The following is a 57,671-nucleotide window of genomic DNA, read 5'->3' as shown; positions in this document are numbered from 1 at the left end:
AACAAAGAACAATTTTACGGCCTCCCCTGCCCCCTCCCGAAGAGGGGGAAGAAAACGAAGCAATTGACTTTTCGATTGCTTCAAAGTCTGGCTGATAATTATTTTCTTCTTTTAAATCGTAGTCGATACAAACCCCACCGGCGATAGTAACATTACTACGATAAGTGGGATAGCCCGGATTCGGCACCAACACTGCATCTCCTTCATTTAAGTAGGTCATACAAATATGCATAATGCCTTCTTTGCTGCCAATGAGCGGAAGTATTTCGCTGTTTGGATCAAGCGTTACGCCGTACCATTTCTGATACCAATCAGCGAAAGCTTGTCTTAATATGGGGCTGCCTTTATAATTCTGATATCCATGCACATTGGGCTTTTGCGCTTCATCAAACAATACTTTAACAACATCGGGGTGCGGCGGCAAGTCGGGACTGCCAATACCGAGGTTTAGAATATTTTTTCCTTGCTTGTTGAGTTCATCTATTTCACGCAGCTTTTGCGAGAAGTAATACTCACCAACACCCTGTAATCTTTTTGCTAATTCCATATACCTTTATTGTAAATACCGTAAATTTTAACCGCTTCTGTTAATGGTTTTAGTTTTTCTATTACCCTTTCAAAAGTTTTAATGTTATCAAATTCCAGATCGGCGTGAAATTGGTATTTAAACTCTGACCCGGGAATTGGAAAACTTTGAAGTTTGGATAGATTGACTTTATGAATAGCCAGTACTCCTAAAACCCTTGCCAATGCTCCTTCTTTATGTATAGTTTGAAAATTGAGAGATGCCTTATTTCCCGTTTGCGCTTCTTTAATATCTTCTGGTCTTTTTAAAACCAGAAAACGTGTATAATTTTTCTTTAGTGTCTGAATTTTAGGGGCAATAACATTCAGATCATAAATTTCTGCGGCCAGGCTACTGGCAATAGCTGCAATATGTTTGCTTTTATACTGTGCAATATGTTTTGCGCTTAACGCAGTATCGTCGCTTTCAACAAGCTTCCATTTATGCTGGTCTAAGAATTCATAACATTGTTGCAGAGCCATTGTATGCGAATGCACTTCCTTAATATCTTCAAGTGCTACGCCATGATTTACCAAAAGATTTTGATGGATCTGCATGTACACTTCACCAACGATTTTCAGGTTACTACCCTGTATCAAATTATAATTAGGCAAAATGCTTCCGGCGATGGAGTTTTCAATTGCCATAATACAACCATCGGTGCGATTACTGTCTTTAGCAGCGACCATCACATCTTTGAAAGTAGTACAGCACTCGACTGTTACATTTTTATTAAAAAAGTAATTAGCAGCCTGTTGATGAAAACAACCTTCAAAACCCTGAATGGCGATATGTGGAGCGATCTTAGGTTTCGCTATTACTTTTTGTTCTTTCAAACTTTCAGCTTTTGGCACCATTTTAAAACTTTTACTTGAACCGGGTAAGGGCTAAAAAAATCCCGGCATTTTCGCCGGGATTCTTTTTATGTTGATTTATTTTATTCTTTTTATTTAAATGTCAACTAAAGCATTCCCGGCTTCATTTTAAAAAAGAAGCTAAAATAGAAACCGGTAAAAAAACGTGTTGTTGTCATTGCGAAGCAAATTTAAAAGATAAATCTTAATAAACAAATATATTTTTTGAGGATTCAAAAATAAAAAACTAACAACCGATAGTCTGAAATGCAGTGTAGCGGCATATCTTGCATGTATTTATGTTTTACTCGGACTGGATATTGTTTGCAATCATCGCTGTAGGAATGGTGCTAAGTGTTCTCTTTAAAAAACTAACAATAGCCGCCGCCTTGACGGGAGGTGTTTTAAGCGTTGTTATTTATTTAGGTTCCCGCTTTGGCGGTGTAGCAGCGATGGCAGTATTTTTTGCAATCGGTGTGTTAGCTACTTCCTGGAAATTAAAAGAAAAACAAAATGCCGGTTTAGCTGAAATTGAAAAAGGAAAACGTAGCGCCGGGCAGGTATTTGCCAATGCCGGATTAGCGGCGTTGTTGGATTGATTGCTTATGTTTATCCGGCTTTGAGCAAAAATGCTTTTTTAATGATAGCCGCATGTTTTGCATCAGCCACAGCAGATACGGTATCTTCTGAACTCGGGAATGTTTATGGAAAACGTTTTTATAATATCCTTTCTTTTAAAAGATCGCCAAAGGGGTTAAACGGAGTTGTAAGTATGGAAGGAACGCTTTTGGGCTTTGCGGGAAGTATAATTATTGCAACGGTTTATTACATTTTTGTTCCATCGCTGCCAAATGTTGTCATCATTCTTATTGCAGGCACAGCAGGGAATATAGCCGATTCGGTATTGGGATCAACGCTCGAAAGCAAAGGGGTTTTAAGTAACAATGCGGTGAACTTTTTAAACACCGTTGTGGCTGCTGTCATAGCTTGGTTGTTAGCAGTGTAATAAAAGATGAAATTAGAAACTAGTTCATAGCTTTGTGCGAGTTCACATTTTTGATCAAAAGACCAATTTCATTAACTTAAGAGTTTTAATAATTTTTTTCACGCAAAGAGCACAAAGAAAAAAAGCAAAGAACGCAATGCGGCTTCTTAAGTTAATGACATTGGCCAAAAGACAGTATTACGAAACTTTGAAACAAAATAATCAACCTGCCGCTGTCATCTGGCTTCTAGGATTATCAGGCGCCGGAAAAACCACGATAGCGGGACTTTTACAGGAATTTTTAAAAGAAAGCGGAAAGCCTTCATTGATTTTGGATGGCGATGAACTACGTTCTGGCATTAATAAAGACCTTGGCTTTAGCGATGAAGACCGTGCTGAAAATATTAGAAGGACTGCAGAACTGGCTCGCATTGTAAGCGCAAACGGTATTATATGCATCTGTTCGTTGATAACGCCAATGCAAGCTTATAGAAGTCTTGCCGCTTCTATTATTGGTCCTCTTTATTATGAAATATTTATTAATTGCCCTTTAGCAACATGTGAAAAAGGGATGTAAAAGGCTTGTACCGAAAAGCGAAGACAGGCGAGCTAAAAATTTACAGGAATAAGCTCTGGTTTCGAAATACCTTCTGCTCCGTATTTAGTGGTTCAAAGCGATATTGAAAACGCCGAAACTTGTGCCAGGAAAATACATGACAGTATGATCAACTTACTTTAAATGATTTGCAAAACGCCTGACTTGCAAATAAATCCGGGGTTGAGCATAACAGGCTTTCCATATAAAAAAGGTTCGCCATTTAAACCCGTCACATCGCCTCCGGCATTTAGAACAACAGCGTGACCAGCTGCAGTATCCCATTCCATAGTTGGGCCATGCCTGTAATAAATATCTGCGGTACCTTCTGCCACCAAACAAAATTTTAAGGAACTTCCTTTTGCAACAGTTTCAGAAATACCAATTTTTGACAATAGCTTTTCCTCTTCTTCATGTTTATGTGACCGACTGCCAACAGCTACAAAATTTGCTGTGCGCTTACTTACAGAAATATTTACTGCCGCTTCGTTACCTGTTTTTTAAAACTTCCATAATCGTTTGCACCATAATAACAAGTGGCAAGCGCGGGTGCATAAACAACACCAAGTACAGGCAATTGATTTGTTATTAATGCTACATTAACAGTAAACTCACCATTCTTTTTAATAAATTCTTTTGTACCATCAAGCGGATCAACACACCAAAATGTTTCAGCTTGATCTAATCGTGTACTATTTTCCCCTTCTTCCGAGATAATTGGAATATGTGGCGCTATTTGCTGCAAGCCTTTTGCAATAATATTATGGGCCGCATGATCAGCCGCTGTTAAAGGCGAACGATCATCTTTATACGAAACATCAATGTTGTCAGCATTATAAATTTCCATGATAGCATCGCCTGCCTCTTTTACAATGTTTAATAATGAATTGATGTATGTTATCATATTATTGCTGTTTGATACGATTGATAATGGCTAACTGCGGATGTCTTTTTCGATATCGTGATTATCTGCCTGTTTGATAAATTCTTTTTTAATTGCTCATTTTCGAGCTGATATTTTTCAATGGATTCGCTGCTGATAAGCGCAACATTTTGACGATTTGTAAATAACGGATAGCTTAATTCCTGCATCACATCGCCAGCAATCAATTCAAAAATCTCAAGATCAGTGTCAGTAAATACTTTTCTAAATTTGCCGGTATTATCAGCTATTACGGGCTTTTGCAAATTGATCCACATGGCACCAGCGCTGGCGGTTGTTACAGCTTCTTTAGAACTATGAAAATCTAACATGGCTGGTAAATAAGGTATATCCAGAAAAATGCAAAGTTGTTTTATTGTTTCTTCCGGATTCTTAATTAACTGTTCATAGCTTAAGGCGTGGAATCTTTCAGCAGGAATTTTTTTGAAAGGCGAAGGCAGGCTTCCTGATCTTCGGTCCATTGTTTTGCGATCGGATAAATATGCTTTTCTCCTACAATGGCTTTTTTAAAAGAAGCAGCCACGTCGCGGCCATCTCTATACAAGTAAATATATTTTAAGTCTTTATTTCCCGCTTCAAGTTCGTCAGCAAAGTGCACGTTCGCCATGCTTTTACAACACCAATAACGGGCACCCGCCGCTGTAGCCACACGTTCATATATGATCCTGTTCAATTCTATAAGATTATACACCTGCGAACTGTTGAAAACATCTTCCTTATCTAATATTACTCCGCTCCAAGGGACGGGGTTAACGTTGATATAATCCACCACATCGTTGACAAGTCTGCGATAATTTTCAGTTATGTCCAGATTTCCGTAAAACTTTAGTAAAGGAATAAAAGTCACTAAAACATGCGCTGGATGCGGCGATGCCACATCTATAGATTGATCGAGCATTACTCTTAATAAATTAGAGCCGGATCTTTGCGTACCGATCATTTGAATGCCGGATATATTTTTCATTTTATTGAGTTGACAGTTGGCCGATGCTAGTTGGCAGTATAAATGCCCTTATCCATTTTTTAGCTTGCTCTATTTCACACGACCTACCTAGTGTCATGTCAAGGAGAAAATGTCGCATCGGTTGTCACCCTGAGCTTGTCGAAGGGTCGCTGAACGGGCTTCGGCAAGCTCAGCCTGACAAACACTAATTAGTTGACACGACACTAGCATACGATGTTCAACAAGTTTATTTTTTACGAAAAAAGTGTTCCATGTTTCGGATGGTATATATTCTGCCCGATAAGGCACAAAATATGAATTCAATTCCCAAAGAATTTTCCCTTTAAGATCAGTAACCATAACACTTCCGGTTTTAGAACTACATTGTAAAAGATTTCCGTTGGGCAACAAATAGCCGCTGCCCATACGTGATGTATATTTTTCTTTAGGCAACATAGCCTGTATGGACGGCGTGGCTACCCAATTAATTGTATCAAGCTTGAACGAAACCGCGCCAGACCTGTGTTTCCACAAAGAATTGTCGAAGATCATCAGTTCTCCACGTGGATTAATTTGTACTGTATGTTGAAAGGAAAAATAGTGTGTGCTATCCATTTTAAAACTTCCATTTTTTCCAAGCTTCCACATAATATCCCCGGTTGTGGCATTAATTTTCCACACCTGATCTTCTATAGCAACAGACATCAGATAGTTTCCGTCTGTATCAAGATTCAGCGAGTTAGCATGAAAGCGGTCATAAGCAAACTCTTTAATAAATGGATCGTTTAACACATCCCATTTATCCCAAATATTCCATTCCCAAATTTTTTCACCTTTATTGTTCATTACCAGAATACCTTCACCGCCTAATGTATCAATACCCGAACCACCAATTTTAGACATATCGAATGGTAACTGATTTCTTACCAATGTGATGATGTTGCCTGCTTTGTCCATGCGTACATCATGATGAATGACTTTATATTTTCCACCTAATACTGTATCCATATTAATACGCCAAAGCATTTTTCCGGACAAGTCGATTTCGGCAATGGCGGTACCTCCAGCAAAGCCAATAGCGCCCCGCCTTATAGATTCCTTCATTTTGTTTAGACTATCCGCTTCTTCCTTGGGTGTATCATCAATAACATCAGCAACAGGCGGCCTTAACATAGCTAAAATAGTACCGCGTGGCGTAAGTGTAGCGGCCCTTACACCAATATCATCTATTTGCCAATACCATTTGATTTTACCTTCTCCATCAATCATGGTAATGTATCCCGGGAGTCTTGCATTGCAAAGCATCACCAAGCCGCCGGCTAACTCTATTGCATTTTTTTGATCTTCTTGTTTTACCCAATTGCGTGCCAACCAAGGTGACTGTTTACGCGTTTGAAAATCCATGTCCTTGGATTTTACTTTTATCAGGCGATCAATCACGACGCGAAAATGATAAGTACTGCCAGCTTCCAACAACAACAACTTCACCTTATGTTCTTTCTTTGCTTCTGATCTAACTGTTCGCAACACTTCAGATGAGCCGTCCTTCCAGTATTCTACGACAACAGGCGCTTCTTTATTTAACAACACTTCAACCACTTCAGCATTAGCTGCATTATTTAAAGAGGTTAATTTAATGCTTTCTATAGAGTAGGCATTATAGCTATATAAAACAAAGCCTGCTATCGATAATACTAAAACTAAAATAAGTATCCAAAACTTCTTCATGCGTTGCATTTTAAAACAAAGGTAATTATGAGATGACAGTTGATAGTTTGACAGTTGACGGGTTATCAATATAAACTTATAGCCTTAAAATAGTATGGTCTATTAAGAAAAAACCACCGAGTAAGGCTCGGCGGTTTACAAATGTTGTATATCTAAATTAAGGCATTCTATTCTTATTCTCTGCAGCCATAGCGCTATTTAACTGCGCATCAAGCAAAGGATAAGGGAAATATCTCATATTAGGTTTTGCACGTGCCGGTAAACCCCTGCGCTGCAAGTAAGCATTTGTTGTAGATTCATATTTTCCAAAACGAATTAAATCCGGGCGACGTTTATATTCAAACACTAGTTCAAATCCGCGCTCATCCAATATTTTTTGCGCCATGTCTTCTTTTGAACCTGGCACTGGAAATCCTGTGCTTCCATAAATTGGAGCACCAGCCCGTCCTCTTATTTCATTTATGTAAGGAAGCGCTGCAGCAGGGCCACTTAACTCATTTTCGATTTCAGCTTTGTACAGAATAATATCTTCAATCCTGAATACAGATATAGTGCGGCCATCGTAATAAGAATTAGAAATCATTTCGTACGAATATTTCTTTGTGGCAACATTTTCCAAAAACTTCACTGTGTCGGCAGGCGGCCTGGTTTGGCCAGGCGCCGGTATCATATAAAAAAGCCGTTTTCTGTATTATCATCCCGCGCGGCATCGCCTTCATAGTTATAATAGAAGAATTGTTTCCTGGGATCTGAGTCGCTATACTTTCTCCAAAAATCGAGAGACACTCCGTAATATTGCCATCTGCCGGGAACTTCCTTATTATCTGTCGGCCCAAAATGGTTGGTTATTTCGCCACCATTTAGTGCGGGTTCATGCAGTATGCAAAAAATAAATCCCTTGTCGAATTTGTTACTTTCTGACCATACATTTTTGAAATCTGCATTAAGCTTATACACGCCTTTATCTCTTAGCGCTAAGATCATATCTACATAAATTTTAGCGTTTTGATAATCGTGCGCTCTTAAATATACGTTGGCTAAAAGCGCTGCTGACGCTCCTTTTGTTGCTCTTGAAAGTCCATCTGATGCTGCCCAACTTTCAGGTAAATTATCAATACCAAATTTGCAGTCTTCAATAATAACCTTATCAACATCTGCAACAGGTGTTAATGGCAATGCAGGTGCTTCAGCCGGAGGTATAACTTCTGTAATCAAAGGAACCGGCCCCCAGGCATCTGTAAGATCTCTGTAAGATAAAGCCCGTAAAAAACGCGCCTGAGCAATTACACTTTGCTTTTTTGCATCATCCATTGGCACGGCATCTATTTTTGAAAGCAGGATATTAGCATTGCTGATCACCTGATACATATATTGCCAGTTATACCGGAAGTATCGGTTATTATCATCGTAAGTAAGATCGCTCAACTTACTCGGATCGCCAGCCGCTGTAGAAAATCCCATATCAGTTGTATAATCTGTTGTCATTACCAAATATCCATTGTAATACATCCATCCGTCTCCTTTATAAGGTGCAATATCTGCGTAAACACCTGTTAACGCTGCATCTATATCGCTTTCCGTTAAATAAGCATTTTCACTGGTAAGGTCGCTGTACACTCTGGGCTCAAGTTTGGTGCAGCTAAAAGCCATGACAGGCAAAAATGCTAAAAGCAAATATTTCATTCGTATATTTTTCATTCCTAAATAATTTATTTTGTTTTAACTAAAAATTCAGATTGATCCCAATTGTGGCAGTACGCATAGCTGGGTAAGAATTAAAATCCAAACCACTGCCTCCACTTGCTGTTTGTCCACCTTTAGGAGTACCTGCAGCGTTAGATTGTGAAGGATTTGATTCGTAAGCTTTCGTATCCACTTCAGGATCCCAACCAGAATATTTAGTTAATGTGAAGAGATTTTCTACCGCGAGATACAATCTTGCTGAATTGATCACTTTCGAGCGTGAATGCAAGGTATAACCTACCGTAACGTTTTTCATACGCAAGAAACTCGCTCGCTCTATGAAATGAGAATTGATATATCCTCCATGCTTCATATAATAAAAACCATTACGCGGAATATCTGTATTAGTATTTGTTGGCGTCCATCTGTTCAAAGCATCTGTAGTACGGTTCCACTCCAGATTCATCCTTGACATATTCAAAAGGTCGTTTCCTACAGAGCCATGGAAAAATATACTTAAATCGAAATTACGATAGTTGAAAGTGTTGGTTAAACCGTAAATGAACTTTGGCATTGCCGAACCGATAATAGTACGATCGCCACTATTGATAATACCGTCACCGTTAACGTCAACAAACTTAGGATCTCCCGCAAGAGAGCTAGGTTGCGGTGTGTAGGTTTCTCCCTCTTGTATCACACCGTCATATACATACCCAAATAAAGAACCCAAAGACTCCCCTGCCCTGATTACAGCAAATTGCTCTTCTGATACAAATCCTTGTGGTTTAGATGATGTTAGGAAAATATCAGTTTTACCTACATCTAGCACCTTATTCCTATTCATTGAAAAATTAACACGGCTATCCCAGGTGAACTTAGAACCTGTAATGTTGTGTGAAGTAACATCTACTTCAATACCCCTGTTTTCAAGCGAGCCTATATTGGCATTTTGTGTAGTAAAGCCTGAGTATAGCGCCAGGCTTCTTGCCAGCAACAGATCGGTTGTTTTTTTATAATAACCATCTAATGTTACCAAAATCCTGTTCTTCAAAAAACCCATATCTAAACCCACATTGTACTGTGTTGTGGTTTCCCATTTCAGATCATCATTTCCCGGAGAGGTTGCACTTGGATGCGTTCCTCCGGTGTTAGTTGTTCCGTCGTAAGTTACTCTTGTTGGTTCTACGCCATCCAAAAACGGATAGTTCCCTGGTATCTGATCATTACCTGTTCGTCCATAACCCACCCTGAATTTTAAAGAAGAAAACGTATTTAGGTTCTGAATAAATTCTTCTTTATCCATTTTCCAGGCAAAAGCACCTGAGGGAAAATAACCCCAACGGTGATTAGCCCCGAACTTAGAAGAGCCATCTCTCCTTATAGTGAACGTAACAAGGTATTTATCCAGGTAAGAATAGTTCAACCTTCCAAACATTGATATTAGCTTGTATTCTCCCTTGCCCGATCCTACACCAGTAATGGTTGAGGCTGCACCAACGTTATAAAATCCAAACACATCGGTAGAAAAATTCTTCACCCCAATGGTCCGGTTTTCTGTAGTAGTCATTTCATAAGCATAGCCAGCAAGTGCGCCAAAACTATGCTCTTCTCCAAAATCTTTTGTGTAATTTAATGTCGCATCAAGCAATTGACGATTGGATGTCACATCAGTTGTGTTTGCCACTCCATTATCTATAGAACCCTGATAAGAACTACGCGGCAAATAAGAGCCCGTAAAAGCATGGCCGATCTCCGTACCCACATTAATACGTCCTGTTAAGTCTTTCATTGGCTTTACTTCTAAATAAGCTACCCCATTCAATCGATCCAGCGTCAAATCATTTTCCCGAAGCAATAAGTTAGCTATCGGATTATCACCTCGGCCTCCAGGTGGCCTGCCAAAACTGCCATCTTTATTATAAACAGGCACTGTTGGATCGTATGTAAGAATACCCAGCATTACATTGCTTTGCAAAATATTACCGCCATAATCCTGCACGTTCGATTTGATTCTTTGTGCATACATTGATACGCCTGTCTTGATAAAATCATTTATTTTTTGATCAACATTTATACGACCGGAAAAACGATTAAAATTGGTATTTTTCAAAACACCTTGCTGGCCAAAATATCCCACACTTCCTAAAACCTTAGTATATTCACCACCACTCTGGTATTGCACCGTATGGCTGCTTATCGTTCCTTTACGAGTTGCTTCTTTTATCCAATCTGTGTTTACATCAGATCTTAGCTGCGATTCGGTATATACCCCGTATTCCTGGTCTTGCTTTCCTTCTCTTTCCCTGTATAAATCATTTGCCAACTGCATATACTCTTTACCGCTCAACATATCATAATGATCAGTAATTCCCTGTACACCATAATATCCGTTGTAAGAGATTTGCGGTTTGCCGGTTTTACCTCTTTTAGTGGTAATGATCACAACGCCGTTCGCACCACGTGCCCCGTAAATAGCGGCCGCTGACGCATCTTTTAAGATGTCCATAGATTCAATATCATTGGGATTGATATCGATACCGTTAGTTGTTGGCATTCCATCAACAACGTATAATGGTTCATTAGAACTATTGATCGAATTAGGACCACGTACCTTAATAGATATACTACCACCAGGTGCGTTAGAGTTTTGCATTACCTGAACACCGGCAGCTTTTCCCCTCAAGGCCTGACCGACATTGGAAACGGTTCCGCCAAGTGTAAGTTCAGACGCCTTAACTGTTGTGATAGCTCCAGTTAAATCACTTCTTTTTTGTGTGCCATACCCTACCACAACTACATCAGAAAGTTGATTGCCTATGGAAGACGACATTAATACATTAACAGAATCCTGCTGAGCATCCAGGTTAACGGTTTTTGTATCATAACCTACAAACGACACAATCAAGGTTGTGTTTCCGGAAGGCAGTTGCACCGTAAAATCACCGTTTGCATCAGCAACTGATGTAGTATTACTTTCTTTTACTGAAATAGTCGCCCCTGAAAGAGGAGATCCAGTGGCAGCATCTGCCACCTTTCCGTTTACGGCTCGGGTCTGAGCATAGGACTCAATTGTTAAAAATGTGCAAAAGAGCACCAAAAAATGGGATAAGAATTTGGTCATTTACGGATTAATTTTAAACATGAACAATGTTCTATATAAACATCAAGAAGCGCACAAGTTAAGATTTTATATAATGGATTTTCATGCAACCGTTTGCGCATAATATATAGCTTATTTTGTCGATACAGACAAATGATAAAATATTTACATCTGTATTTAATATGCGCTTAAACATATAAAAAAATTAACAAACTATGATTCTTTGCTTCCTAACTTTGTGTACCCTTGACTAAGTATTTTAAATACATACTGTTTTCGCTACTGCTTCTGAATGTAGCTGTGTATTGTCATGCTCAAAATGCCGACACTATTCGCGTTCCACCTATGCCAAGTATGGAAGAGATTAAAAAGGATTGGGGGCCGAACGACCAAACAAAGATTGGCGCAATTTGGTACGGTACAGACTATAATTCCTTTAAAGTACTGCCTTACACAGAGGAGGAAAATGTGTGGATTTCCAAATTACCCCAGCTAAGCTGGAACAAGTAAAACGAGAATATAACCGATTGAGAAATGCCGTGTATGTATGTTACCCTTATGCGAGACTGGCAGGCCATACTATCAATCAAATAAATAAAGAAATTGCAACAAAAGACAGGAAAAGAGATCGAAAAGCGATCATAAAATCTAAAGAAAAAGAACTCAAAAAGCAATTTGCTGATCCGCTAACCAATCTTTCTGTTTATCAGGGAAAAGTTCTGATGAAGCTTATTAACCGGCAAACAGGAAATAATTGCTATGATATTTTAAAAGAATATAAAGGCGGCTTAAACGCCCGCCTATACCAAACTGTAGCGTTTTTTTATGGAGGAAGTTTGAAGCAGGATTATAATTTAAAAGAGAGTTTTGATCGTGATATTGAGAATTTTGTGCAGGAGATTGATGCAACCTGGTATAACAACCCCTATCGCAATCCAACAGCTATCCAAAGATGACATCATTACAATTTCATAAATTTCAAACATCAGGTTCTAAATAATATCTTAGTGGGTGCTTTATCCCTATTTTTGCGAGCGTTATAAAATAGCATTTTCATATGAATTTCAAAAAAGTAAACAACATTACCGGCTGGCTGGTTTTTGCAATTGCCGCTCTAACTTATACATTAACTAAAGAAGCAAGGGGCTCTTTGTGGGATTGCGGAGAATTTGTTGCCTGTGCGTTTAAGTTAGGAATGCCACATCCTCCCGGCGCACCATTGTTTACTTTATTAGGAAGATTTTTTATAATCCTTTTTGGCGATAACCCCCAAACGGCCGCAAGCGCTGTAAACTTTATGAGTGCAATGGCTAGTGCAGCCACCATTCTTTTTCTATTCTGGACCATTACGCATTTTGCCCGCAAAATGTTTGTAAAAGTAGGGGAAACCCTTACCAATCCACAGCTAATGACCGTTATGGGAGCCGGTGTTGTTGGCGCTTTGGCTTATACTTTTACTGACTCTTTCTGGTATAGTGCTGTTGAAGGTGAAGTTTATGCCTTATCCTCTTTTTTACAGCCTTTGTATTCTGGATCATTTTAAAATGGGAACATGCTGATGAACATGCAGGTTCTGACGAAGTGGCCAGAGTGCGAAGTGATCGCTGGATCATCTTTTTATTCTTTATGATGGGATTATCGATCGGCGTGCATTTGTTAAACCTGCTGACCATCCCGGCTATTGTGATGATTTACTATTATCGCAGATATAAACCCACAACCAAAGGTGCCATATTTGCTTTTATCATCGGATGTATTATTACCGGCATTGTGCAGGTAGCCGTTATACAATATAGCATGAAGGCCGCAGGGTTGTTTGATGTATTCTTTGTAAACACTTTCAGTATGCCGTTCTTCTCTGGTTTTGCGGCTTACTTTATTTTAATTGCGTTACTTATTGGTTGGGCACTTATGTTTAAAACTAATGTGTCTAAAACAAAAATAATTGTATGGACAGCACTGTTCTTCGCCTTAGCGTTTTTACCATTCGCCTTTTCCGGTACAGCAGCTGTATTTAAAATCATTCTGCTATTGATTATAGGCAGTGCGTTAGGATATTTCATAAAACCTACAGCCCTGAAGGTGTTGAAACTTTCCTTGTGGTGTTTTGCTTTTATGATGTTGGGCTACTTTATGTACTTCACATCTATGATACGCAGTAATGCCAACCCGGTATTGACATGAACAATGTTGACAATCCAATCAACCTTGTATATTATCTGGGCCGTGAGCAATATGGAAGTGCCCCTTTAATATACGGGCCGCATTTTGCAGCAGAATATAAAGATGACGATGGTGATGGAATGATTGATATGAAGACTGGCGAGATGAAGTATGTGAAAGGAAAGGATCGTTACATTGCCACAGGCAGAGATCGCGAACCGTTGTATCAAAGCAGCGACATGCAACTTTTCCCTCGTGTTTGGGATCGAAGCAATGACCAAAATCATGCTCAGTTCTATGCAGACTGGCTAAGCCTGGAACAAAACAGAGACCCGAACACAGGACAGGTTGTTTCTTATGGCGCGCCAAGCTATGCTGATAATATAAATTGGTTTTTCAGTTATCAGACAGACTTCCTGTTTATGCGCTACTTTATGTGGAACTATGCCGGGCGGCAGAACGACCTACAAGGCAGAGGCAATAAAAGAGACGGCAACTGGATTTCAGGCATCGGGCTGATTGATACACCGCGCCTGGGCGATCAAAGCAAAATGCCGGAGAGCCTTAAAGAAAACAAAGCGCATAACACGCTCTTTATGCTTCCCATCATTTTAGGCATTTTAGGATTGGTATTCCAATTATTCCGAAATAAAAATGATTTTATTGTAACATTTATCCTCTTCTTCTTTATGGGCGAGGCCTTGGTTCTTTACTTGAATGCACCGGGTCCCATGCCAAGAGAAAGAGACTATGTGTTTGTAGGTGCCATGTATGTATTTGCAATATGGATCGGGCTTTCCGTGCTTGCCTTTGTTAGGCTTGCGCTCGAAAAAACAGATAAGGATCTTTTTAAAAAAGTATTGATATATGGCGCAACTTTCACGTTCCTGGTTACTATCATCAGTAGTCTTACAGGCTCTGGAAGCGGTGCGATAATGGCCAGCCTCGCTGCTGCGGTTTTATTTGTAGTTGTTGTGGCTGCAGTAACGTACATAATAAAAGCAGTTTCTAGCAACGGCACTAATTTTAAAATGGCCGGCATAACGGCCAGCGTACTATGCTTGTTGGTTCCCGTGCTGATGGCACAACAAGAATGGAATGACCACGACCGTAGCCAAAAAACAGTAGCTCCAGACCTTGCCAAAGATTATTTAGAAAGTTGTGCTCCCAATGCTATTCTTTTCACTTTCGGAGATAATGACACTTATCCGCTTTGGTATGCACAAGAAGTAGAAGGTATACGGAAGGACATAAGGATCATCAATACCAGTTTATTGGGTATTGACTGGTATATTAATCAGTTAAGATATAAGATTAATGACGCGCCTGGCGTGGATGTGATTTGGACACCTGAGCAAATTGAAGGTGCTAACCGTCAATATATCCGCATTGGGCAAACACAGCAAATGCAAAATTTAGATGCTAATGCTTTTTATCCATTATACGACATTATGAAAGATTATCTGGGACAAAAAGTAACGGATGAAGATGGGAATGACGTAGGTCCAAATACAATGCCGTTCAGTAAATTTTTTGTACCAGTAGATAAACAATTGGTTATTAAAAATGGTACTGTTACACCTACAGATAGTGTTTTAAGTCAATTAGCATTTGAAATCCCTGCAAGCGCTGTAACGCGCGATCAGTTGATGATGTTGAATATTATTGCCACCAACAAATGGCAAAGACCTATTTATTTTACAGCCCCTTACGGTCAATTAGGATTTGGACAGCACCTCAGAAAAGATGGGCTGACTTACAGATTGGTTCCTGTTGTAACAAAAAACCCGGAGCAAAACTGGGTTACAGATCAGGCAATGAAAGCCATGAGAATGGGCGGATCATCAATAAAAGCCAACAATTTAAACGCAATGTCTGAAAATCTTAAAAAGTTTGAATTTGGCGGAGCTAATAAAAAAGGCGTTTATTTTGATGAGACCAACAGACAATCTCTTTTAAATATCAGAGCCATTTTTGCTGAAGCAGCAGGTAACCTTGCTGATGCTGGTAAAACAGAGGAAGCAATCAAATTACTGAATAAAGAAGCAGCAGGAATTGATCCTGAAAACCTACCATATGGCATGACCAGCTATTTCAGCCAGCATAACCAAACCGGCATTATGCTTGCAGAAGCATATTATAAAGCAGGGCAATTGGATAAAGCAAGAAAAGTAGCCGAAGGTGTAAGAAAAGATATCAACAGCCAAAAGAACTATTATAGTTCGTTAAAAACAGAGAAGCCAAATTATTACGCAAGTATGGAAAATGAATCTATCATTAACGAGATTATGGGAGAAGTGCTGAATGCGGTTGAACAACAATACGATCCACTTAAAAAAGCAGCTAAAAACCCGGCTCAGGAAATTACACCAGAAGCCTTGTTAAAAGCAGCAGATAGTGTGGGAATTACAGTAGCAGACTCGACAAAATAAAATTGAATTAAATATTGAAAGAGGCGACCGATGTTTTGGTCGCCTCTTTTTTGTCTGAACCATGATTTGTTTGATTTGTAGGATTAACAGGAAATGTAGGATGTCTCGATATACAATATTACAATGTAGAATTACGATGTACGTGTGCTCAATACTGGCTTATACCGCAAACATTAAACTTTGAACTTCAAACGTTGAACATTGAACTTAAAAGTGACACGGCTTTCCTTATCAACCAATCAACCTGTCGACTTGTAAACTTCATTCTTCATCAATCTTCCCTCATCTTATTACCCAAAAGCAATAATTCGGTGGCCTGTACCTCGGTGAAATATTTTTTCACGCCCGATTTATCGGTATAATCACGATGTACCAGTTTGCCTTCAACAGCTACTTCTTTACCTTTCTCAAGGTACTTGCTGGCAATGTCTGCAATTTGTCCCCAGGCTACCACATTGTGCCATTGAGTGTCTTTAACCCGTTCACCTTTGGAGTTTTTATACACCTCGCTGGTAGCAATGGTAAAGCGAACCATCTTCTTTCCGCCATCCAATGTTTTTACTTCGGGTGTGATACCTAAATTCCCAATTAGCTGAACTTTGTTTCTAAGTGCGTACATAGTTGTAAGTTTTGTGTTGCCATAGCAACGGTTAATTTTTTATTTCAATCATCCGCTAACGAATGACAACACAAAGATGTACCTGCCAAATACTGATACTCGTATTTTAAAGGTTTACTTACGACAATAAGCGATTGCAAACGCTTACAAATGAATAAGAATGCAGGTATAATGAATAAAAATATTAAATTTATACCACCAAACTAAGAGCACTAACTAACCTACTCTTTTAAAATATGGATAAGAATAAAGACCTAATAAGCACCATCCTGTCCGATTATGAATTAACGCTGACAAAAATCATTTTGTATTGCATTAGCGAACTACCGTTTCCTTTAGGTATTCGTAAAACCATTTCGGTCCTTAAAGGAACAAAATCAACATTTGCTATTAATAACAAATTACAACATCTCGTAACATTCTCTTTGCTATCTTCCTTTTCAAAGACTCAATTAATTACGATTATTGAGGCACTAATATTGGCAGAACTTATCAAAATCGAAAATGTTTCAGTTTATGGTAATATGCCTGTACTTAAATTAACTGAGAAAGGAAGCAATTGCCTAAACGGAAAAGAAATGCTCCTCATATCCTTTTTAGACGCACTAACCGATAATGAAATTCAGGAGTTTAATGAATCAGAAAACGCTCTTTTTTAACGCTCAAAGCTGTAAGACGAACATGCGCAGAAGAGAATGATTTACCTGCATTTATAATTTGTGGCGATCAGGTTTTAAGAGATATATGTTTTAAAAAACCTACAGATAAGCAATCATTACTTGCAGTAAAAGGTATTGGAGAAAAGTTTACAGACAAGTATGGAAGCGCTTTTATACAATCCATTCAAACACACTTACAACAATAATTGCAAGATCAGGCTAACAACTAATTACACCTAATTGCTTTCCAATGCTTCAACCAAATCAAACCCAAAGCCGAAATTGTCTTTCCTGCGGCAAGCCGGTAAAAGGCAGAAGTGATAAAAAATTCTGTGATGATTACTGTCGCAATAATTATAACAATCAATTAAAAGGAGTTGATAGTCTGTTGATAAGAAATATTAATAATGCGCTTAAAAAGAACAGGCATTTGCTGGCAACGTTGCTTCCTGAAGGAGAAAAGACTATTAAAACCACACAAGATAAGCTGCTTGCCATAGGGTTTAACTTCAAATATTTCACACATCAGTACATTACTCAAAAAGGAAATATTTATCATTACTGTTATGACCATGGCTATTTACATTTAGAAAACAACTACATACTGATCGTGGCAGATAAGGACGTTTAAAGTTCAACGTTTATGGTTTAAAGTTTGCACAGCTCAACCTTGAACATCTAAACCAGTTTAGCGTTATATTTATGTATGCGCGGATTTCATTTCTCCAAATTTGACAGCAGCCAAGAGGGCAAAGCACCTTTTGAAAAACTGCTGGATGTTTTTATGCAATTGCTTACTTACACCAGTGGCGATGTGGGCGAAGCTTTGGAATGGCTGAATCAGTTAGATAAAGAATACCAGCTTACAGATGGTGAGTATGGAATAGGTGATTTTATTGAAGACCTGAAACAAAAAGGTTATATAACCGACGATAATCAAAAAGGAGAAATAAAGATCACTCCAAAAACCGAACAAGGCATCCGTAAAAAAGCCTGGAAGAAATTTTTGGCAAACTGAAAAAAGCAGACAGGGCGATCATAAAACTTTCAAACCTGGTCAGGGTGATGAAATCAATCCGGAAACAAGACCGTTTCAATTTGGCGATACGCTGGAACAGATTGACTTCACTGAGTCGATCCGCAACGCGCAGATCAATCATGGCGTAGACAGTTTCTCGCTTCGTGAAGATGATTTAAGCATTCGCGAAACAGATTTCAAAACGCAAACTTCAACAGTTTTGATGATCGACATTTCACATTCGATGATTTTATATGGAGAAGATCGTATTACGCCAGCTAAAAAAGTAGCCATGGCATTGAGCGAGCTTATTACTACCCGTTATCCTAAAGATACATTGGATATTGTGGTATTTGGCAATGATGCATGGCCTGTTGAAATCAAAGACCTTCCCTATTTGCAGGTTGGCCCATATCACACCAATACTGTTGCCGGTTTGGAGTTGGCAATGGATATTTTAAGAAGAAGAAAAAATCCAAACAAGCAAATCTTCATGATTACTGATGGCAAACCAACCTGTTTAAAAATCGGAAAGCGTTATTATAAAAATGCTTTCGGTCTGGATAGAAAAGTGGTTAACCGTTGCATGAATCTTGCTGCTCAGTGCAAGAAAAATAAAATTCCAATTACCACTTTTATGATAGCTACTGATCCTTACCTGCAAAGGTTTGTACAGGAATTTACAGAAATGAATCATGGTAAAGCTTACTTTGCATCTTTAGATAATCTGGGAAGTTTTATCTTTAAAGACTTTGAAAGTGGGAAATCGAAGAATGTGTTTTGAGTTTCACGCAAGGACCACGACGAAAAACAAGAACACAAAGCTTTTCTTTGTCACGTTGTAACCTTTGTTTCTTTGTGTGAAATAATCGACAAATAAACAAAACTTAAATAATTGAAATAAATGCAGGCAACGACTTTAGGCGAATTAATAAAATCCGGATATAAATCCAGATCAATAAAAGAAGAAATAAGGCAAAATCTTATACAAAAATTAAAAGAAGGGGAAAGCACTTTTTCAGGTATCGTAGGTTACGAAGATTCTGTAATTCCGGAAACAGAAAGAGCCTTATTAAGCAAACATAATATTTTGTTACTGGGTTTGCGCGGACAAGCTAAAACCCGCATGGCCAGGCAGATGACGGATTTGCTGGATGAATACATTCCTGTAATTGCAGGAAGTGAGATCAATGACGATCCATTAACTCCAATATCAAAATATGCCGTTGATTTATTGGCTGAGAAAGGTGATAACACACCGATTGAATGGCTGCACCGCAGCCAGCGTTATGGCGAAAAGTTGGCTACACCGGATGTTAGCGTAGCTGATTTGATTGGTGATATTGATCCCATCAAAGCAGCTAATTTGAAATTGAGTTTTGCAGATGAACGAGTGTTGCATTACGGCATTATTCCGCGCAGCAACCGCAGCATTTTTGTGATAAACGAACTGCCCGATTTGCAGGCACGCATCCAGGTTTCTTTATTTAATATTTTAGAAGAAGGAGATATACAAATTCGCGGCTTTAAATTAAGATTACCGCTGGATATTCTCTTTGTATTTACGGCAAATCCTGAAGATTATACCAATCGCGGCTCTATTGTTACACCTTTAAAAGATCGCATACAAAGTCAGATACTGACGCATTATCCAAAATCGCTCGAACATGCGCTTGAGATAACGGAACAGGAAGCTGCGGTACACGATGATGTAGTTGAAAAAATAATGATCAGTGATCTGGTAAAACGTTTGATTGAGCAGGTTGCTTTTGAAGCGCAGCAGCGAGTTTGTAGATAAGAAAAGTGGTGTAAGCGCCAGGCTGACTATTTCGGCAAGAGAAAATGCAGTAAGTGCAGCCGAAAGACGCGCACTGATAAACGGCGAAAAGTCAACGCAGGTTTGGCTTTCAGACCTTGCAGGCATCATTCCCTCCATTACTGGTAAAGTAGAATTGGTATATGAAGGCGAACAGGAAGGCCCTTATCAGGTTGCGATGAATTTGGTAGACAAAGCCATCCGCAGCCAGTTTGTACAATATTTTCCTGATCCGGATCAGCTTAAAAAAGAAGAAATACAGGCAAACCTTCAGCACAACAGAAGGCTGACGAAAACCCTTACCGCTCCATTATTAATTGGTTCGACAAAGGCAATCAATTAAATATTTCTTTCAACACAAAGGATGAACAAAAACTTCAATTACTCTATACCGTTGATGGCTTGCATGCTTTGGTAAAGCAATATTTTTCGGGCGCTAACGAAATGCAAACGGGATTGCTCATGGAGTTTGTATTGCATGGCCTTGCCTCCTACTCTACCATTAGCAAAAAAATGTTTGAGAACAAAATTGAATTCAAAGATCTTTTTGGAAGCATGATGAATATCAGCACCGAGCATGACGATGATCTTGGTTTTGAAGATGAGGATGCGTAATAATTATATCAGCTGAGAATAAGCAGCATCAATATTGCGTCGCACAATTCAGCTTTGGTACAATACTCGGCCTACATATTCGGATAAATGCGCCTAATGTATTCTTTTATTTGAACGATATATTATTTCAGCATAAAAGTTGCCACAACAGGCAAGTGGTCAGATAAACTATTAACTGGCACAAGGTACTGCTGCACTTTAAATAGATCAGACTTATTAATAAAGATGTAATCTATTTTCTTAATAGCCGTAGGTGCGGGGTATGTTAAAACATCTTGAGAATCAGTATCTGTAAAATATTTTTTAAATACTTAATTTCTTTGGCATCGGGTGTTGCATTTAAATCGCCTGTAAAAATTAACGGTGTGTTGGTTTTGTTCAAATAATCCGCAACCTGCCGGGCTTGTACTAATCTTGAAGAATCATCTAATGCAAAATGAGCTGAAGCGAATTTTATTTTTCTATTCTTCGGTATCTCAATAGTGGCGGCTATCATAGCCGTTGACGGGTTTTTACTTTTCAGCAAAGTCATTCTTATGTTCTCAATATTCGTAATTGGATAACGCGAAAGAACACCCATACCATAAGCACCGCCCTGATATTCAAAATGCCTGACGAAAGCATAATGCATCCCTGTCAACTTCGATAATACTTTCATTTGATCAACGCCTCTGCTGCGCGTGCAAACACTATCCACTTCCTGCAAACCTATTATATCAGCACCCGACTTTTTTATAAATGACGCCATTTCTTCAATTCGATCTTTTTCATCTTTATCTGCACCATGGTGAATATTATAACTCATAACTGTAATGCGTTGCGCAAACAGATTGTGCGTACAAATACAAAGCAAAAAGATCAGTAAATATTTATACATGCGTTATGTATTAATAATTAACCATTCAAAGTCTTCAGATTTTGGCATACTATCATAAGTAGTAATCACTAATTCGGGAGGGGCTGATAGCTTTCGTTTTACCGTATCCATCCAGGCTCCGTCCAAATTAAGCACGGCCGCAATAGTATCGCCATTTTTAACAATGCTGTGCCGCATAGAGAATCTGCTGAAATCTTTCCGTGCCTTTGTAAGCTCAACATTGATAGTAACTTTATCCTCCTGGCGGATCTCCTTTCTAAAAATACATTCTTCTCTAAACAACACAGGTCCAATTTGTAATTCGTGCATTTGGGTAGTAGACAATCCGTGTTCTAATAAAAATTCAATACGACAAAAAGCTCCCCAGTCGTAATAAACACTGTGCCGAAGATGCGCATTGGCATCCAGATCGGACCATCTGATTTGAACTTCTTTTATATATGCCGCCATCATTGAATCGTTTAAAAGAAATATATGATTGGTTTATCAGTTCTATAACAATGATACAACTATTTTTGCACGTCTCGAAGCGCACCGGAGCCTTTGCCCGAATGCGTACGAACAAAAGTCAAAAAATAAAATAATGAAGAAAATCAGTATCATCTTTTTATCATCTATTATAACTATAAGTGCTGTTGCTCAAACAAAAGCAAAGCCCAAAACAACCACACCTGCTGCTGCACAAAGCAATGCGGTAGTTTTAAAAACACTTGCTGATTCGGCCAGCTATGCCATCGGTCAAAATTTAGCGCAGTCTATTTCAAAAGATCTGGCGAGCCTGAATAAAGAAGCTTTTATTGACGCCATCAAAACCGTTTTTGATGGAAAGGAAACAAAGTTCACTGAAGAAACATCTCGATCTATTCTTACTAATTTTTCACGCATTGAACAAGAGAACCAGTCTAAAGCAGTAGTAGAAGAAGGCCGTGCATTTCTTGAAAAAAATAAAGCAAACCCAAAAGTTAAAACAACAGCGAGCGGTTTACAATACGAAGTTGTAAAGGACGGAACAGGCGTAAAACCAACAGCAGCCGATACTGTAGTATGTAATTATATTGGCATGTTTACAGACAGTACACAGTTTGACAACTCTTACGATCGTGGTGAACCGCTTACTATAGCAGTGGATGGCGGCGTAATTCCAGGATGGACAGAAGGATTGCAGTTAATGAGCACCGGATCAAAATATAGGTTTTATATTCCGCAGGAATTAGGATATGGCTTACGAGGCGCGGGAAGTATTCCTCCAGGAAGCACGTTAATTTTTGATATCGAATTATTGGAATTGAAAAAGGACAATAAACTTAATTATCTTATTTGGAAAAGGATTGCTAATATGCAATCCTTTTTTATGCAACAACTAGTTTCTTTCTTGAAAGAATTAATTTTTAACCACATAGATTCTGTGTTAAAAACCAAAGATTTTTTAATTAATTTCGAGTTTTAGGCGGCTATGCGCCAGCCTGTGTAGGGAGCAATATTTATTTGCTTCCTACTCCTTTTTTCCATCTTCTGTATCATGTTCTCCAGTATTGTTGTTAAAATAGTTTTTATCATATTTTTCTTGCTTTTTATAGAGCGTGTACATTAGTTCTAGCAGCTTTCTTTGTATAGCTACTACAGCTTTCATTTTAATGCCGTGCCTGGCTACTAATCTTGCAAATATGGCTTTAAATCTTTCATCATGGCTTATTGCGCCCAACGCCGGCATGTGCAAAGATTTTCGCAAATACTTGTTGCCTCTTTTTGATATTTTGGGTTTTCCTTTTACCGAAGTACCCGATTGCTTTTCCTTTACATCTAAGCCCGCATAACTAGTCAGTTGTTTTTTATTCTTTATCAAATCAAAACCATTCGTTTCTGCCAGCACAGTTGAAGCGGTTAATAACCCCACTCCGGGAATGGAACATAATAAATCAACCGCAACTTTTATTTTTTCATTTGACTTTATCAATACATTGATTTCTTGAACCACTTCTGTTATTTGTTTATCGAAAAGCGTGATCTGCTTTTTTAGCCTGCTTACGGTATTTTTAAGTGGTATCGCTTCTGCCTGTTCTGCATGAAGCTGATTCTTGGCTACAGTGCGTACCTGCACTATCTGATCTCGTTCCCTTACCAACTGCCGCATTTGCTTAAATACAGGATCGGGAGGACTCCAGGGCTCTGATTTTCGCTCTAATCCGAACTGTGTAATAGCTTCGCTGGCTGTTTTGTCCGTAACCGTTTTGACTTCTAATGAGCGGGCATAGTTGCTGATTTTATTGGGTAACACAATGTTCACTTGCTGATTATTCAGATAAAGATGATACGCAAGCTTTTCATGATAAACACCCGTTGCTTCCATAAAAAATAGAACTTCAATAACTTCCTCTGACAACTTTTTTACCCAGCTTAATAAAGAATCGAATCCTTTTACATTGTTCACAAATGTTTTGTGGGCATACACTTGCGAGCTAAAATCATCGTACACACGGCCAAATGCCACTACCAATTCTTTCTGCGCTACATCAATACCGCAAACCTGTTTTACAATTTGTTTCATACCAATACTTTTGAAAATAAAAAAGTAAAGTGAAAAATCCCCCTTCGTTTTGTCTCCTGCTTGGATATTCTGGATACAAAGCTTTGCCCTGTTCCTTACATTCTGTTCAAACTCGAAGAGATAAAAAAGGATGAGGCTATATCTATGTGAGAGCATACTTAACGTTGCTTAGGTACATATTCGCTCTCATCCTTTTTCACTTTATAAACTCAAATCTATTGGTATCTTTAATCAAAATCTCAAAGAACTATTTTTATAAAAACAAACATAGGAGATACATAGTGTTATGACAAAAAAGAAAACATAAAAACACATAAGCCTTCATTTCCCGAATGCTATGTTCCGCCTTCGGCGGAGTCTATCAACCCTAAAAGGCGAAGTACAAGCTATGTCTCTATGTGGTTTATTTACCCATTAGAAACAGGGAAGTTATTTTGAATCTGTTACTTTCAAGTTCACGATAACAGCGATAGTTGCTCGCTTAAAAAACAAAAGAAGTTATCTTGCACTTTTTGTTATTAAGATTGTTGACAACCACTTCCCTTAAATAAGTAACGTAAATGCCAAACATGAAACTCAACATTGCTGCGCTATTAACAGTATTGACATTTTCTCTTTACGGGCAATCTCCTAAAGTGATTACTCCAAGAGCTCCATTAAAACAAGATATATATTTAGAATTACCTATCGGAGCTATAAAGCCAAAAGGTTGGTTGAGGGAAATGCTTATTCGTCAAAAAAACGGAGCTACCGGGAAACTGGATGAATTGTATCCGTTGGTCATGGGCAAACGTAATGGTTGGCTTGGAGGAGATGGTGACCAATGGGAACGCGGCCCTTACTGGATCGACGGCCTGTTGCCACTTGCTTATATTCTTAAGGATAAACAGCTGATCGCAAAAGTAAAACCATGGGTAGAGTGGGCGATCAATAGCCAACAACCAGATGGCTATTTTGGCCCTTCGAAAGATTACGCACCTGAGCATGGTGTACAAAGAGATAATAGTCGCGACTGGTGGCCCAAAATGGTAATGCTGAAAATATTGAAACAATATTATATGGCAACGGGTGATCAACGTGTGATTACTTTGTTTACCAACTACTTTAAATATCAACTAAAAGAACTTCCACTTAAACCGCTTGACCATTGGACGTTCTGGGCCAGGTTCAGAGCAGCAGATAACCTGATGGTTGTTTACTGGCTCTACAATATTACCGGCGAACATTTCTTGCTTGATTTAGCTAACTTGCTTCATCGCCAAACGTTTGATTTCACTAATGCGTTTCTTCACTCTGATCTTTTAAGCAGTACCGGAAGCATACACGGAGTAAATCTGGCGCAAGGTATAAAATCTCCAATCATTTATTACCAGCAACACCAGGAACAGAAATATGTTGATGCATTAAATAAAGGCCTGGCTGATCTGAAAAAATTCAATGGAACCGCTAATGGTTTATACGGCGGTGACGAAGCATTGCATGGTAACAGTCCTACTCAGGGAGCAGAACTATGCTCCGCAGTTGAGTTTATGTTTTCGCTTGAAAGTGCTTTGCAAATTACCGGCGATGTTGATTATGCCGACCATCTTGAACGAATCGCATTTAATGCACTCCCCAGTCAAACCACAGATGATTATATGAATCATCAATATTTTCAACAGGCAAACCAGGTAATGATCACAAGGCATAATAGAAATTTTGATGTCAATCATAGCGGAACGGATATTTGTTATGGACTTCTTACAGGTTACCCGTGCTGTACTTCAAACATGCATCAGGGATGGCCAAAGTTCACGCAAAACCTTTGGTATGGAACGCCAGATAAAGGGCTGGCTGCGTTGGTGTACACAGCAAGCGAAGTAACCGCTACTGTTGGCGACAATAAAAAAGTAACTATAAAGGAAATAACAAATTATCCATTTCAGGAAGAAATAAAATTTGTTATTGAGTTTGATAAGAATGAAAAAAATGTTTTGTTCCCTTTACATCTTCGTGTGCCCAAATGGTGCAAGCTGGCAACAGTTAAAGTAAATGGTGAAATTTATTATCAGGCAAATGGTGGTGAAATAATTAAGTTGAACCGTAAATGGCAAAGTGGCGATATAGTAGAGTTAACCTTGCCCATGCATATCTTGAAAAACACATGGCATGAAAATTCTGTTTCTGTAGAAAGAGGCCCGATTGTTTATGCGTTGAAAATAGGCGAAGCCGAAAAATGGATTCAAAACCAGAAAGACCCTGAACATTATGGAAAATCTTATCTGGAAGTAACTCCAACAACAGCCTGGAACTTTGGTCTGAATGCGGCTCCTGATAAGGAGTTCAGCAATCAGTTTACAATAACCACGCAAAGTATATCCAATTATCCATGGAGCCAGAAAAATGCTCCCATCATTCTTAAAACAAAAGGCAAATCAATACCCGAATGGAAATTATACAACGAGATGGCTGGCCCGCTTCCTTACAGCGTTATTTATAATGAAGGAGTTCCAAAACAAAAGGAAGAAGAAATTACATTAATTCCATACGGATGTACCAAACTTCGGATTTCTCAATTTCCTGTAATCGGCAGATGATTATGTATGAACGAGTTTGGCGCCTTATTTCTTTGGAGATAGTCATTGCGAAAGAAACGAAGTGGAGTTGGGCGATCTCCGATACTGCCAGGAGATCCCTCGGCTACGATCCACTTCGCTCAGGATGACGCTAAAATCAGAGTTTATTTCCTACGTATTAAACAAGATGAGATGCCTCCTTTGTGCCAATGACACGCTTCACTTATTTATAGTTCAAACTATATAAAACTTACGTTATTTTAATTTCTACAATGCCTGGATTAAATGAGTTTAATTTGCAGACAAATCGCAATTAGATTTAATTCATGCATCCTCATATACATCGTCTGATACAGTGCATTGATCTTGAAGAAAAAGAACAGGCAAATCGGTATCAACTTGACCAGACACATACACTTCGAACGCTTAAGGCTGATGGCCTGGCGTTACATCCATTAACAGTAACCCGAAAAGGATTCGGCTATGCCGATTATCCGGAGATCAGCTTTCGGCTCAAATATCCCGGAGAAACCCATTTGTTTAGGGATGGTGCAGCCATTGAATGTTTTAAACAAGATGAGGATGCGGTAAAAGGCATATTATTGAATCTTGAAGGAAAAGCAGGTGAATTCAGGCTCTTTGCTCCAGATTTTCCAGATTGGATAGAAGATGATGGCGTGGGTATTAAACTGGCTCCTGATACCAGAACGACAGGCATCATGAAAAAGTGCTGGCCGATCTTGAAAAAGACAAACGCCTTTTTCATTTATTTGAGAAGCTGCATGGCGACCAATCAGATATTTCATTACCTGTAACAAGTACCGGAGCAATTGCCTTTCATAATAAATCACTGAATAAAAGCCAGCAACTTGCTGTTACAGCAATTACGCAAAATCAGGAAATTACCATTGTACACGGACCGCCGGGCACAGGCAAAACCACAACCCTTATTGAAGCAGTGCAGCAACTCGCAGCACGCGGAGAAAAGATAATAGTGTGCGCACCCAGCAATGCTGCAGTAGATAATATTTGCAAAGGCCTTCTTGCTAAAAAGATCAATCTATTAAGAGTGGGGAACGCTGAAAAAACTGATAAAGAGATTTTTCAACATACGCCTGAAGGGAAATTGAACAATAGCAAACTTGTTAAGGAAATTCGCCAGCTAAAATTAAGAGCCGAAGAATTCAGGCGCATGGCGTTAAAATATAAAAGAGGCTTTGGCAAATCTGAAAGAGAACAAAGAAGCTTGTTATTCAAGGAGGTAAAAAACATCCGTGCAGAAATAAAACAAATAAGAAATTATAACGAGGAAAAACTTTTTCAGGAGGCACAGGTGGTAGCCGGCACCCCCATTGGCTTATATGATGCCGGGCTTTTCAAAATAGCTTTTGATCATGTAATAATAGATGAAGCGGGGCAATGCATTGAGCCGCTTGCCTGGTGTGTATTTTCTCTGGCCCCTAAAATCGTATTGGCAGGAGATCATCTGCAACTTCCTCCAACTGTGTTGAGCAGTGCAGCTATGCAAAAAGGACTGAACCGATCAATCCTTGAACTCGCTATTGATCATATTAAAAATGTGAACTTATTGGATATTCAATACCGCATGAAGCCTGTAATTGCTGGCTTTAGCAGTGCCTACTTTTACAATGGTCTTCTGAAATCTGCTGATCATCTTACAAATGAAGCGCCTCATCTTACATTTATTGATACGGCGGGATCAGGATTTAATGAAACACACGGACCCGACGGAATAAGCTTACAAAATAAAGGCGAGTTACAAATCGTTACTAAACTTTTAGAAGCGGGTAATTTTCAACCAGAAACAGCAGCTTTTATTTCTCCTTATTCAGGACAGGTATCCGTAGCAAAAGAATTGTTGCCCCAAAAAATGCGAATCAGCACAATAGACAGTTTTCAGGGACAAGAGAAACCGGTGATCGTACTTTCGCTCGTAAGAAGTAACGATAACTGTGAAATCGGTTTTTTGAAAGACTACAGAAGAATGAACGTAGCTATAACCAGAGCGCAGCAACAACTTATTATAATCGGCGATAGTGCCACAATTGGCGCCGACCCATTTTACCAATCCGTATTAGAATACATTGAAAAACATGGCGCGTACAGAACTGTTTGGGAGTTTGAAGTTGACTAATGGTTTTGATTTGCAGCGTTCTGGTAATTATGCAGTAATTAAAATTATTTCTACTTTTTTAAGAGAGAATAAATTGACAATCAAAGCATTTTGGGAACCATATTTATCGGGAATGCTTCTAATAAAAAGTTAAAGTAAGTCAATTACTGTTTTGGATCAAAATTTGCCTTGTGAAAATAAGCCCGGACTGTTATGCAGTGATTACATTTGCTAAGCAGCCATAAATATAATACCCAATTCAATCGAAATAAATGAAATAAGCATAAAAATTAGCAAGCTAAATTATACCCCCGTCCGAACGGTGTTCATCCGGGCGGGCAAAGCGATAATTTTTATGCGAATTCCATCTGACTGAAGAAAAAAATAAAAAATAAACAGATGAAAACATTGCTATCACTGTCAACAATACTCTTGTTTGTGATGCTGATCTCATGTGGAAAAACTGACGTAACATCTGAAGCTAATGAGCCTGTTGAACTTGACCTGGAACAAATGGTTGGATTTATCGGGCAGCCGTACAGCGATATTAAATCAAACTTTACCAATACTGAAGTAGTTATAAGCGATTCCTTAGGGGTGAAGAAAGCCTCATTTTCTGTGTTGGACAGAGAATCTCCCAATCCTAACTTTATTTGTGAGTTGACAGAAAAGAATGGTGTTATAACGAATGTACTTATTAAATCTTCGCTGGGAAGTTATGGAACATTAAAAAATACCTTTTATTATTTTGATCGTTTGCTCAGCGAAAAATATACGCTTTCAAAATTCTATGCTATTGATGCCGATGGAGGCGTAAATCGTAATAATAACAGCAAGCAAGATCTATACACTTATCTTAACTACAATACTTCTTCCGGAGCGGCATTAGAGTTTAAAGCACCTGCAGCGACTATTTTAAACTCCTGTCTCAACGAATCGGACAAGGCCTTTACTATTTCTATCGAAAAAAATAATTATTGTCGTCACAAGCCTTTGACTCTTTCACAAAAACAATGGAAAGAGGGAATAGTTATGATCCCAACAATAAATATGTGGCATCTTCGTTGCCACGCTCGGTTTATCGTCCCGATTATGAATCATCAAAATTGTGGCAGTTTATCCTGAGCTTGCCGAGGGATCGCACTCTTGAACTGTATAACATAACTCAACCTATATATTCATCGCTATTGTCTGAACCTGGATTTTCGAGTTAAAAGATCAACAGGATTATGCCTATTTTACATCTAATCCTCAAATCAATAAAATTCAGGTTCAGACATTATCACATCAGCACATTGGCTAATTAGCTAATTTCTTCAACTTACCAACTTTTCAACCTCACTATGCCTCCGCATACATTTCGGTAGGTTCGCAAGTGCAAATTAGGTTCCTGTCTCCTACTGTATTATTTACCCTTGCAACTGAAGGCCAGAATTTATTCAATGTTACATAATGTAAAGGAAAGGCGGCATCCTGTCTGCTGTACGCATGGTTCCACTCATTTGCTGTAACAACTTGTTGTGTATGCGGCGCATTCTTCAGTGCATTATCCTTTATATCCGCCATCCCATTTTCAATAGTTTTTATTTCTTCCCTTATGCTGATAAGCGCGTCACAAAAGCGGTCCAGCTCTGCTTTGTCTTCACTTTCCGTAGGTTCAATCATAATAGTGCCGGCAACCGGGAAACTCATAGGGGGTGCGTGGAAACCGTAATCCATCAGGCGCTTTGCCACATCCTCTGCTTCTATTTGAGCAGTTTTTTTGAAAGGCCTTAAATCCACAATAAATTCATGTGCACATAACCCATTATCATTTGTATAAAGAATGTCATAATGCGGCGCCAACCTTGACCGCATATAGTTGGCATTAAGAATAGCAAATTCAGTTGCTGCTTTAACACCTTCAGCACCTAACATTCTTATATAAGCATAAGATATTAATAAAATAGAAGCTGATCCAAAAGGAGCTGCAGATACAGCCCCTCCCGACCTCCCCCGGCAGGGGGGAAAATATGACCCGGCAAATGCTTTGCCAGGTGCGCTTTCACACAAATCGGCCCCATGCCAGGTCCACCACCGCCGTGAGGTATTGCAAATGTTTTATGAAGATTCAAATGGCAAACATCAGCGCCAATAAGTCCGGGAGCTGTTAAACCAACCTGGGCATTCATGTTAGCGCCGTCCATATATACCTGTCCGCCGTGATCGTGAACTATTTGATTGATCTCTCTAACTGTTTCTTCATAAACGCCATAAGTGCTTGGATAGGTAATCATAATACCTGCCAGATTGTTGGCGTGCTGAGCAGCCTTAGCCTTCAAGTCTTCAACATCAATATAGCCATTCTCCAAAGCCCTTACAACTACTACTTTCATGCCTGCCATCACAGCAGACGCAGGATTTGTTCCATGTGCTGAAATGGGAATCAGCATTACATTACGGTGTGGATTACCCTGCGCTTCATGATACGCCTTAATAGTTAACAATCCTGCATATTCCCCCTGTGCACCGCTATTCGGCTGAAGGCTGCAGGCGTCGAATGCTGTTATTTCGCATAAATAAGCGCTTAGGTTGTCTACCAACTCCTTGTAACCACCAGCTTGTTCTACAGGAACAAAAGGATGAATACTCGCCCAATGCGCCCAGCTTAAAGGCATCATTTGCGTTGCGGCATTCAATTTCATGGTACAACTTCCCAGCGATATCATCGAAGTATTTAAAGAAAGATCTTTGTTTTCCAGATACTTAATATAGCGCATCATCTGGCTTTCGCTGCGATGGGTATTAAAAACAGAATGTGTTAAGTAAGATGATGTCCTTGATAATTGTTCTGGTAAACGATACATTCCTTCATCTTCGCCAATATCAAACGCTACCGGATTGATATCATTTTCAAAACAATTGATGATATCAAAAAGGTCTTCAACTATAATTGTTTCATCAATGGAAATGGAGATTAGGTTATCACCAATGTATCTGAAATTAATTTTTTGTGCCTCTGCCTTTTTGCGGATCTCTGCCACATTTTGGGCTTTTACAACCAGCGTATCAAAAAAGCTATCAGTAGCTAATTCAAAACCCCTTGCTTCTATTTCTGCCGCCACCGTTTGCGCATATACTGCGATGCGCTCAGCGATAGCTTTAAGACCATTAGGGCCATGATAAACAGCATACATAGCCGCCATGTTGGCTAAAAGCGCCTGTGCCGTACATATATTAGAAGTAGCTTTTTCTCTTTTAATATGCTGCTCGCGCGTTTGTAAAGCCATACGTAAAGCACGGTTACCTTGCGCATCCACACTTATTCCAATAATACGACCAGGCAATACACGTTTAAAATCGTCTTTTGCCGACATGAATGCAGCATGAGGGCCACCATAACCTAAAGGAACCCCAAATCTTTGTGCTGAACCAATGGCTACGTCAGCGCCAAGCTCACCGGGAGGTGTGAGCAAAGTAAGAGCCAACAGATCGGTAGCCATTACAACATAGGCCCCAACATTATGAACATTACTGATAAAGCCTCTGTAATCCTCAACGCTTCCCAGATTATTAGGATACTGCACCAGCGCACCAAAGTAGGTTTCATCAATATTTGCCGTTTTGTAATCGCCTTCTACCACTTCAATGCCAAACGGGATAGCTCTTGTATAAATTACATCCTTGGTTTGAGGGAAAGTTTCAACATCCAGAAAAAATTTAGGTCTCTCAATATTGTCTTGTCTGTTTTTCAGACTAAAAAACATAGCCATTGCTTCCGCAGCTGCAGTAGCTTCGTCCAAAAGTGAAGCATTTGCAAGAGGTAAACCCGTAAGATCGCTAACTAAAGTCTGGTAATTGAGCAAACTTTCCAGTCTCCCCTGAGAAATTTCTGCCTGGTAAGGTGTGTACTGCGTGTACCAGCCTGGGTTTTCGAAAACATTCCTCAATATCACTGAAGGTGTGATGGTTCCGTAATAACCCTGACCTATATAATTTTTGAATATCTTATTTTTTAAAGAAACGTTCTTAATATGCCTCAAATACTCATGTTCGCTCATGGCTTTCGGTATTTTTAAGGACGTTTTCATCCTTATACCCTTGGGAACTGTTTTTTCAATCAGGCTTTCAAGATTATTAAAGCCTGTCTCATGCAGCATTTTTTGTGTTTCTGCTTCATTGGGACCAATATGCCTTTTCGAAAACTCTTTAGATTGGAGTTCTAAGATACTCATAGTGTGGTAGAAATTAATTTTTTTGGATGTGCAAAGGTAATAGTAATTCACTAGTCATTTTTGCGCACACGATTGTACACGATAACATGTGTATAAGTTATTTTGTTCGAATCGTATAAAGATGGGCAATCCCTAAAATGCGCTCCATCTATTTTTTTCATATCATATATCTTTGCGGCTGCTATGCAATCTGCCAGAGAAAGTTTTTTACTACTGCTTACAACTCCGTTATATATTATAGTAATCGGCTTAGAATTGATTTTGAGCCACTTACGAAAACAAAATACTTATACTTTAAAAGACACAGTTCAAAATGTTTATTTAATGCTTTTGAATGGTGGCATTGATTTATTATTCAGATCAGTTTACATCGGAATTATCCTTCTTTTCTTTTATAACCATCGAATTGTTGAACCGTTTAGTAATCCATGGGTTTACTGGCTGGTACTGCTCATTTTCGAAGATTTTATGTATTACTGGCTGCATAGAGTGGATCATGAATGCCGGTTATTTTGGGCCACGCATTTTACACATCATTCTTCTTCAAAGTTCAACCTTACCGTCGGCTTCCGCTCATCGGTTATGGAACCACTTTACCGATTTGTCTATTTTATTCCCCTCGCATGGTTGGGCTTTCATCCGCTGGATATTGCATTTGTGTATTCGGCCACGCAGATTTGGGGAATCTTGATTCATACAGAAAAAGTGGGCAAACTTGGATTTTTGGAATACCTATTCGTAACTCCATCTCATCATCGCGTACATCATGGATCTAATCCCAAATACCTGGATAAAAACATGGGAATGTTTCTTATCGTATGGGATAAACTTTTTGGCACTTTTCAAAAAGAATTGCCACCAGAAGAGTATCAACCAATAAGATATGGACTTACAAGTCCCATTGAAAAAGAAAATGCTTTTAATATTGTTTTTCACGAATGGATTAATATTTTTAAAGACCTAAAGAATAAACGTTTTACATTCAAACAAAAATTAGGTTATCTTTTTGGCCCTCCCGGCTGGAGCCACAATGGCAGCCGTTTAACAAGCACTCAAATGCGCCAGGCAGAAGAAGCCCAAACAAATAAGGAACAATAAATGGCGAAAGATATTTTACATAATTGGGAGAAAAAATCAAAAGAACATCGTAAACAATACCAGCAGTTTCTAAAAAAGGCTGATAAGAACAAAACTCTGAAACGTTTACCTGTTTTACATGATGAAGCTTTTGAAAATGTAAATTGCCTTGAATGTGCCAACTGCTGCAAAAATTATTCTCCGCGTTTTAAAACACCCGACGTAAAGCGTATTTCAAAATATCTGGGCATGAAAGAAAGTGCTTTTATAGACACCTACCTGCGTGTTGATGAAGATGGAGATTTTGTCGTAAAAACTTCACCCTGCCCGTTTCTTAATAACGACAATAGTTGTCATATTTATGAACAACGTCCTTCAGATTGTGCACGTTTTCCGTATACAGACGAAGATGTTTTCATAAAGCGTCAAACACTTACTTTAAAAAACAGTGAATTCTGTCCAATTACTTATTACGTTTTAGAAAAATTACTGGAAGGATAAAATTAAACTCTAGCCCGGTTTTTATTCTTTAGATCTTGTATCAATATTACTCTATCAGACTTATCAACTTTTCATTCTATAGTTTAACTTTGCTCACATTCATTTTTTTTATTATGCCTCAAAAGGTTTTAGTGATCAAATTGGGTTCTGCAGTAATAACCAATGTTAATGGCAATATCAATCAGGCTGTTATCAAAAAAATTGTTGCAGATATCTGCAATCTGAACAAGAGCTACAAAGTTGTTTTAGTTAGTAGTGGTGCAGTAAGTAGCGGTAAAAAATTTATTGCTGATTATAAAGGCACTTTGCTGCAAAGAAAAGTGGCTGCGGCCATTGGCAATCCTATTCTTATTCAGTTGTACCGAAAGTGCTTTCAAAAGTTAGGTTTTACTGTGGCGCAGGCTTTGTGCGAGCGTTCGCATTTTAGCAATCGCAAGCAGTTTTTACAATTGCGCGATACGTTTCATACTTTTTGGGAGCACCATATTATTCCGGTTGTTAATGAAAACGATGTAATTAGCGATTTGGAACTGAAGTTTTCCGACAACGATGAGCTGGCAACGCTTTTAGCCATTGCTTTTGATGCCGAAACGCTGGTGCTTTGCACATCAGTTGGCGGTTTTTTAGATAGTGATAAAAAGATCATTCCGGAAATAAAAGAAATTGATAAAGAAATTTTATCGCTTGTAAAGAAAGGCGAAAAATCGGAGTTTGGCTTAGGAGGCATGTTATCAAAACTTACGTTTACAAGGCTGGCTACTAATTTAGGTATCAACGTTATTATGTGCGGCTTACAATCGGCAACGCCCATTAGCGATGCGTTAGATAAAAAATCAGGAAGTTGTTTTTACGCGCAGCAATCAACGCTTAAAAATAGGCAAAAATGGCTGGCAAGCGGTTCCATTACTTTGGGCAATATTAAATTAGATAAAGGAGCCGCCAAAGCCGTAGCCGGGCGCAAAAGCCTTTTAACAGTGGGCATTACCAATATTGATGGAAAATTTGCCGCAGGCGAAGTAGTACAATTGATGAACGAAAACGATGTAATTATTGGTGTTGCCAAATCGAAACTGAACAATGTGGAGCTAAAAAAATTATTAAAAGAAAAAAATATTGTAGCAGCGCATGCCAATGATATTGTATTGGTGTAATTAGCTCAAAGAGCGTTGACGGTTGACAGTATCTCGCCCATCGCCCATTAACTATTGACTATTAACCATTGACCATTAACTATTAAAATCATCCCGTTTTTGAACAAATTTCTTTTACTTCTATCGCTGTTGCTGTGTTCAATTCATTTATGCTCCCAAAACAATTATAACAAAGGCGTTGGGTATCGCAATCGGGGCGTGTATGATACTGCTCTTTATTATTTCAATGCAGCATTAAAGCATCAACAACAGTTAAAGGATTCGTTTCAACCCATTCGGGTTGTGCTTGAGCGCGGAAAAACTTATCAGTTGAGCGAGAAATATGATTTGGCATTAGCCGATTTCCTGCATGCCCTATCGCTGGGCAAACAATTGAAAGATAATAATTGCATAATGAAGAGTTACATTTATCTGGCAGAATTTTACCGGCATTTGGGGAAGTACACAGAAGCACAGAAATACCTGAATCTTGCAGAAAAACTGGAAACTCATTCCACCATATCTTATCAAACCAAAGCACAATTTTATAATAGGAAAGCAGCAATCTTAACAGAAATTTTAAGCGATAGAGAAGAAATCATTGACTTATCTCAAAAAGCAATAGAAATCAGTCAAAAATACGGCTATCCTGATATCGAAGTTTCTTCTTTGAATCAACTGGGGTATCTTTTTAGCGGTGATGCCACAGCACTTAATTATTACAAAAAAGCGCTTGCTGTATTAAAAAAGCACCAGGATGTTCGCACAGAAGTAGATATATTGATCAATACTTCCCGCTTTTATCAATTGAGCGGCGGGCCGTATAACGAAGGAATTAAGTATGCTGATAAAGGATTGAAGCTTTGTGCCGGGAAAAAGTGGCATTATGCTTCAAAAGAGCTGCATCATATTAAGGCAGCTTGTTATCATGCTTTGGGAAATATTAAAAAAGCAAATGAGGAGTTGGTATATGTGTTAGAATACACCGAAAAACACCTGGCTTCGCAATACGAAAAAAATTGCTGGATGCAGAAACCCAATACCAGGTAAAGCAAAAAGATTTAATTCTGGCCAATGAAAAAAGAAAGCAGAGATTTTAAAACAAGAAAATTTAAGCAAAAGTCAGCAGATTAACGCCATTGCCATTATCGCACTACTGTTAGTACTTTTATTGTTGGTTTCACTGGTTTATTACCTTAAAATCAGGAAAAAAAACAACGAACTGCTTATTTCCAATAACAAAAAAGATGTACTGATTCAGGAAATTCACCATCGGGTAAAAAATAATTTTCAAATCATCAGCGGGCTGATGAATTTGCAATTGAAAAGCATTACCGATCCGGAATCGCAAAAACTGTTTCAGGAAGCTGTGCAGCGCATTCACTCCATGGCGCTTATTCATCAGCAGTTGTATAGTGGCGACAATTTCGACCGGGTAAAAATTGTGCCGTTTTTAAATGAAATTCTCTGCGCATTGGCACATTCGGATTTGAGAAGCCAGAATTTTTTACCATTGAAGGAAGCAACCCAGCGATGCACATCGAACAAGCTGTTCCGTTGGGGATGATCATTCACGAATTAGCCGTCAACTCCCTTAAACATGCTTGGGTTGATAAAAAAATCAAAAAATAACCATACAAATTAAGTGCGATAAGGGGCAGCTTACTTTACACTACAGCGACAACGGAAAAGGACTGCCGTCCGGTTTCAACTTAAAAAGTCCAAATCGCTGGGATTAAAATTGGTAGATTTATTCATTCACAGGCAATTAAAAGGAACCATCGTTTATCAGAACAACAACGGCGCACATTTTATGCTAACTTTTAAAATAAGATAATGGAGCGAAAATATAGAATCCTCATTGCGGAAGATGATGCCATTATTTCAGAAACACTCAAAGATTATGTAGAAGAATTAGGGCATACCGTTATCGGCATTGTTTCCGATATGAAAGAAGCCGAACCTTATTTGGATAAACAACCCGATTTTGTTTTTTAGATATTCGTATGCACGGAAAAGACGAAGGCTTTAAAATTGCCAAAAGGATTAACGAAAACTATCTCATTCCCTTTTTGTTCCTCACCTCTTTTTCCGACAAAAAAACCATTCAACAAGCAGCAACCTATAAACCCGCAGCTTACCTCATAAAACCATTTACCAAACAGAAAATTTATGCAGCCCTGGAAATAGCCATTGCCAAAGTAACCGTAGAAAACGCTGATAAAATAGCACTGAAGGACGGACAAAAATACTATTACATCAACCCTAGGGAAGTGCTGTTTATACAGTCGAAAGACAAGTACCTTACCTTTCAATACCGCCACAAACGCTTGCTGATACGGGCAAATCTTCGGGATGTAACCTCTTTATTGCCCAGTTATTTTGTACAATGCCACCGCTCTTACCTCATCAACACCCTGTTGGTAAGTGCCCAATCGCCTTCGTTTTTTACGCTGGGCAGCCATCAAATTCCCATATCCAAATCGTTCAAAGGAAAATTATAGTTGATGGTTCACATCGTCGTCATTCCGACCGCAGCGCAGCGTAGCGGAGGAATCTCTTTACGAGCAATCTGCTGGTGCTGGAGATTGCTCGGCTCCACTTCGTTCCGCTCACAATGACGATCAACATCGCCGTCATTCCGACCGCAGCGCAGCGTAGTGGAGGAAACTCTTTTGCAAGCAACCTGCTGGTGGACGAGATTGCTCGGCTCCACTTTGTTCCGCTCACAATGACGGTCCACATCGTCGTCATTCCGACCGCAGCGCAGCGGAGCGGAGGAATCTCTTTTGCAAATAGCTTGCTGGAGATTGCTCGGCTCCACTTTGTTCCGCTCACAATGACGGTCCACATCGTCGTCATTCCGACCGCAGCGCAGCGGAGCGGAGGAAACTCCTTTGCAAATAGCTTGCTGGTGCTGGAGATTGCTCGGCTCCACTTCGTTCCGCTCACAATGACATCGTCGAGGTTCGCTCACAATGACGGTCTTCAACCAGCGGCCATCAACCATCGCCGTCATTCCGACCGCAGCGCAGCGGAGCGGAGGAACCTCTTTTTACGAGCAACCTGCTGGTGCTGGAGATTGCTCGGCTTCGCTCGCAATGACATCGTCAATGTTCCGCTCGCAATGACTGTCTGCGACCATTCACCATTGACCATCGACTATTGACCATCGACCATTCCCCATTCCCCAAAACCTTTCATTCACGCCAAAAAACGGCACTTTCACGACAAATATCAGGCAAAATGAGGATTGCTCAAATGTTTTGAGTTTTTTTGGTTAGGAAATAAGCAGCCACCAAAACTAATAATGATGGAGACAAAAAGAATTTCGGAAATCAGCAAAACATACGAAGATGAAGTTTATTTTGCTGCTCAAGCTGCAAAGGTGGCATACCCAATCTATGATAAAAGCGGGAATATAGAAGACCCTAAATTAGAAGGATATGACTTTAAAAATTGGATTTGGGGCGCCACTCCTTTCAATGAGAGTGTAAATAATGAGCCTTTTGTAGCAGTATTTCAATCATCTACGAGTCAAAAAAATGGCTGTTGGCATTTAAAGGTTCAATCACTAAGTGGGATTGGTGGGAAGACTTTAAGGTTGAATTTACTCCTTTTCCCTTTTTTAATCATGGTAATATCGATCATAACCTTTTAGTTGAACAAGGTTTTAAAGACATTTATGCTACCAAAATTTCAGAACAACAAAACAGTTTGCAATATCAATTAATTGATTTTCTGCAAAAAAACAATCCTGAACAATTGCTCATTGCAGCACATAGTTTAGGCAGCGCCTTAGCAGAAATGTTTACGTATGATATTTTAAAAAGCCGAGGCATTATTATTCCCAGCAGCATAGTACACATTAATTACGCTTGCCCAAAAGTTTATAACAATCAAGCTGCATCAGATTTTAGAAGTTTACTTGAAAGTAAAAATCAATATGCTGTTTTGCGAATAGTAAACAAACATGATATAGTTCCAAATTTGCCTATAATCGGAGAAGAACAAGACCCTTACTATTATCATGCGACCGATTATTTTTTAATAGATTTTTGGGAAAAAGATGAATGGGTTGACACTAATTATTATGTTTACCACAGCATGGTTAATTATCAAAATGTAATAAATAAGATAAACATGACACTTCCTATATCAAACCCACAAGAGGGACAAACTTGGGGTATTGACTTTTGGGGAAACAGAATAATACTAAACTATGAAGTTCCCAACAAGGAAACCAAAGAGTGCGATGGGAAATCGGGTTCTTCAATAACTAAAAATATAGACAATTAAGATATTCAAACATGAAAAAAACAATACTCATACTACTCTGCCTTATCTCAGGTTTGGCGGATGCACAAAACACCTTCAACTGGGAATCATTGAACGAATTTGACCCCGCTGAGGAAACCGTAGCCGGTGTTATCGCATCTGTAACACAGAATGGACTTCAGAATGAGGCTTTCAATTATAATTATGGCATTGGAGCTATCGCTATATTCGCTAATGCTGGTTCTAGCGATGGTATGACAGTAACTTTTAGCCAGGCTATAGATGTAGCTTCCATCACATTGATAGATGATGACACAGGCACCCCCAACAGTACCACACTTACCCCAACCGGGGGCAGTAACACAGCCGTTACCCAAACTATAAACAACTGGCAAAATAACCCTTCTTACTCTACGGTAAAGGTCAACTGGTCAAATGTCACTTCATTTACCATCAGCTCTGTTCCGGCAGGCAATTTCCTGGTATTGGATGATATAGTATGGTACCCCGCAGGAACACTTGCTATTACCTTAGGTAGCTTTAATGCCACGCTAACCGGCAACAATTTTTTGGTAAACTGGACAACGCTTACCGAAACCAACAATGCTTCTTTCGATATTCAGGTATCTGCCGATGGTAAAACCTTCCACTCGGTAGGCACGGTACAAAGCCAGGCACCCGGCGGCAATAGTGAGGAGTCTTTACATTACCGCTTTGAGATCAATTATAAGCAGGCAGCAGGTGTAATGGGCGGTGCAGCTGTATTATTGTTGCTGGGCGTGGCATTTCCGATTCGCAGAAAAACCAAAATGTTGGCCGTTGCAGCCGCTGTATTGCTGGGTAGCGTGGCTATTTCCTGCGCTAAAAAAGATGTGTTACCCGCCGCAGACAACAACCCGGTGTACGTACGCATAGTACAAACAGATATAGACGGTACTAAAACCTACACCAAAGTAATAAAAGCTACGAGGCAATAGGGGTTAAGGTTTCAGGTTTCAGGTTCAAAGTTTCAAGTTCCCGGTTTCGGTTTGAAGTTTCCGTTGAACTTTGAACCTTGAACTAACTTTATATCCTGAACAGTATCAATCTTTTGGAGTACTGCTTCCTGCTCCTTCAGGAGCAGGTGGCCGCCGTAGGCGGACGGGTGAGGTTTGGTGCTGACGGACTTGTTCCGCCATAGGCGAATGAGGCGTCCGAACGCTATTTGGGTAGACAATTGAACATCGAATATCGAAACCCAAACCTCCCCAAAAACCTTCCTTTCGCAACAAATATTCCAGATATTTGATAGTTTGGTATTTTTCTTGCTGGTGTTAAGCAAAATCATCAACCCTCAAAACCTTCGAATCATTGATGGTTGAACATTTTTTTCAGAAATTAACCAAAATTACCAACCCTCAAAACCCTCGAACCATGAAGAAAGCAATACTATTTTTATTATTTCTTACCACTACTAACAGCATTTTTGCCCAACTATATGTGGACAAAGATGCTACCGGCAGCAACAACGGCAGCAGTTGGGCCAATGCCTATACCGATTTGCAAGCCGCCATTAATAACGCCAGCGCTGGCCAACAGATTTTTGTAAAAAAGGTACTTACAACCTTAGCGCCAGCATTGTAATGAAAGAAGGCGTAAAAATATACGGCAGCTTTGATGATGGAGAAACCACCCTTGCCAGCCGCACTATTACCCTGCCCCTAACCAACGACCCTGCTGTAAACACCGTACTAAACGGCCAAGGTAATAAACGGGTAATTATCAATGATAACAACGGGCTTAGTGCCGCAGCGGTATTAGACGGCTTTGTGGTGACCGGCGGGAGTGGTGACCGAGGCGGTAGCAGCGGTGGTGGCATCTACAACCAAAATGCTTCGCCCACCCTGCGCAACCTTACCATTAGCGGCAATAGGGTAAACTACTACGGCGGCGGCGGCGGCATGTACAATAACAGCAGCAGCCCCAATATCCGCAATAGTATTATCATGGGCAATACGGAGTACCTCAATAATACTAGTTCCGAGATTCATAATGACAATTCCACACCCAATATACAATACAGCTTAGTACAGGGCATGGCGGTAGATGCTGCAAATCATAACCTTGATGGCACTAGCGTAACAGCAACAAATGTTTTTGTAAACCCGGCAGCTGCCAGCAGTGCACCTACCCCCACAGGCGATTACCGTTTAATAACAAGCAGCCCTGCCATAAATGCCGGCAGCAACAGCCTTTACGAAGCAGCGGATGGCAACAGCACCAATAACAGCATTAATAACGATAGCGACTTGGGTGGTCTGAAACGTTTGCATAACAGCACCATTGATATGGGGCCGTACGAGCAAGGAAGTACCCCACTTGCTATTACCTTAGGTAGCTTTAATGCTACCTGGTTGGCAACAGCCTTTTGGTGAACTGGACAACCATTACCGAAACCAACAATGCTTCTTTCGATATTCAGGTATCTGCCGATGGCAAAACCTTCCACTCGCTGGGTACGGTACAAAGCCAGGCACCCGGCGGCAATAGCCAAGAGCCTTTAAATTACCGCTTTGAGGCCAATTACAAGCAGGCAGCAGGTGTAATGGGCGGTGCAGCTTTAGTATTGTTGTTGCTGGGCATGGCATTTCCGCTTCGTAGAAAAACTAAAGCGTTGGCCGTTGCAGCCGCTGTATTGCTGGGTAGCGTGGCTATTTCCTGCGCTAAAAAAGATATATTTTCAACCGCATACAATAACCCGGTGTATGTACGCATTGTACAAACAGATATAGACGGCAGTAAAACCTACACTAAAGTAATAAAAGCTACAAGGCAATAATCGGGCTTGAAGTTCAATGTATCAGGTTGCATGTTTTTTCGTTGAGCTTTAAACGTTGAACCTTGAACATCGACTGATTTTTGAACGAAGGTAAAAAAACAATTATATTTACCTTCTTTTATATAATCATGTCCATACAAGCCTCATTTATAAAAACTAATAAAGCAAAAATTGCGCTGCAACAATTACCTGAAAAAAATTGAAGCAGTTGCTGCATGCAATAGCAAATGGCATTATTGCTAATGAAGCCGCTATTCTTACAGCCAATCAAAAAGATTTAGCAACAAAAGCAATAAACGATCCAAAAAACGACAGGCTGATGCTGAACAGCGAACGCCTGAAAAATATTGCAAAAGCAATAAAAAAAATTGCAGGGCTTCCTGATCCAACCGGAGCAATATTGTTAGAAAAAACACTGCCCAATGGCATCCTACTCAAAAAAATAGCGGTGCCGCTGGGCGTTGTGGGCGCTATTTATGAAAGTCGCCCCAATGTTACTTACGATATTGCGGCACTTTGCCTGCGCAGCCGCAATGCTTGTGTATTAAAAGGCAGCAGCGATGCGCAACACACCAACAAAGTATCCATCGGTATTATTCAAAAAGCCTTGAAAGAGTTTGGGCTTGATGCCAACACCGTTTGCCTATTGCCGCCGCAGCGCGAAATAGTGCAGGAAATGTTTACTGCCACAAAATATATCGATGTGCTGATTCCGCGCGGATCGGAAGGGTTGATCAATTTTGTACGTCAAAACAGTTTGGTGCCTGTAATTGAAACCGGCGCAGGCGTTTGCCATGTTTATGTAGAACAATCGGCCGATTTGCAAAAGGCTGTTGATATTGTGGTAAACGCAAAAGTAAGCCGGCCGTCTGTTTGCAATGCTGTTGACGCCATCATCGTTGATCAAAAAATTGCTGCCGATTTTTTACCACTTTTAGCCCCAAGGCTGGCCAAGCATGAGGTTGAAATTTTTGCCGATGCGCCATCTTATAAAAACCTGAAAGGTTATCCGCATTTATTTAAAGCTAAAGCAGCAGATTTTGGACGCGAATTTATTTCATTAAAATGCGCCATCAAAACGGTTAAAAATATAGATGAAGCGTTGAGCCATATTTCAAAATATTCTACCAAACATTCCGAAGCGATTGTTTCGAAAGATAAAAAAGCTCAACAACGCTTTGTTACAGAAGTGGATGCAGCGGCTGTTTATACCAATGCCTCAACCAGATTTACCGATGGAGAAGAATTTGGATTGGGTGCAGAAATTGGCATCTCCACTCAAAAGCTACACGCCCGAGGCCCTTTTGCGCTGGAAAAATTAGTAACTGAAAAATGGATTTTGGAGGGCAATGGACAAGTAAGGTAATTGCCTGAACCTGTATGTAAGAATTACAATGTACGAGTTATCTGGAACCTGACATATCAACTTTTCCAATAAAATGATAGTATTAAATGATACTATCATTCACCAGAGTCTGATAACAATCGAATAAATAGGATGCCCTATATTCTGTAGTACAAGAGAGTGACACAACACCGATGCCATATATTTATTGCCGGTAAACAAAAAATTATGTCAAAATTTCTCAATCTTTCAACTCATTTAATCCGGAAGCTACGCATCCGGCAATTGTAGTCCGGATCTGCGTTCTTCTCAACCTTTCAACTTTTCAACCAGTCAACTACTTCCCCATTCCCTAAATAATCATTAATTTAGCCGCCACATTAAAAAAGCATTGTTTATGCCCCAGGTAGCAAACAGACAGTTTCTTGATTTTGAAAAGCCGATCAAAGATTTGTTGGATGAAATTGAATTGACTTCGGAAAGAGAAAGGAAAACAGATATCGATCTGAGCGGTCAGATAGAACAGCTCGAACATAAAGTAGGCGAAACCCGTAAAACTATTACACATAATCTTACGGACTGGCAACGTGTGCAGTTGAGCCGTCACCCAGACAGGCCTTATACGCACAAGTATATTGAGTTGATGACGGAAAATTATGTGGAGCTTTACGGCGATCGAAATATAAAAGATGATAAAGCAATGGTTGGAGGATTTGCTTCGCTTGACGGGCAAACCGTGATGATCATTGGTCAGCAAAAGGGATCCAATACCAAAAAACGCCAGTTGCGCAATTTTGGTATGGCCAATCCTGAAGGCTATCGCAAGGCTTTGCGCTTAATGAAGCTGGCCGAAAAATTTAACAAGCCCATTGTTACCTTAATCGATACGCCCGGCGCCTATCCCGGCCTGGAAGCAGAAGAACGCGGACAAGGCGAAGCTATTGCGCGCAACATATACGAAATGATGCGACTTAAAGTGCCCGTTATTTGCGTTATTATTGGCGAAGGCGCCAGCGGTGGCGCTTTAGGCATTGGCGTTGGCGACAGGGTTTACATGATGGAAAACACATGGTACACGGTTATTTCTCCGGAAAACTGCAGCACTATTTTGTGGCGTAGCTGGGATTTTAAAATGAAAGCTGCTGAGCAACTTAAACTTACATCAACCAAAATGAAAGAGTTTGGCCTCATAGACGAAATCATTCCCGAGCCCGATGGCGGCGCTCATTGGGACTATGACACGGCCGCTCAAAATTTAAAGAAGCAGATACTTGCAGGCCTTGATGAACTAAAAAGCATGAAGCCCGACAAGCGCGTGGAAGCCCGCATTGATAAGTTTAGCAAAATGGGCTTCTGGGAAGAAGTGTAACAAGAGTTAACAGATGATGGTTGATAGTTGACAGTATTTTTATTGTCCCGGCTTTAGTGCTACTATCGTCTTTGTTGCGTCGCACTCTTGTACTACACAATATAATTGGGCAAACATCTATTGTCCATTCATTATTCACTATTAATTATTCACTAAAACATATGTCTCTACAACAAAAACTTACAGGAACGGGCATCGCAATTGTAACACCGTTCACCACCAGCGGAGACTTCGACTGGACCACTTTAGAAAATCTTATTAATTTCTGGATTGATAGTAAAGTAGAATATCTTGTAGTAGCAGGTACCACCGGCGAAAGTGCTACACTTACAAGAGAAGAAGAACAAGCTCTTTTCAATTTTGTAAAAGAAAAAACTGCCGGGCGTGTAGCATTGGTTGCAGGCATTGGCGGAAACGATACGCGCGAAGTAGTAGAAGCATTTAAAACAATGCAGTTGGATGGCTATGATGCCATTCTTTCTGTTGCGCCTTATTACAACAAACCCGGACAAGAAGGTTTATACCAACATTATAAAATCATCAGCGAGGCAGCACCCTTGCCCGTTATTATGTACAACGTGCCGGGAAGAACGGGCCAAAGCGTAAGCGCCGAAACGACCGTTCGCATTGCAAAAGATTGTAAAAATATCATTGCAACAAAAGAAGCTTCAGGAAGTTTTGATCAGTTCAATTATATCATGAAACATAAACCAGCCGACTTTATGTTGATAAGCGGAGATGATCCTGTTGCGCTTCCTATGATTGCATTAGGCGCTAAAGGTGTTATTTCTGTTGTAGCCAATGCTTATCCCAAAGAGTTTAGCGATATGATTCGGCTTTGCCTGGCTGGCAAATTTGAAGAGGCCCTTCCTCAACATTTAAGATTTATAGAAATCATCGCATCATTATTTACCGAAGGCAGCCCTGCAGGAGTAAAACAATACATGAAAGAGTTGGGCTTATGCAGTCTGGACGCACGTTTGCCGATTGTTCCGGTTAGCGAAAAGCATGCAACTTATATTAAGAAATTGATGAGTGAGTTTTAAACATACCATAGCCCAAGTTTAAACCTTGGGCTATTATTATAAGCCATCGACCATTTTATTTACCCTTTTTCAAACAATGCTTTCAACTCTTTCGCATCACCTGGTTTCATTTTTCCTCCCAAAATCAACCTCACCTGCCGACGGCGTAAAGCACCGTTAAACAGCTCCATGTCTTCTTCGGTTTCAGGTTTCAAATCCGCTGCCGCCTTAGGTTTTCCCGCTTCATCCAAAGCAACAAAAGTGTAATATGCCGTATTGCTTTGGTATTTGTTTTGTGCTACCAAATCTTCTCCCCACACATTTAAATAAACTTCCATTGAAGTGTTAAATGCACGCGTAACACGAGCTTCAATATGAACTGCATTACCAAGCTTGATGGAGTTCATAAAAGAAAGATTATCTACCGAAGCTGTAACTACCGGCGCGTTACTGTGTTTCTGTGCAGCTAAAGCAGCAGCAATATCCATCCAATACATCAATCTGCCGCCCATTAAGTTGCCAAACACATTCGTATCGTTGGGCAACACAAGCTCTGTCATAATTACTAAACTATCTGCAGGTTTCTTAGCCATCCTATTTTTTTGCAAATGTAGCCGCAAATTGCAGACTTTTACCGTTCTTTAACTCAAACTGTTTATAAAACGATCTAGACATGAGTGCAATACTAACCGATAACAATGCTTTAACCCGCAACAAGGAACATAAAATATTACTGTATTTCATGCTTTGCTGGTTTATTGTAAATGCGCTACAGGCTTACTTCCTAGGGCTTGAAGGCGATGAAGCTTACTATTGGCATCTTTCTCAAAACATCGACTGGAGCTATTTCGATCATCCGCCGGTGGTTGCATTACTTATTCGCATTGGAGAAAGCTTTGGCCACGGTTCTTTATTTACGAGGTTGGGCACTGTAATCGTTACAACGTTATCGGTAGGGATTATTTACAAAGCGCTACCCGATTATCTGAAAAATATTAAATGGTATATTTTCATTTGCGCTTCTACCTTGCTACTTAATGTTTACAGTTTTATTACAACACCCGATGCTCCATTACTATTTTTTGCTTCACTTTTTTTATTAACCTACAAAAGCTTTCTAAATAAACGAAGCGTAGGCAACAGTTTGCTAATGGCCCTGTGTATAACAGGTATGTTTTACAGCAAGTATCATGGTATTTTATTGATTGTATTTGTTGTGTTATCAAATTTAAAAATACTTGCTAACAGATATTTCTGGCTTACTGTTTTTATAACTACCCTACTTTTCCTGCCACATATTTACTGGCAATACCAGCACGACTGGCCCAGCTTCAGGTATCATCTAAATGAGCGGTTAGCAAGGCATTACAGAATCAATCATACAACAGATTATTTATCGGGGCAGATATTAGTTTTCGGCCCATTCATTTCATTGCTATTTTATGCAACCTGTTATCGCCTGAAAATTAAAGACCAATTGCTGAGAACACATTTGTTCATTTTTGCCGGCACTTTAATATTCTTTCTTATCTCATCATTTAAAAATACTGTTGAAGCACATTGGACATTAATTGCCGTTCCATCGTTTATTACTTTGTGTATGGCCTTAATAAATAACGGCACCCAAAAATATCAACGTCTTTTCAAAAAATTTGCTATCGCCAATATTGCAATTATAATTCTTGCCAGAATTTTGTTTTTAATTCCCAACTCACCATTTACTTTGATCAGGCACTATTATCCTTTCTTTTACGGAAAGCAATGGGCAGAAACCTTACATCATACAGTTGGAGAAACGCCTGTTGTATTTGAAAATTCTTACGTGCTTCCTTCTTTATATAAATATTATTACAGCGATGTAACTGCCATCGACTACAACACCAAAAGTTATAGAAAAACAAATTACAACCTGGAGAATGACTGCCTGATTGCAGGACAAAAAGTTTGGCATTACCAGATGACCAGCGAGCGAGATTCTTCACTAAAGTATATTGATACCAAATACAATCCAGGGAAACTTTATCCAATTGAACAATTCACATGCGTGAACGCGCTTAAGATAGAACCTAAACAATTACCTGAAAACCTGAAGATAAATAGTGAATATCCCATTCAAATCGTTTTAGAAAATAAATCAGAGGAAGCAATTAGTCTTTACAATTCTCTCGAAATAGATTATGCTTTCTTCATTGCGAAGGGAGAATTCATCAATTCTGAAGAGGATTATAAAATAACAGGCGACAAAATTTTACCTCATCAAAAAATCCTGATGGATATAAATTTAAAATCACCTGAAAAACCAGGGATTTATAAGTTGTTGTTTTCAATAAAAAATCGTTCTTTTTCTGGAAATTTTGCCAGCGCCTTTTATACGGTTAAGGTTGAATAGGTACAAAAAGAGTAAAAGGACACGTCATTCACATTGGCTAATTAGCTAATTGGGCTTATCTTTGCGACCCTGTCAAAATGTCTTTTATTTGGCGTAGCACTGTTTTTGACTGGGTTTGTCTTTTAAAAGAATTAAATTATTAATATAATATCATGTTTGGTTTCCTATCGAAAGTCTTTGGCGGCAGCAAGTCTGAAAAAGATACAAAAAAACTTCAACCGATTATTGAAAAAGTAAATACTTTTTTCAACCAATATCAGTCTCTTACAAATGATGAACTTCGTAATAAAACACTGGAGTTCAGAGAGCGTATTAAACAACATCTTAGCAAAATTGATGAAGAGATCAATGCCTTAAAAACAAATGCCGACGCCCTGTCGCATGAAGCATTAATTGAAAAAGATAATATTTACAAGCAGGTTGATGAGCTAAAGAAAGATCGTAATAAAGAAATTGAGAAGGCCTTAGAAGAAATTATGCCCGAAGCTTTTGCTGTGATGAAAGAAACAGCACGAAGGTTTAAGGAAAATGAAACAGTAGTATCTAAAGCCACAGATCTTGACAAAGAATTAAGTGTAAAAAGTGAACATATAACTATTGACGGCGACAACGCAATTTATAGCAATACATGGACAGCTGCTGGTGGTAAAGTCACCTGGAACATGTTGCATTATGACGTACAGCTGATTGGTGGCGCCGTTTTACACAGCGGTAAAATTGCCGAAATGGCAACCGGTGAAGGTAAAACGCTGGTTTCTACTTTGCCTGCATATTTGAATGCATTGGCGGGAGAAGGTGTTCATATCGTAACGGTGAACGATTACCTGGCTCGTCGTGACCAGGAATGGAACGGACCCATATTTGAATGGTTAGGCCTGCGTGTAGATTGTATTGATAAGCACCAGCCAAATACTGCGGCAAGAAGAAATGCTTACTTAGCAGATATCACCTACGGAACCAATAATGAATTTGGCTTCGATTACTTGCGTGATAATATGGTGCATACTGCTGATGAAATGGTACAACGCAAGCACCATTATGCAATGGTAGATGAGGTTGACAGTGTATTGATTGATGATGCCCGAACACCGCTCATTATTAGTGGACCAGTTGATAAAGGTGATGATCAGCAATATCATATTCACAAACCGCGTGTACATCAGCTGTTTCAGGAGCAGGAAAAAATAGTACGAGTTGCTTTAAATGAAGCAAAAAAATTAATTGAAAAAGGCGAAGACGATCCTAAAACAGGCGGGCTTCATTTGTTCCGTGCTTTCCGTGGGCTTCCAAAATATAATCCGCTAATTAAATTTTTGAGCGAGCCGGGCATAAAAGTAAAACTTCAAAAAGCCGAAAATTATTATCTGCAGGATCAGGAACGCAATATGCATATCATTGATGAAGAGTTACTATTCAGAATTGATGAAAAAAATAAATCGGTTGATCTTACTGAAAAAGGATTAGGTGCTATTACCAAATCTGGGGAAGATTCTGAATTCTTTGTATTACCCGATATTAGTGTAAGCCTTGCAGACATTGAAACGAGTGATGCTCCAGCAGAAGAAAAGCTAAAACAAAAAGAAGCTATTCTTAGCGACTATTCTCAAAAAGCCGATCGTATTCACTCTGTACAGCAATTGCTGAAAGCTTATGCATTGTTTGAAAAAGATGTGGAATATGTAGTGATTGATGGCGCTATTAAAATTGTAGATGAACAAACAGGCCGTATCATGGATGGACGCCGTTACAGCGACGGTTTACACCAGGCTTTGGAAGCGAAAGAAAATGTAAAAATAGAAGCTGCTACCCAAACCTACGCTACTGTTACATTACAGAATTTTTTCAGGATGTATCACAAGCTAGCGGGCATGACCGGTACAGCTGAAACTGAAGCTGGTGAGTTATGGAGCATTTATAAATTAGATGTAGTAAGTATTCCTACTAACGTTCCTATTATAAGAGATGACAAGCAGGATCTTGTTTATAAAACAAAACGCGAAAAATACAAGGCAGTAATTGACGAAATAGAAATACTGCGTAATGCAGGCAGGCCGGTACTGGTAGGTACTACTTCGGTTGAGATCAGTGAACTGTTGGGACGCATGCTGCAGCAGAAGAAAATTCCGCACAATGTATTAAACGCAAAACAACACTCGCGTGAGGCTAATGTTGTTGCCGAAGCCGGGTTGGCTGGTGCTGTAACAATCGCCACCAATATGGCTGGTCGTGGTACCGATATTAAATTAGGAGCTGGTGTAAAAGATGCAGGCGGACTTGCTATTATTGGTACAGAACGTCACGAAAGTCGTCGTGTTGACAGGCAGTTGCGTGGTCGTGCCGGTCGCCAGGGAGATCCGGGTAGTTCACAATTCTATGTTTCATTAGAAGATGATTTGATGCGTATGTTCGGTAGCGAGCGTATTGCAGGCATGATGGATAAACTGGGTTATAAAGAAGGAGATGTGATACAACACAGCATGATTAGTAACTCCATCCAACGCGCACAGAAAAAGTAGAAGAAAACAACTTTGGGATACGTAAAAGATTATTGGAGTATGATGATGTAATGAACAAACAAAGAAATGCGGTATATGAAAAGAGAAACCACGCTTTGTTTGGAGAAAGGCTATCACTTGATATTGACAATGCCTTTTCAATTGTTGCTGAAAGCCTTGCTTCTTCGTTCAAAGAACAGGAAGATTTTGAAGGCTTCAAACTGGCATGTATTGTCAATTTCGGCATGGATACATCTATTACACAGGATGATTTCAAATCACTTGATGCAGGTAAGCTGGCTGACAAGTTATACACAGAAGCGATACAGAGTTACACCAATCATGTGGACAGTATAGGGAAAAAAGCCATTCCTGTATTTAAAGATATCCGCGCCAGCCAGGGCAGCCACATTGAAAATGTTGTAGTGCCCTTTACGGATGGCAGAAAAGCGATCAACGTATTAGCACCACTTGACAAAACAGTTGAGACTAACGGACAAGCGCTTACTTCAAGTATGGAAAAATCAATCACACTTGCTGTAATTGATGAAGCATGGAAAGATCATTTACGATCGATGGATGATTTAAAACAAAGTGTACAAACAGCGTATTTGGAGCAAAAAGATCCATTGGTAATTTATAAAGTAGAAGCTTTCCAATTGTTCAATAACATGACGACAAACTTGAACAAGGATATCATTGCTTTCTTAACTCAAGCTAATTTACCAGATCAGCAACAGCAAAATAATCAGATCAAAGAAGGGCGCCAGGAAAAAACAGACCTTAGCAAACTAAGCGCTAACAAAGATCAGATCGATGCGGCTGGTAATGATTATGCTGCAAACGAAAACGATTATTTCGATCCTTCGGCGCCGCCGGTGAAACAGGAGCCTATCCGGGTAGGGCCAAAAATTGGAAGAAACGATCCTTGTCCTTGTGGTAGCGGCAAAAGTACAAACAATGCCACGGAAAAGGCAGCGAATAAAATATCTCAATCCCTTCAAAATTTTGGAGGGATTTTTTAGGTAAAAAAGTTATTTAAACTCTTGATTCGTATTGATAACAGAATAACGTTCCCACTGATTTTCAACAGATTTAAAACACCGCAGATTGTAGCAGATTCTGCGCCAATCTGCGCAAAAAAATCAGCGAGCATCTGCTGGGAAAACGCCTTAAGCTCAAAAGGTTAACCACTTTATCTTATAAAATGCAGCTTGTTCCACTAATCATATTAGCTCTTTTAGCAACTTTTAAACAGTGTAACAAAAATCATACGTCATCTCCTGATTCCGACACCACACTCCAACGGCTTTGCACAGAAGCGAAGGAGGGCATATTGACTGTAACGCAATTGGCAACAACCGATACATTTGCCGAGGCTTTAAAAATATCAGAAATGCAGAAGCATTAGATAACAAAGAACATATGATTTCTTTCGGAAAAGATTGGAGCGGAAAGGTTATAAAGTCTGATGCCTTCGCCGGAAATATTAACAACGGCTCAATACCTTCTATCAGTAACCGCTTTGCTGATATACACATTCATACTGATCAATCGCCTCCTTCCAGCGGAGACATTTATGGATTTATTGATGAGGTAATAATCGATTCCAATTACATACGATATGTAGCTACACCGAATGGACTTATGTATGCGCTCATTCTTACCAACAAACAATCTGCTATAAATTTCAATCTTAAATATCCCAGAAGGCCAGGGATAACTGTGCAAAATGCGGATGGAAGTAGTATTAAATATCAGCCTACTTTCCCACAAATATTGGTTGATGAATTTGATCAGATCAAAGGCTGGGGCGGCGCTTCAAAAGAATTGGCGACAGCCTTCCTGCTTGCAAAATACAACACAGGCGTGGCGCTGCTGAAAGAAGATGATGACGGATCTTTCAGAAGATTAATAACCAAAGAGACTAAAGATCGTAATGGCAATAAAATATATACAGCGTATAATTGCGAGTAAATATTTTGATTAGCGCGAGCTAACAATTTGCATTGTAAAATTATTTTTGTGGCTATTGTATCGTCATTGCGAGCGCAACGTAGTGAAGTCGAGCAATCCCAGAATAGCCCGAAGATCCCTCGGCTACGTTTCACTTCGCTCGGGATGACGGTAAATCCGCGTTTATATAGGATGAGTTATATTCCACAGTTGAAGGGAGTGACACAACACCGACGCCACATGTTCACTGATGACTTAAAAAATATCCTGCGCGTATTTAATGATACTTACAACTCATTAAATGTTCTGTCGTACCTTTGCCTGCGACAGTTCAATTCAACTCTAAATCCATAACGCTTATGGATGATTTTCTTGCGGCTCGTTCGCAAATGGCACTTTCTCTTGGGTTTCACATCATCTTCGCATGTATTGGTATGATCATGCCATTTTTCATGGCTGTATCCCATTACAAATGGTTGAAGACAGGTGATGCCACTTATAAAAATGTTACCAAAGCCTGGAGCCGTGGCGTTGCCATCTTCTTTGCAACAGGTGCTGTTTCGGGTACAGTGTTATCTTTTGAATTGGGTTTATTATGGCCCGAATTTATGAAACATGCCGGACCTATTTTCGGTATGCCTTTCTCTTTAGAAGGAACTGCTTTTTTATTGAAGCTATTGCGCTGGGTTTTTATTTATATGGATGGAACCGCTTCAACAAATGGTTTCATTGGTTTACGGGTGTTATAGTTGGTGTAAGCGGCCTTGCTTCCGGAATATTAGTGGTAGCTGCTAACGCGTGGATGAACAGCCCGACAGGGTTTGATTATGTAAACGGAAAGTATGTCAATGTTGATCCGATTGCTGCTATGTTTAACGATGCATGGCTATCGCAGGCCATACACATGATATTAGCAGCAACAGTAGCTACAGGATTTGCAGTTGCCGGAGTACATGCATTGATGATATTGAAGGGAAAAAACATTTCCTTTCATAGGAAAGCCTTTAGAATTGCAGCCATATTTGCAGTAATAAGCGCCATACTTCAACCACTCAGCGGCGATTTTTCAGCTAAAGATGTAGCTAAAAGACAACCGGCGAAGCTCGCTGCGATGGAAGCCCATTTTAAAACAGAAGAAAACGCTCCGCTTATTATTGGCGGTGTGCCTGATGAAAAAACGGAAACGGTTAAGTATGCTATTAAGATTCCAGGTGGGTTAAGCTTTTTAGCACATGGCGATTTTAATGCAAAAGTTACCGGATTGGATGCTATTCCTAAAAATGAAAGGCCACCCGTTGCAGTTGTTCATTATGCCTTTCAGGTAATGATATTTCTGGGTGTTGGTATGATGCTGATCGCATTTTTGTATTTGTTTATTTTATGGAGAAAGAAAGGCTGGCTTGAAAAAGATGGTTGTTGAAACTTTTTGTAGTAGCTATTCCGGCTGGTTTTATTGCTGTTGAAGCTGGCTGGATCGTAACAGAGGTTGGCCGCCAGCCCTGGATTATGTATGGTTATATGCGTACCATCGATGCTGTAACGCCAATGCCGGGCATTGTATATTCCTTTTATATTTTTTCTGCGGTTTATCTTTCTTTAAGCGTTATTGTAATAGTGCTTCTATACCGGCAGGTAAAAATGGTAGGTACATTATATGATCTTCCGACAGATGAAAAATTAAAAACTCAACTATCGTGATTTACGTGGTGATGGCATATTTGTGGGCTGCTGTTCTGTTATATGTTTTGATGGGCGGAGCAGATTTCGGCGCGGGTGTTCTTGAATTTCTTTCTACACAAAAAGTAAAGACCGCACGCGCAAAGTAATGTACCGCGCTATCGGTCCCATTTGGGAGGCCAATCACATGTGGCTGATCATTGCAATAGTAATTTTGTTTGTAGGATTTCCGGTCATTTATACTACCATGTCCATTTACCTGCATATACCATTAACCATAATGTTGTTGGGCATTATTGCTCGCGGTACGGCTTTTACTTTTAGGAATTATGATGCAGTGAAAGACAAGATGCAGGTTGTTTATTCCAAAACGTTCATGTATTCAAGTGTTATCACACCTTTATTTTTAGGTATCATTGCAGGCAGCGCTGTGTCTGGCAGAATTGATCCTAACGCCAATAACTTTCTGGATGCTTATGTATTTAGCTGGCTGGCGCCATTTCCTGTGGCTGTCGGTATTTTCACAGTAATTATCTGCGCATTCTTAGCTTCCATTTTTATTATTGGAGAAACGAAATCAGAGGAAGATAAAACGAGATTTGTAACAAAATCCAAACACATGAGCCTGGCAGCGCTGATCGCCGCTGTTCTTGTTTTTATAGTAGCTACCATTGAAAATATTCCTTTGGCACATTGGCTTTTTGGCAATCCGGTAAGTATAGCCTGCGTTCTGTTGGCCATCGCCTCATTAATATGGATGTGGGCTTCTTTATTTACAAGGCAAACAAAATTATTACGTGTTATTGCCGCAGCACAGATAACCTTATTACTTGTTGCTATCACTTACGAACATTATCCGGTATTGATCAATTTAAAAAACAGTGAAGGGCTTTCCCTTTTAACACAACATGGAGATGTCAAAACCATTCGCTCACTTGGTATTGCGTTACTGGCTGGCAGCGTTTTGATTCTCCCCTCTTTGTTTTATCTTCTTTACAGTTTCTCCAATAGACAGGAAGAATAAAAATATCTTTAACAAACAATTATTTTAACTCGTAGCTAATAGCGATTTCACATCTGTTATTTTTATATATGCAATACCGATACTACCTCATCTTCACTTTGCTGACAACCACCTTTTCTGCGGCTGGCCAGAATGTTGTTAAAGGACGCGTAAACAATTTTACTTACGACACGCTATCCTTTTTAGCAAATGCAAGCGTAACCAATACTACCCGAAACGCATCTGTGTTAACAGATCAATACGGATATTATTCAATTCCAGCAAATGAGAACGATCGCATTGTATATTCTCACACAGGTTTTATAAGTGATACAGTAATCGTACAATCTCAATTTTTTATTTCGGGATATGATGCAGCATTGATCGAAGAGGCAGCGTTTCTTGCTGGTGTAACTGTTATGTCCGAGTACAGAAGAGATTCTATAAGACGCAGGCAACAATATGCATTTGCTTATGAAAAACCGCCTGGTATTACAGGAGGGAATACACCACAGGCTGGCGTTGGAATTGTTTTAAGCCCTTTTAGTTTTTTTTTTCCAAAGACAAAAAGAAACGCGGCTGTTGAAGAAAAGATTACAAAAGCAGGAAGAAGAAGCGTATATAGATTATGTTTTCGCGCCGGCATGGGTAAGCTCTTTAACCGGACTTAAAGGTGATTCTTTACAATTATTTATGAATAGGTACCGGCCTTCTTACGAGTTTTGCAGGCAACATCATAACCGTGCTGAAATGATTACATATATCAGCGACAAGTACAAAGAATTTCGAAAGCCTAATTAAAAAGAGGTGAGCGCAAAGCGTCACCTCTTATCAAAACATAACCAAAAAGCGTTATTTAATTTTCAATATCTTTTTTACTTCTTTTGCTTTGTCTCCTACTTTCTGGGCACCCTTTTTAAAAAGCTTGTCCTACGTCTTGCGCCGTTTCTTTTGTAGCATCTGCAGCTTTTTCTACACCTTTTTTAGTGGCGTCATAACCTTTTTCTACAGCGTTTCCGGTTGCTTCGGTCGCATTATTTACGCCTCTTTTCGTAGCATCCCATGCATTATCAATTGCAGCACCTGTCCTGTCAAAAAACACCCCAGCCTTTGTAACACGCTCTCCATCTTCCAAAATAACTTTATTACCTTCCTTGTCTACTATCTCTCCATTTGTTTTCACTATAACTCCATTATCCAAAGTAATATCTTTCTCAACAGGAACCCATGCCCCGTTAGTATATACCACTAATTGACCATCTTTCTTGATTACATCACCTTCTACATATTCCGGAGTAGCAGGTGCCGTAGGTAAAGTATCAATACTTGATGTTGTAACTGTATCATTTGCGTCAGCACTGTTTGCTGAATTGTTGCACGCCATTGCAATAGCAGCAACAGAAGCAATTACTAATAATTTTTTCATTTTGTTTGAGTTTGGTCGATCAGATATATGATCATTTTTGTTAAAAATTTATTTTCAAAAGTGGCATGTCCACTATTTTTGAAATTAGTAACCGTTTCTTTGTCTTTCTTTTTTATCCACTACTGCACCCACACCTGCG

Annotated in this window: 60 protein-coding genes and 4 pseudogenes (2 of these 64 cut by a window edge); 45 read left to right on the top strand and 19 right to left on the bottom strand. The window is 39.5% G+C overall.

Annotated elements, in window-relative coordinates; translation table 11 throughout:
* Positions 1 to 547: pseudogene (locus MKP09_RS03840) on the bottom strand (pyridoxal phosphate-dependent aminotransferase); it reaches 662 nt to the left of the window's first position.
* The gene (locus tag MKP09_RS03835; protein ID WP_240826513.1) at positions 538 to 1,422 is read right to left on the bottom strand and encodes a prephenate dehydratase; all 885 of its coding nucleotides are present in this window, start codon (positions 1,420 to 1,422) and stop codon (positions 538 to 540) included. The pseudogene MKP09_RS03840 and the gene MKP09_RS03835 overlap by 10 nt, the downstream one beginning before the upstream one ends.
* Before the next feature lie 296 nt (positions 1,423 to 1,718).
* Between MKP09_RS03835 and MKP09_RS03830 the strand changes: the two genes are divergently transcribed.
* The 3 genes from MKP09_RS03830 to MKP09_RS03820 all read left to right on the top strand — a co-directional run bounded on the left by MKP09_RS03830 (position 1,719) and on the right by MKP09_RS03820 (position 2,981).
* On the top strand, positions 1,719 to 2,018 hold the full coding sequence (locus MKP09_RS03830) for a DUF92 domain-containing protein (protein ID WP_240826512.1): 300 nt from the start codon (positions 1,719 to 1,721) through the stop codon (positions 2,016 to 2,018).
* A 41-nt stretch (positions 2,019 to 2,059) separates the two neighbouring features.
* The gene (locus MKP09_RS03825; RefSeq protein WP_240826511.1) at positions 2,060 to 2,425 is read left to right on the top strand and encodes a DUF92 domain-containing protein; all 366 of its coding nucleotides are present in this window, start codon (positions 2,060 to 2,062) and stop codon (positions 2,423 to 2,425) included.
* A 136-nt stretch (positions 2,426 to 2,561) separates the two neighbouring features.
* On the top strand, positions 2,562 to 2,981 hold the full coding sequence (locus tag MKP09_RS03820; RefSeq protein ID WP_240826510.1) for an adenylyl-sulfate kinase: 420 nt from the start codon (positions 2,562 to 2,564) through the stop codon (positions 2,979 to 2,981).
* A 158-nt stretch (positions 2,982 to 3,139) separates the two neighbouring features.
* Here the strand turns inward: MKP09_RS03820 and MKP09_RS25365 are convergent, their stop codons facing one another.
* The 8 genes from MKP09_RS25365 to MKP09_RS03790 form a co-directional block, all read right to left on the bottom strand.
* Positions 3,140 to 3,472 (bottom strand): 3'(2'),5'-bisphosphate nucleotidase CysQ family protein, encoded by a 333-nt coding sequence (locus tag MKP09_RS25365; protein WP_317235240.1) that lies wholly within the window; start codon positions 3,470 to 3,472, stop codon positions 3,140 to 3,142.
* A gap of 2 nt (positions 3,473 to 3,474) precedes the next feature.
* Entirely contained in the window at positions 3,475 to 3,903 is a 429-nt protein-coding gene (locus tag MKP09_RS25360; RefSeq protein WP_262915103.1) for a 3'(2'),5'-bisphosphate nucleotidase CysQ family protein, read from the bottom strand.
* The gene (locus MKP09_RS25355; protein ID WP_262915102.1) at positions 3,900 to 4,403 is read right to left on the bottom strand and encodes a sulfotransferase; all 504 of its coding nucleotides are present in this window, start codon (positions 4,401 to 4,403) and stop codon (positions 3,900 to 3,902) included. Before MKP09_RS25355 ends, MKP09_RS25360 begins: the two co-directional genes overlap by 4 nt.
* A complete protein-coding gene (locus MKP09_RS25350) occupies positions 4,334 to 4,906 on the bottom strand; it encodes a sulfotransferase (protein ID WP_262915101.1) in 573 nt (190 codons plus the stop codon). Before MKP09_RS25350 ends, MKP09_RS25355 begins: the two co-directional genes overlap by 70 nt.
* 93 nt (positions 4,907 to 4,999) lie before the next feature.
* On the bottom strand, positions 5,000 to 6,613 hold the full coding sequence (locus tag MKP09_RS03805) for an arylsulfotransferase family protein (RefSeq protein ID WP_240826509.1): 1,614 nt from the start codon (positions 6,611 to 6,613) through the stop codon (positions 5,000 to 5,002).
* 157 nt (positions 6,614 to 6,770) lie between these two features.
* Positions 6,771 to 7,283, bottom strand: coding sequence for a RagB/SusD family nutrient uptake outer membrane protein (locus MKP09_RS03800; protein ID WP_240826508.1), 513 nt, complete (start codon positions 7,281 to 7,283; stop codon positions 6,771 to 6,773).
* Entirely contained in the window at positions 7,280 to 8,311 is a 1,032-nt protein-coding gene (locus MKP09_RS03795) for a RagB/SusD family nutrient uptake outer membrane protein (RefSeq protein ID WP_240826507.1), read from the bottom strand. Before MKP09_RS03795 ends, MKP09_RS03800 begins: the two co-directional genes overlap by 4 nt.
* Before the next feature lie 25 nt (positions 8,312 to 8,336).
* Positions 8,337 to 11,417, bottom strand: coding sequence for a SusC/RagA family TonB-linked outer membrane protein (locus MKP09_RS03790; RefSeq protein ID WP_240826506.1), 3,081 nt, complete (start codon positions 11,415 to 11,417; stop codon positions 8,337 to 8,339).
* Between the two features lie 225 nt (positions 11,418 to 11,642).
* On the opposite strand from MKP09_RS03790, the gene MKP09_RS03785 reads away from it, so the two are divergent.
* The 4 genes and pseudogenes from MKP09_RS03785 to MKP09_RS03765 all read left to right on the top strand — a co-directional run bounded on the left by MKP09_RS03785 (position 11,643) and on the right by MKP09_RS03765 (position 15,991).
* On the top strand, positions 11,643 to 11,906 hold the full coding sequence (locus MKP09_RS03785) for a hypothetical protein (RefSeq protein WP_240826505.1): 264 nt from the start codon (positions 11,643 to 11,645) through the stop codon (positions 11,904 to 11,906).
* 17 nt (positions 11,907 to 11,923) lie between these two features.
* Positions 11,924 to 12,352 carry a DUF4294 domain-containing protein gene (locus tag MKP09_RS03780; RefSeq protein WP_240826504.1) on the top strand — a complete coding sequence of 143 codons (429 nt, stop codon included), beginning with the start codon at positions 11,924 to 11,926 and terminating at the stop codon, positions 12,350 to 12,352.
* Positions 12,353 to 12,453: 101 nt separating this feature from the next.
* Positions 12,454 to 13,580: pseudogene (locus MKP09_RS27850) on the top strand (glycosyltransferase family 117 protein).
* Positions 13,577 to 15,991, top strand: a complete 2,415-nt coding sequence (locus tag MKP09_RS03765; RefSeq protein ID WP_240826502.1) for a tetratricopeptide repeat protein — start codon at positions 13,577 to 13,579, stop codon at positions 15,989 to 15,991. The pseudogene MKP09_RS27850 and the gene MKP09_RS03765 overlap by 4 nt, the downstream one beginning before the upstream one ends.
* A 271-nt stretch (positions 15,992 to 16,262) precedes the next feature.
* Here MKP09_RS03765 and MKP09_RS03760 read toward each other — a convergent pair whose 3' ends face one another.
* On the bottom strand, positions 16,263 to 16,610 hold the full coding sequence (locus MKP09_RS03760) for a single-stranded DNA-binding protein (protein ID WP_240826501.1): 348 nt from the start codon (positions 16,608 to 16,610) through the stop codon (positions 16,263 to 16,265).
* Positions 16,611 to 16,846: 236 nt separating this feature from the next.
* On the opposite strand from MKP09_RS03760, the gene MKP09_RS03755 reads away from it, so the two are divergent.
* The 9 genes and pseudogenes from MKP09_RS03755 (at position 16,847) to MKP09_RS03725 (ending at position 20,718) form a co-directional block, all read left to right on the top strand.
* Positions 16,847 to 17,269 (top strand): RQC domain-containing protein, encoded by a 423-nt coding sequence (locus MKP09_RS03755; protein WP_240826500.1) that lies wholly within the window; start codon positions 16,847 to 16,849, stop codon positions 17,267 to 17,269.
* Positions 17,248 to 17,475, top strand: coding sequence for an HRDC domain-containing protein (locus tag MKP09_RS27845; protein WP_394801025.1), 228 nt, complete (start codon positions 17,248 to 17,250; stop codon positions 17,473 to 17,475). The genes MKP09_RS03755 and MKP09_RS27845 overlap by 22 nt, the downstream gene beginning before the upstream one ends.
* A gap of 44 nt (positions 17,476 to 17,519) precedes the next feature.
* A complete protein-coding gene (locus tag MKP09_RS03750) occupies positions 17,520 to 17,900 on the top strand; it encodes a hypothetical protein (protein ID WP_240826499.1) in 381 nt (126 codons plus the stop codon).
* A gap of 75 nt (positions 17,901 to 17,975) precedes the next feature.
* Positions 17,976 to 18,287, top strand: coding sequence for a hypothetical protein (locus MKP09_RS03745; RefSeq protein ID WP_240826498.1), 312 nt, complete (start codon positions 17,976 to 17,978; stop codon positions 18,285 to 18,287).
* A gap of 52 nt (positions 18,288 to 18,339) precedes the next feature.
* Positions 18,340 to 18,420: pseudogene (locus MKP09_RS28815) on the top strand (hypothetical protein); the annotation flags it as partial.
* A gap of 90 nt (positions 18,421 to 18,510) precedes the next feature.
* Positions 18,511 to 19,071: a vWA domain-containing protein gene (locus MKP09_RS03740; RefSeq protein WP_240829193.1), complete on the top strand. Its 561-nt coding sequence runs from the start codon at positions 18,511 to 18,513 to the stop codon at positions 19,069 to 19,071.
* A 120-nt stretch (positions 19,072 to 19,191) separates the two neighbouring features.
* Positions 19,192 to 20,085 (top strand): magnesium chelatase ATPase subunit I, encoded by an 894-nt coding sequence (locus MKP09_RS03735; RefSeq protein ID WP_240826497.1) that lies wholly within the window; start codon positions 19,192 to 19,194, stop codon positions 20,083 to 20,085.
* Positions 20,042 to 20,446 carry a hypothetical protein gene (locus tag MKP09_RS03730; protein WP_240826496.1) on the top strand — a complete coding sequence of 135 codons (405 nt, stop codon included), beginning with the start codon at positions 20,042 to 20,044 and terminating at the stop codon, positions 20,444 to 20,446. The genes MKP09_RS03735 and MKP09_RS03730 overlap by 44 nt, the downstream gene beginning before the upstream one ends.
* Before the next feature lie 59 nt (positions 20,447 to 20,505).
* Positions 20,506 to 20,718 carry a hypothetical protein gene (locus MKP09_RS03725; RefSeq protein ID WP_240826495.1) on the top strand — a complete coding sequence of 71 codons (213 nt, stop codon included), beginning with the start codon at positions 20,506 to 20,508 and terminating at the stop codon, positions 20,716 to 20,718.
* 265 nt (positions 20,719 to 20,983) lie between these two features.
* Here the strand turns inward: MKP09_RS03725 and MKP09_RS03720 are convergent, their stop codons facing one another.
* Both MKP09_RS03720 and MKP09_RS03715 read right to left on the bottom strand, forming a co-directional pair.
* Positions 20,984 to 21,595, bottom strand: coding sequence for an endonuclease/exonuclease/phosphatase family protein (locus MKP09_RS03720; protein WP_240826494.1), 612 nt, complete (start codon positions 21,593 to 21,595; stop codon positions 20,984 to 20,986).
* A gap of 3 nt (positions 21,596 to 21,598) precedes the next feature.
* On the bottom strand, positions 21,599 to 22,048 hold the full coding sequence (locus MKP09_RS03715; RefSeq protein WP_240826493.1) for an acyl-CoA thioesterase: 450 nt from the start codon (positions 22,046 to 22,048) through the stop codon (positions 21,599 to 21,601).
* A 130-nt stretch (positions 22,049 to 22,178) separates the two neighbouring features.
* On the opposite strand from MKP09_RS03715, the gene MKP09_RS03710 reads away from it, so the two are divergent.
* On the top strand, positions 22,179 to 23,042 hold the full coding sequence (locus MKP09_RS03710) for an FKBP-type peptidyl-prolyl cis-trans isomerase (RefSeq protein WP_240826492.1): 864 nt from the start codon (positions 22,179 to 22,181) through the stop codon (positions 23,040 to 23,042).
* A 45-nt stretch (positions 23,043 to 23,087) separates the two neighbouring features.
* Here the strand turns inward: MKP09_RS03710 and MKP09_RS03705 are convergent, their stop codons facing one another.
* Complete coding sequence (locus tag MKP09_RS03705) at positions 23,088 to 24,140, bottom strand: IS110 family RNA-guided transposase (RefSeq protein WP_240826491.1); 1,053 nt, start codon at positions 24,138 to 24,140, stop codon at positions 23,088 to 23,090.
* A gap of 569 nt (positions 24,141 to 24,709) precedes the next feature.
* On the opposite strand from MKP09_RS03705, the gene MKP09_RS03700 reads away from it, so the two are divergent.
* The 4 genes from MKP09_RS03700 (at position 24,710) to MKP09_RS03685 (ending at position 29,954) form a co-directional block, all read left to right on the top strand.
* Positions 24,710 to 26,716, top strand: coding sequence for a beta-L-arabinofuranosidase domain-containing protein (locus MKP09_RS03700; protein WP_240826490.1), 2,007 nt, complete (start codon positions 24,710 to 24,712; stop codon positions 26,714 to 26,716).
* 305 nt (positions 26,717 to 27,021) lie between these two features.
* A complete protein-coding gene (locus tag MKP09_RS03695; protein ID WP_240826489.1) occupies positions 27,022 to 27,510 on the top strand; it encodes a hypothetical protein in 489 nt (162 codons plus the stop codon).
* Complete coding sequence (locus MKP09_RS03690; RefSeq protein WP_240826488.1) at positions 27,423 to 28,850, top strand: AAA domain-containing protein; 1,428 nt, start codon at positions 27,423 to 27,425, stop codon at positions 28,848 to 28,850. Before MKP09_RS03695 ends, MKP09_RS03690 begins: the two co-directional genes overlap by 88 nt.
* A 378-nt stretch (positions 28,851 to 29,228) precedes the next feature.
* Positions 29,229 to 29,954: a hypothetical protein gene (locus MKP09_RS03685; protein ID WP_240826487.1), complete on the top strand. Its 726-nt coding sequence runs from the start codon at positions 29,229 to 29,231 to the stop codon at positions 29,952 to 29,954.
* A gap of 216 nt (positions 29,955 to 30,170) precedes the next feature.
* On the opposite strand, the gene MKP09_RS03680 is transcribed toward MKP09_RS03685, so the two are convergent.
* Both MKP09_RS03680 and gcvP read right to left on the bottom strand, forming a co-directional pair.
* A complete protein-coding gene (locus tag MKP09_RS03680) occupies positions 30,171 to 30,746 on the bottom strand; it encodes a hypothetical protein (protein ID WP_240826486.1) in 576 nt (191 codons plus the stop codon).
* A 20-nt stretch (positions 30,747 to 30,766) separates the two neighbouring features.
* Positions 30,767 to 33,043, bottom strand: coding sequence for an aminomethyl-transferring glycine dehydrogenase (gcvP, locus tag MKP09_RS03675; protein WP_240826485.1), 2,277 nt, complete (start codon positions 33,041 to 33,043; stop codon positions 30,767 to 30,769).
* 183 nt (positions 33,044 to 33,226) lie between these two features.
* Here gcvP and MKP09_RS03670 point away from each other — a divergent pair, with 183 nt between their 5' ends.
* The 16 genes from MKP09_RS03670 (at position 33,227) to dapA (ending at position 46,607) form a co-directional block, all read left to right on the top strand.
* Complete coding sequence (locus tag MKP09_RS03670) at positions 33,227 to 34,141, top strand: sterol desaturase family protein (protein ID WP_240826484.1); 915 nt, start codon at positions 33,227 to 33,229, stop codon at positions 34,139 to 34,141.
* Positions 34,142 to 34,621, top strand: coding sequence for a YkgJ family cysteine cluster protein (locus MKP09_RS03665; RefSeq protein WP_240826483.1), 480 nt, complete (start codon positions 34,142 to 34,144; stop codon positions 34,619 to 34,621).
* 113 nt (positions 34,622 to 34,734) lie between these two features.
* Positions 34,735 to 35,772: a glutamate 5-kinase gene (proB, locus tag MKP09_RS03660; protein WP_240826482.1), complete on the top strand. Its 1,038-nt coding sequence runs from the start codon at positions 34,735 to 34,737 to the stop codon at positions 35,770 to 35,772.
* Positions 35,773 to 35,871: 99 nt separating this feature from the next.
* A complete protein-coding gene (locus MKP09_RS03655; RefSeq protein ID WP_240826481.1) occupies positions 35,872 to 36,801 on the top strand; it encodes a tetratricopeptide repeat protein in 930 nt (309 codons plus the stop codon).
* Positions 36,802 to 36,922: 121 nt separating this feature from the next.
* The gene (locus MKP09_RS03650) at positions 36,923 to 37,318 is read left to right on the top strand and encodes a sensor histidine kinase (protein ID WP_240826480.1); all 396 of its coding nucleotides are present in this window, start codon (positions 36,923 to 36,925) and stop codon (positions 37,316 to 37,318) included.
* Between the two features lie 269 nt (positions 37,319 to 37,587).
* Positions 37,588 to 37,749 (top strand): response regulator, encoded by a 162-nt coding sequence (locus MKP09_RS03645; protein WP_240826479.1) that lies wholly within the window; start codon positions 37,588 to 37,590, stop codon positions 37,747 to 37,749.
* A gap of 8 nt (positions 37,750 to 37,757) precedes the next feature.
* Complete coding sequence (locus MKP09_RS03640; protein WP_240826478.1) at positions 37,758 to 38,255, top strand: LytR/AlgR family response regulator transcription factor; 498 nt, start codon at positions 37,758 to 37,760, stop codon at positions 38,253 to 38,255.
* A 74-nt stretch (positions 38,256 to 38,329) separates the two neighbouring features.
* Positions 38,330 to 38,920 carry a hypothetical protein gene (locus MKP09_RS03635; protein WP_240826477.1) on the top strand — a complete coding sequence of 197 codons (591 nt, stop codon included), beginning with the start codon at positions 38,330 to 38,332 and terminating at the stop codon, positions 38,918 to 38,920.
* A gap of 383 nt (positions 38,921 to 39,303) precedes the next feature.
* Complete coding sequence (locus tag MKP09_RS03630) at positions 39,304 to 40,050, top strand: lipase family protein (protein ID WP_240826476.1); 747 nt, start codon at positions 39,304 to 39,306, stop codon at positions 40,048 to 40,050.
* An 11-nt stretch (positions 40,051 to 40,061) separates the two neighbouring features.
* On the top strand, positions 40,062 to 41,006 hold the full coding sequence (locus tag MKP09_RS03625) for a hypothetical protein (protein ID WP_240826475.1): 945 nt from the start codon (positions 40,062 to 40,064) through the stop codon (positions 41,004 to 41,006).
* A gap of 436 nt (positions 41,007 to 41,442) precedes the next feature.
* Positions 41,443 to 41,652, top strand: a complete 210-nt coding sequence (locus MKP09_RS03620) for a hypothetical protein (RefSeq protein WP_240826474.1) — start codon at positions 41,443 to 41,445, stop codon at positions 41,650 to 41,652.
* Complete coding sequence (locus MKP09_RS03615; protein WP_240826473.1) at positions 41,652 to 42,443, top strand: choice-of-anchor Q domain-containing protein; 792 nt, start codon at positions 41,652 to 41,654, stop codon at positions 42,441 to 42,443. Before MKP09_RS03620 ends, MKP09_RS03615 begins: the two co-directional genes overlap by 1 nt.
* Positions 42,440 to 42,847 carry a hypothetical protein gene (locus MKP09_RS03610; RefSeq protein WP_240826472.1) on the top strand — a complete coding sequence of 136 codons (408 nt, stop codon included), beginning with the start codon at positions 42,440 to 42,442 and terminating at the stop codon, positions 42,845 to 42,847. The genes MKP09_RS03615 and MKP09_RS03610 overlap by 4 nt, the downstream gene beginning before the upstream one ends.
* Positions 42,848 to 43,055: 208 nt before the next feature.
* The gene (locus MKP09_RS03605; protein WP_240826471.1) at positions 43,056 to 44,213 is read left to right on the top strand and encodes a glutamate-5-semialdehyde dehydrogenase; all 1,158 of its coding nucleotides are present in this window, start codon (positions 43,056 to 43,058) and stop codon (positions 44,211 to 44,213) included.
* A 376-nt stretch (positions 44,214 to 44,589) separates the two neighbouring features.
* Positions 44,590 to 45,561, top strand: coding sequence for an acetyl-CoA carboxylase carboxyltransferase subunit alpha (locus MKP09_RS03600; protein WP_240826470.1), 972 nt, complete (start codon positions 44,590 to 44,592; stop codon positions 45,559 to 45,561).
* A gap of 161 nt (positions 45,562 to 45,722) precedes the next feature.
* Positions 45,723 to 46,607, top strand: a complete 885-nt coding sequence (dapA, locus tag MKP09_RS03595) for a 4-hydroxy-tetrahydrodipicolinate synthase (RefSeq protein WP_240826469.1) — start codon at positions 45,723 to 45,725, stop codon at positions 46,605 to 46,607.
* A gap of 59 nt (positions 46,608 to 46,666) precedes the next feature.
* On the opposite strand, the gene MKP09_RS03590 is transcribed toward dapA, so the two are convergent.
* On the bottom strand, positions 46,667 to 47,179 hold the full coding sequence (locus tag MKP09_RS03590) for an acyl-CoA thioesterase (protein ID WP_240826468.1): 513 nt from the start codon (positions 47,177 to 47,179) through the stop codon (positions 46,667 to 46,669).
* An 80-nt stretch (positions 47,180 to 47,259) separates the two neighbouring features.
* Between MKP09_RS03590 and MKP09_RS03585 the strand changes: the two genes are divergently transcribed.
* The 8 genes and pseudogenes from MKP09_RS03585 to MKP09_RS03550 all read left to right on the top strand — a co-directional run bounded on the left by MKP09_RS03585 (position 47,260) and on the right by MKP09_RS03550 (position 56,777).
* Entirely contained in the window at positions 47,260 to 48,975 is a 1,716-nt protein-coding gene (locus tag MKP09_RS03585) for an ArnT family glycosyltransferase (RefSeq protein WP_240826467.1), read from the top strand.
* A 152-nt stretch (positions 48,976 to 49,127) separates the two neighbouring features.
* Positions 49,128 to 51,491, top strand: a complete 2,364-nt coding sequence (locus tag MKP09_RS03580) for a preprotein translocase subunit SecA (RefSeq protein ID WP_240826466.1) — start codon at positions 49,128 to 49,130, stop codon at positions 51,489 to 51,491.
* Positions 51,492 to 51,541: 50 nt separating this feature from the next.
* Positions 51,542 to 52,495 (top strand): SEC-C metal-binding domain-containing protein, encoded by a 954-nt coding sequence (locus tag MKP09_RS03575; protein WP_240826465.1) that lies wholly within the window; start codon positions 51,542 to 51,544, stop codon positions 52,493 to 52,495.
* Between the two features lie 286 nt (positions 52,496 to 52,781).
* Entirely contained in the window at positions 52,782 to 53,447 is a 666-nt protein-coding gene (locus MKP09_RS03570) for a hypothetical protein (protein ID WP_240826464.1), read from the top strand.
* 338 nt (positions 53,448 to 53,785) lie between these two features.
* Positions 53,786 to 54,846: pseudogene (locus tag MKP09_RS03560) on the top strand (cytochrome ubiquinol oxidase subunit I).
* On the top strand, positions 54,843 to 55,124 hold the full coding sequence (locus MKP09_RS25345) for a cytochrome ubiquinol oxidase subunit I (RefSeq protein WP_262915100.1): 282 nt from the start codon (positions 54,843 to 54,845) through the stop codon (positions 55,122 to 55,124). Before MKP09_RS03560 ends, MKP09_RS25345 begins: the two are co-directional and overlap by 4 nt.
* A 127-nt stretch (positions 55,125 to 55,251) precedes the next feature.
* Positions 55,252 to 56,127: a cytochrome d ubiquinol oxidase subunit II gene (locus MKP09_RS03555; protein WP_240826462.1), complete on the top strand. Its 876-nt coding sequence runs from the start codon at positions 55,252 to 55,254 to the stop codon at positions 56,125 to 56,127.
* Between the two features lie 68 nt (positions 56,128 to 56,195).
* Positions 56,196 to 56,777, top strand: coding sequence for a hypothetical protein (locus MKP09_RS03550; RefSeq protein ID WP_240826461.1), 582 nt, complete (start codon positions 56,196 to 56,198; stop codon positions 56,775 to 56,777).
* A gap of 245 nt (positions 56,778 to 57,022) precedes the next feature.
* Here MKP09_RS03550 and MKP09_RS03545 read toward each other — a convergent pair whose 3' ends face one another.
* Positions 57,023 to 57,532 (bottom strand): DUF6799 domain-containing protein, encoded by a 510-nt coding sequence (locus tag MKP09_RS03545; protein ID WP_240826460.1) that lies wholly within the window; start codon positions 57,530 to 57,532, stop codon positions 57,023 to 57,025.
* Between the two features lie 84 nt (positions 57,533 to 57,616).
* Positions 57,617 to 57,671, bottom strand: the end of a protein-coding gene (locus MKP09_RS03540) for a glycine zipper family protein (protein WP_240826459.1). The gene runs 473 nt beyond the window's last position; only the last 55 of its 528 coding nucleotides appear in the window; its start codon lies off the right edge, out of view; it ends in the stop codon at positions 57,617 to 57,619.

The organism is Paraniabella ginsengisoli, from assembly GCF_022513635.1.
In the GTDB taxonomy this organism is placed as follows: domain Bacteria; phylum Bacteroidota; class Bacteroidia; order Chitinophagales; family Chitinophagaceae; genus Niabella; species Niabella ginsengisoli.
This window is presented reverse-complemented; position numbering and strand designations above follow the sequence as displayed.

Excerpts from the sequence above, each read along its gene's own strand:
- MKP09_RS03665 (WP_240826483.1), top strand. The coding sequence starts at position 34,142 with ATGGCGAAAGATATTTTACATAATTGGGAGAAAAAATCAAAAGAACAT.
- MKP09_RS25355 (WP_262915102.1), bottom strand. The coding sequence starts at position 4,403 with ATGGACCGAAGATCAGGAAGCCTGCCTTCGCCTTTCAAAAAAATTCCT.
- MKP09_RS03615 (WP_240826473.1), top strand. The coding sequence starts at position 41,652 with ATGAAAGAAGGCGTAAAAATATACGGCAGCTTTGATGATGGAGAAACC.
- MKP09_RS03825 (WP_240826511.1), top strand. The coding sequence starts at position 2,060 with ATGATAGCCGCATGTTTTGCATCAGCCACAGCAGATACGGTATCTTCT.
- MKP09_RS03735 (WP_240826497.1), top strand. The coding sequence starts at position 19,192 with ATGCAGGCAACGACTTTAGGCGAATTAATAAAATCCGGATATAAATCC.
- MKP09_RS03670 (WP_240826484.1), top strand. The coding sequence starts at position 33,227 with ATGCAATCTGCCAGAGAAAGTTTTTTACTACTGCTTACAACTCCGTTA.
- MKP09_RS03700 (WP_240826490.1), top strand. The coding sequence starts at position 24,710 with ATGAAACTCAACATTGCTGCGCTATTAACAGTATTGACATTTTCTCTT.
- MKP09_RS03820 (WP_240826510.1), top strand. The coding sequence starts at position 2,562 with ATGCGGCTTCTTAAGTTAATGACATTGGCCAAAAGACAGTATTACGAA.
- proB (WP_240826482.1), top strand. The coding sequence starts at position 34,735 with ATGCCTCAAAAGGTTTTAGTGATCAAATTGGGTTCTGCAGTAATAACC.
- MKP09_RS03710 (WP_240826492.1), top strand. The coding sequence starts at position 22,179 with ATGAAGAAAATCAGTATCATCTTTTTATCATCTATTATAACTATAAGT.
- MKP09_RS03585 (WP_240826467.1), top strand. The coding sequence starts at position 47,260 with ATGAGTGCAATACTAACCGATAACAATGCTTTAACCCGCAACAAGGAA.
- MKP09_RS03740 (WP_240829193.1), top strand. The coding sequence starts at position 18,511 with ATGATCGACATTTCACATTCGATGATTTTATATGGAGAAGATCGTATT.
- MKP09_RS03765 (WP_240826502.1), top strand. The coding sequence starts at position 13,577 with ATGAACAATGTTGACAATCCAATCAACCTTGTATATTATCTGGGCCGT.
- MKP09_RS03550 (WP_240826461.1), top strand. The coding sequence starts at position 56,196 with ATGCAATACCGATACTACCTCATCTTCACTTTGCTGACAACCACCTTT.
- MKP09_RS03715 (WP_240826493.1), bottom strand. The coding sequence starts at position 22,048 with ATGATGGCGGCATATATAAAAGAAGTTCAAATCAGATGGTCCGATCTG.
- MKP09_RS03760 (WP_240826501.1), bottom strand. The coding sequence starts at position 16,610 with ATGTACGCACTTAGAAACAAAGTTCAGCTAATTGGGAATTTAGGTATC.
- MKP09_RS03795 (WP_240826507.1), bottom strand. The coding sequence starts at position 8,311 with ATGAAAAATATACGAATGAAATATTTGCTTTTAGCATTTTTGCCTGTC.
- MKP09_RS03625 (WP_240826475.1), top strand. The coding sequence starts at position 40,062 with ATGAAAAAAACAATACTCATACTACTCTGCCTTATCTCAGGTTTGGCG.
- MKP09_RS03685 (WP_240826487.1), top strand. The coding sequence starts at position 29,229 with ATGAAAACATTGCTATCACTGTCAACAATACTCTTGTTTGTGATGCTG.
- MKP09_RS03580 (WP_240826466.1), top strand. The coding sequence starts at position 49,128 with ATGTTTGGTTTCCTATCGAAAGTCTTTGGCGGCAGCAAGTCTGAAAAA.
- MKP09_RS03545 (WP_240826460.1), bottom strand. The coding sequence starts at position 57,532 with ATGAAAAAATTATTAGTAATTGCTTCTGTTGCTGCTATTGCAATGGCG.
- MKP09_RS03720 (WP_240826494.1), bottom strand. The coding sequence starts at position 21,595 with ATGTATAAATATTTACTGATCTTTTTGCTTTGTATTTGTACGCACAAT.
- MKP09_RS03755 (WP_240826500.1), top strand. The coding sequence starts at position 16,847 with ATGGATAAGAATAAAGACCTAATAAGCACCATCCTGTCCGATTATGAA.
- dapA (WP_240826469.1), top strand. The coding sequence starts at position 45,723 with ATGTCTCTACAACAAAAACTTACAGGAACGGGCATCGCAATTGTAACA.
- MKP09_RS03705 (WP_240826491.1), bottom strand. The coding sequence starts at position 24,140 with ATGAAACAAATTGTAAAACAGGTTTGCGGTATTGATGTAGCGCAGAAA.
- MKP09_RS25360 (WP_262915103.1), bottom strand. The coding sequence starts at position 3,903 with ATGATAACATACATCAATTCATTATTAAACATTGTAAAAGAGGCAGGC.
- MKP09_RS03805 (WP_240826509.1), bottom strand. The coding sequence starts at position 6,613 with ATGAAGAAGTTTTGGATACTTATTTTAGTTTTAGTATTATCGATAGCA.
- MKP09_RS03745 (WP_240826498.1), top strand. The coding sequence starts at position 17,976 with ATGCGCGGATTTCATTTCTCCAAATTTGACAGCAGCCAAGAGGGCAAA.
- MKP09_RS03750 (WP_240826499.1), top strand. The coding sequence starts at position 17,520 with ATGCTTCAACCAAATCAAACCCAAAGCCGAAATTGTCTTTCCTGCGGC.
- MKP09_RS03620 (WP_240826474.1), top strand. The coding sequence starts at position 41,443 with ATGAAGAAAGCAATACTATTTTTATTATTTCTTACCACTACTAACAGC.
- MKP09_RS03590 (WP_240826468.1), bottom strand. The coding sequence starts at position 47,179 with ATGGCTAAGAAACCTGCAGATAGTTTAGTAATTATGACAGAGCTTGTG.
- MKP09_RS03830 (WP_240826512.1), top strand. The coding sequence starts at position 1,719 with ATGTTTTACTCGGACTGGATATTGTTTGCAATCATCGCTGTAGGAATG.
- MKP09_RS03790 (WP_240826506.1), bottom strand. The coding sequence starts at position 11,417 with ATGACCAAATTCTTATCCCATTTTTTGGTGCTCTTTTGCACATTTTTA.
- gcvP (WP_240826485.1), bottom strand. The coding sequence starts at position 33,043 with ATGAGTATCTTAGAACTCCAATCTAAAGAGTTTTCGAAAAGGCATATT.
- MKP09_RS03835 (WP_240826513.1), bottom strand. The coding sequence starts at position 1,422 with ATGGTGCCAAAAGCTGAAAGTTTGAAAGAACAAAAAGTAATAGCGAAA.
- MKP09_RS03680 (WP_240826486.1), bottom strand. The coding sequence starts at position 30,746 with ATGTTAGGTGCTGAAGGTGTTAAAGCAGCAACTGAATTTGCTATTCTT.
- MKP09_RS03695 (WP_240826489.1), top strand. The coding sequence starts at position 27,022 with ATGCATCCTCATATACATCGTCTGATACAGTGCATTGATCTTGAAGAA.
- MKP09_RS03600 (WP_240826470.1), top strand. The coding sequence starts at position 44,590 with ATGCCCCAGGTAGCAAACAGACAGTTTCTTGATTTTGAAAAGCCGATC.
- MKP09_RS03640 (WP_240826478.1), top strand. The coding sequence starts at position 37,758 with ATGCACGGAAAAGACGAAGGCTTTAAAATTGCCAAAAGGATTAACGAA.
- MKP09_RS25350 (WP_262915101.1), bottom strand. The coding sequence starts at position 4,906 with ATGAAAAATATATCCGGCATTCAAATGATCGGTACGCAAAGATCCGGC.
- MKP09_RS03800 (WP_240826508.1), bottom strand. The coding sequence starts at position 7,283 with ATGATACCGGCGCCTGGCCAAACCAGGCCGCCTGCCGACACAGTGAAG.
- MKP09_RS03575 (WP_240826465.1), top strand. The coding sequence starts at position 51,542 with ATGAACAAACAAAGAAATGCGGTATATGAAAAGAGAAACCACGCTTTG.
- MKP09_RS03645 (WP_240826479.1), top strand. The coding sequence starts at position 37,588 with ATGGAGCGAAAATATAGAATCCTCATTGCGGAAGATGATGCCATTATT.
- MKP09_RS03555 (WP_240826462.1), top strand. The coding sequence starts at position 55,252 with ATGTACCGCGCTATCGGTCCCATTTGGGAGGCCAATCACATGTGGCTG.